Annotated in this window: 47 protein-coding genes (1 of these 47 cut by a window edge); 17 read left to right on the top strand and 30 right to left on the bottom strand. The window is 66.2% G+C overall.

Going from position 1 to position 57671, the window contains the following annotated elements; genetic code table 11:
- From BACI349Y_RS07435 to BACI349Y_RS07425, 3 genes are all read right to left on the bottom strand, one after another.
- A protein-coding gene (locus tag BACI349Y_RS07435) for a glycosyltransferase (RefSeq protein ID WP_159631569.1) crosses the window boundary here: on the bottom strand, positions 1 to 790 show its start. It extends 1181 nt beyond the left edge of the window; the window shows 790 of its 1971 coding nt (coding positions 1-790); it begins with the start codon at positions 788 to 790; the stop codon falls past the left edge of the window.
- Positions 787 to 1974, bottom strand: coding sequence for a UDP-galactopyranose mutase (gene glf / locus BACI349Y_RS07430; RefSeq protein WP_159631568.1), 1188 nt, complete (start codon positions 1972 to 1974; stop codon positions 787 to 789). Before glf ends, BACI349Y_RS07435 begins: the two co-directional genes overlap by 4 nt.
- A 123-nt stretch (positions 1975 to 2097) precedes the next feature.
- A complete protein-coding gene (locus BACI349Y_RS07425; RefSeq protein ID WP_236560757.1) occupies positions 2098 to 2682 on the bottom strand; it encodes an acyltransferase in 585 nt (194 codons plus the stop codon).
- A 181-nt stretch (positions 2683 to 2863) separates the two neighbouring features.
- On the opposite strand from BACI349Y_RS07425, the gene BACI349Y_RS07420 reads away from it, so the two are divergent.
- Positions 2864 to 6943 carry an FtsK/SpoIIIE domain-containing protein gene (locus tag BACI349Y_RS07420; RefSeq protein WP_159631566.1) on the top strand — a complete coding sequence of 1360 codons (4080 nt, stop codon included), beginning with the start codon at positions 2864 to 2866 and terminating at the stop codon, positions 6941 to 6943.
- 57 nt (positions 6944 to 7000) lie between these two features.
- Here the strand turns inward: BACI349Y_RS07420 and BACI349Y_RS07415 are convergent, their stop codons facing one another.
- On the bottom strand, positions 7001 to 7489 hold the full coding sequence (locus BACI349Y_RS07415) for a hypothetical protein (protein ID WP_442858400.1): 489 nt from the start codon (positions 7487 to 7489) through the stop codon (positions 7001 to 7003).
- A gap of 229 nt (positions 7490 to 7718) precedes the next feature.
- Here BACI349Y_RS07415 and BACI349Y_RS07410 point away from each other — a divergent pair, with 229 nt between their 5' ends.
- A complete protein-coding gene (locus tag BACI349Y_RS07410; RefSeq protein WP_003804966.1) occupies positions 7719 to 7967 on the top strand; it encodes a WhiB family transcriptional regulator in 249 nt (82 codons plus the stop codon).
- Positions 7968 to 8105: 138 nt separating this feature from the next.
- Here the strand turns inward: BACI349Y_RS07410 and BACI349Y_RS07405 are convergent, their stop codons facing one another.
- The 4 genes from BACI349Y_RS07405 to BACI349Y_RS07390 are packed head-to-tail and all read right to left on the bottom strand — an operon-like array spanning position 8106 to position 16451.
- On the bottom strand, positions 8106 to 9572 hold the full coding sequence (locus BACI349Y_RS07405) for a sensor histidine kinase (RefSeq protein ID WP_159631565.1): 1467 nt from the start codon (positions 9570 to 9572) through the stop codon (positions 8106 to 8108).
- Positions 9573 to 9599: 27 nt separating this feature from the next.
- On the bottom strand, positions 9600 to 14453 hold the full coding sequence (locus BACI349Y_RS07400) for an NAD-glutamate dehydrogenase (protein WP_159631564.1): 4854 nt from the start codon (positions 14451 to 14453) through the stop codon (positions 9600 to 9602).
- A 55-nt stretch (positions 14454 to 14508) separates the two neighbouring features.
- Entirely contained in the window at positions 14509 to 15813 is a 1305-nt protein-coding gene (locus tag BACI349Y_RS07395) for an AAA family ATPase (RefSeq protein WP_159631563.1), read from the bottom strand.
- Positions 15810 to 16451: a hypothetical protein gene (locus tag BACI349Y_RS07390; RefSeq protein ID WP_159631562.1), complete on the bottom strand. Its 642-nt coding sequence runs from the start codon at positions 16449 to 16451 to the stop codon at positions 15810 to 15812. The genes BACI349Y_RS07395 and BACI349Y_RS07390 overlap by 4 nt, the downstream gene beginning before the upstream one ends.
- Before the next feature lie 152 nt (positions 16452 to 16603).
- Here BACI349Y_RS07390 and BACI349Y_RS07385 point away from each other — a divergent pair, with 152 nt between their 5' ends.
- The gene (locus BACI349Y_RS07385) at positions 16604 to 16819 is read left to right on the top strand and encodes a helix-turn-helix domain-containing protein (RefSeq protein ID WP_018768505.1); all 216 of its coding nucleotides are present in this window, start codon (positions 16604 to 16606) and stop codon (positions 16817 to 16819) included.
- A gap of 5 nt (positions 16820 to 16824) precedes the next feature.
- Here the strand turns inward: BACI349Y_RS07385 and BACI349Y_RS07380 are convergent, their stop codons facing one another.
- A complete protein-coding gene (locus BACI349Y_RS07380) occupies positions 16825 to 17394 on the bottom strand; it encodes a hypothetical protein (protein WP_159631561.1) in 570 nt (189 codons plus the stop codon).
- A 138-nt stretch (positions 17395 to 17532) separates the two neighbouring features.
- On the opposite strand from BACI349Y_RS07380, the gene BACI349Y_RS07375 reads away from it, so the two are divergent.
- Both BACI349Y_RS07375 and BACI349Y_RS07370 read left to right on the top strand, forming a co-directional pair.
- Positions 17533 to 18420: a LysM peptidoglycan-binding domain-containing protein gene (locus BACI349Y_RS07375; protein ID WP_159631560.1), complete on the top strand. Its 888-nt coding sequence runs from the start codon at positions 17533 to 17535 to the stop codon at positions 18418 to 18420.
- A gap of 84 nt (positions 18421 to 18504) precedes the next feature.
- Positions 18505 to 19011, top strand: coding sequence for an Rv3235 family protein (locus tag BACI349Y_RS07370; RefSeq protein WP_201302405.1), 507 nt, complete (start codon positions 18505 to 18507; stop codon positions 19009 to 19011).
- Positions 19012 to 19126: 115 nt separating this feature from the next.
- Here the strand turns inward: BACI349Y_RS07370 and secA are convergent, their stop codons facing one another.
- From secA to mtrA, 7 genes are all read right to left on the bottom strand, one after another.
- Positions 19127 to 21868 (bottom strand): preprotein translocase subunit SecA, encoded by a 2742-nt coding sequence (secA, locus tag BACI349Y_RS07365; RefSeq protein ID WP_159631559.1) that lies wholly within the window; start codon positions 21866 to 21868, stop codon positions 19127 to 19129.
- A gap of 99 nt (positions 21869 to 21967) precedes the next feature.
- On the bottom strand, positions 21968 to 23179 hold the full coding sequence (locus BACI349Y_RS07360; RefSeq protein WP_159631558.1) for a winged helix-turn-helix domain-containing protein: 1212 nt from the start codon (positions 23177 to 23179) through the stop codon (positions 21968 to 21970).
- Between the two features lie 48 nt (positions 23180 to 23227).
- Complete coding sequence (gene hpf, locus BACI349Y_RS07355; protein ID WP_159631557.1) at positions 23228 to 23953, bottom strand: ribosome hibernation-promoting factor, HPF/YfiA family; 726 nt, start codon at positions 23951 to 23953, stop codon at positions 23228 to 23230.
- Between the two features lie 144 nt (positions 23954 to 24097).
- Positions 24098 to 25000 (bottom strand): ComF family protein, encoded by a 903-nt coding sequence (locus BACI349Y_RS07350; protein WP_236560756.1) that lies wholly within the window; start codon positions 24998 to 25000, stop codon positions 24098 to 24100.
- Positions 25001 to 25135: 135 nt separating this feature from the next.
- Entirely contained in the window at positions 25136 to 26851 is a 1716-nt protein-coding gene (locus BACI349Y_RS07345; protein ID WP_159631555.1) for an LpqB family beta-propeller domain-containing protein, read from the bottom strand.
- Positions 26848 to 28641, bottom strand: coding sequence for an MtrAB system histidine kinase MtrB (gene mtrB, locus BACI349Y_RS07340; RefSeq protein ID WP_159635349.1), 1794 nt, complete (start codon positions 28639 to 28641; stop codon positions 26848 to 26850). The genes BACI349Y_RS07345 and mtrB overlap by 4 nt, the downstream gene beginning before the upstream one ends.
- Positions 28642 to 28771: 130 nt before the next feature.
- Positions 28772 to 29446, bottom strand: coding sequence for an MtrAB system response regulator MtrA (gene mtrA / locus BACI349Y_RS07335; protein ID WP_159631554.1), 675 nt, complete (start codon positions 29444 to 29446; stop codon positions 28772 to 28774).
- A 289-nt stretch (positions 29447 to 29735) separates the two neighbouring features.
- Between mtrA and BACI349Y_RS07330 the strand changes: the two genes are divergently transcribed.
- The 6 genes from BACI349Y_RS07330 to BACI349Y_RS07305 are packed head-to-tail and all read left to right on the top strand — an operon-like array spanning position 29736 to position 35650.
- A complete protein-coding gene (locus tag BACI349Y_RS07330; protein WP_236560755.1) occupies positions 29736 to 30743 on the top strand; it encodes a DUF7847 domain-containing protein in 1008 nt (335 codons plus the stop codon).
- The gene (locus BACI349Y_RS07325; protein WP_159631553.1) at positions 30733 to 31368 is read left to right on the top strand and encodes a DUF4129 domain-containing protein; all 636 of its coding nucleotides are present in this window, start codon (positions 30733 to 30735) and stop codon (positions 31366 to 31368) included. Before BACI349Y_RS07330 ends, BACI349Y_RS07325 begins: the two co-directional genes overlap by 11 nt.
- On the top strand, positions 31365 to 32585 hold the full coding sequence (locus BACI349Y_RS07320; protein WP_159631552.1) for a DUF4350 domain-containing protein: 1221 nt from the start codon (positions 31365 to 31367) through the stop codon (positions 32583 to 32585). The genes BACI349Y_RS07325 and BACI349Y_RS07320 overlap by 4 nt, the downstream gene beginning before the upstream one ends.
- Complete coding sequence (locus BACI349Y_RS07315) at positions 32582 to 33595, top strand: AAA family ATPase (RefSeq protein ID WP_159631551.1); 1014 nt, start codon at positions 32582 to 32584, stop codon at positions 33593 to 33595. Before BACI349Y_RS07320 ends, BACI349Y_RS07315 begins: the two co-directional genes overlap by 4 nt.
- Entirely contained in the window at positions 33595 to 34890 is a 1296-nt protein-coding gene (locus BACI349Y_RS07310; protein ID WP_159631550.1) for a DUF58 domain-containing protein, read from the top strand. Before BACI349Y_RS07315 ends, BACI349Y_RS07310 begins: the two co-directional genes overlap by 1 nt.
- A 46-nt stretch (positions 34891 to 34936) precedes the next feature.
- Complete coding sequence (locus BACI349Y_RS07305) at positions 34937 to 35650, top strand: DUF4166 domain-containing protein (RefSeq protein WP_159631549.1); 714 nt, start codon at positions 34937 to 34939, stop codon at positions 35648 to 35650.
- Here the strand turns inward: BACI349Y_RS07305 and BACI349Y_RS07300 are convergent, their stop codons facing one another.
- From BACI349Y_RS07300 to BACI349Y_RS07260, 9 genes are all read right to left on the bottom strand, one after another.
- Entirely contained in the window at positions 35651 to 36643 is a 993-nt protein-coding gene (locus BACI349Y_RS07300; protein WP_159635343.1) for a hypothetical protein, read from the bottom strand.
- A gap of 134 nt (positions 36644 to 36777) precedes the next feature.
- On the bottom strand, positions 36778 to 37185 hold the full coding sequence (locus tag BACI349Y_RS07295; RefSeq protein ID WP_159631548.1) for a chorismate mutase: 408 nt from the start codon (positions 37183 to 37185) through the stop codon (positions 36778 to 36780).
- A gap of 113 nt (positions 37186 to 37298) precedes the next feature.
- Positions 37299 to 38993 (bottom strand): ABC transporter ATP-binding protein, encoded by a 1695-nt coding sequence (locus tag BACI349Y_RS07290; protein ID WP_159635340.1) that lies wholly within the window; start codon positions 38991 to 38993, stop codon positions 37299 to 37301.
- A 32-nt stretch (positions 38994 to 39025) separates the two neighbouring features.
- Positions 39026 to 40063: an ABC transporter permease gene (locus tag BACI349Y_RS07285; RefSeq protein WP_159631547.1), complete on the bottom strand. Its 1038-nt coding sequence runs from the start codon at positions 40061 to 40063 to the stop codon at positions 39026 to 39028.
- Between the two features lies 1 nt (position 40064).
- Entirely contained in the window at positions 40065 to 41156 is a 1092-nt protein-coding gene (locus tag BACI349Y_RS07280; protein ID WP_159631546.1) for an ABC transporter permease, read from the bottom strand.
- Between the two features lie 127 nt (positions 41157 to 41283).
- A complete protein-coding gene (locus BACI349Y_RS07275) occupies positions 41284 to 42921 on the bottom strand; it encodes an ABC transporter substrate-binding protein (protein WP_159631545.1) in 1638 nt (545 codons plus the stop codon).
- A 251-nt stretch (positions 42922 to 43172) separates the two neighbouring features.
- On the bottom strand, positions 43173 to 44306 hold the full coding sequence (gene mnmA, locus BACI349Y_RS07270; protein ID WP_159631544.1) for a tRNA 2-thiouridine(34) synthase MnmA: 1134 nt from the start codon (positions 44304 to 44306) through the stop codon (positions 43173 to 43175).
- A gap of 151 nt (positions 44307 to 44457) precedes the next feature.
- The gene (locus BACI349Y_RS07265; RefSeq protein WP_159631543.1) at positions 44458 to 45687 is read right to left on the bottom strand and encodes a cysteine desulfurase family protein; all 1230 of its coding nucleotides are present in this window, start codon (positions 45685 to 45687) and stop codon (positions 44458 to 44460) included.
- 47 nt (positions 45688 to 45734) lie between these two features.
- Positions 45735 to 46394, bottom strand: a complete 660-nt coding sequence (locus BACI349Y_RS07260; RefSeq protein ID WP_159631542.1) for a helix-turn-helix transcriptional regulator — start codon at positions 46392 to 46394, stop codon at positions 45735 to 45737.
- 88 nt (positions 46395 to 46482) lie between these two features.
- On the opposite strand from BACI349Y_RS07260, the gene BACI349Y_RS07255 reads away from it, so the two are divergent.
- Positions 46483 to 46905 carry a hypothetical protein gene (locus BACI349Y_RS07255; protein ID WP_159631541.1) on the top strand — a complete coding sequence of 141 codons (423 nt, stop codon included), beginning with the start codon at positions 46483 to 46485 and terminating at the stop codon, positions 46903 to 46905.
- 102 nt (positions 46906 to 47007) lie between these two features.
- On the opposite strand, the gene BACI349Y_RS07250 is transcribed toward BACI349Y_RS07255, so the two are convergent.
- Complete coding sequence (locus BACI349Y_RS07250; protein WP_201302507.1) at positions 47008 to 47703, bottom strand: hypothetical protein; 696 nt, start codon at positions 47701 to 47703, stop codon at positions 47008 to 47010.
- A 196-nt stretch (positions 47704 to 47899) separates the two neighbouring features.
- Between BACI349Y_RS07250 and BACI349Y_RS07245 the strand changes: the two genes are divergently transcribed.
- The 4 genes from BACI349Y_RS07245 (at position 47900) to BACI349Y_RS07230 (ending at position 51019) form a co-directional block, all read left to right on the top strand.
- Positions 47900 to 48841 (top strand): J domain-containing protein, encoded by a 942-nt coding sequence (locus BACI349Y_RS07245; protein WP_159631540.1) that lies wholly within the window; start codon positions 47900 to 47902, stop codon positions 48839 to 48841.
- Between the two features lie 23 nt (positions 48842 to 48864).
- Positions 48865 to 49332 (top strand): tRNA (cytidine(34)-2'-O)-methyltransferase, encoded by a 468-nt coding sequence (locus tag BACI349Y_RS07240; RefSeq protein WP_159631539.1) that lies wholly within the window; start codon positions 48865 to 48867, stop codon positions 49330 to 49332.
- A gap of 207 nt (positions 49333 to 49539) precedes the next feature.
- On the top strand, positions 49540 to 50148 hold the full coding sequence (locus BACI349Y_RS07235; protein ID WP_159631538.1) for a sigma-70 family RNA polymerase sigma factor: 609 nt from the start codon (positions 49540 to 49542) through the stop codon (positions 50146 to 50148).
- A gap of 10 nt (positions 50149 to 50158) precedes the next feature.
- Positions 50159 to 51019 (top strand): anti-sigma factor domain-containing protein, encoded by an 861-nt coding sequence (locus BACI349Y_RS07230; protein ID WP_159631537.1) that lies wholly within the window; start codon positions 50159 to 50161, stop codon positions 51017 to 51019.
- A gap of 78 nt (positions 51020 to 51097) precedes the next feature.
- Here BACI349Y_RS07230 and BACI349Y_RS07225 read toward each other — a convergent pair whose 3' ends face one another.
- From BACI349Y_RS07225 to BACI349Y_RS07210, 4 genes are all read right to left on the bottom strand, one after another.
- The gene (locus tag BACI349Y_RS07225) at positions 51098 to 51877 is read right to left on the bottom strand and encodes a PIG-L deacetylase family protein (protein WP_159631536.1); all 780 of its coding nucleotides are present in this window, start codon (positions 51875 to 51877) and stop codon (positions 51098 to 51100) included.
- A gap of 4 nt (positions 51878 to 51881) precedes the next feature.
- On the bottom strand, positions 51882 to 52829 hold the full coding sequence (locus BACI349Y_RS07220) for an electron transfer flavoprotein subunit alpha/FixB family protein (RefSeq protein ID WP_159631535.1): 948 nt from the start codon (positions 52827 to 52829) through the stop codon (positions 51882 to 51884).
- Positions 52830 to 52842: 13 nt separating this feature from the next.
- The gene (locus BACI349Y_RS07215; protein WP_159631534.1) at positions 52843 to 53634 is read right to left on the bottom strand and encodes an electron transfer flavoprotein subunit beta/FixA family protein; all 792 of its coding nucleotides are present in this window, start codon (positions 53632 to 53634) and stop codon (positions 52843 to 52845) included.
- Between the two features lie 234 nt (positions 53635 to 53868).
- On the bottom strand, positions 53869 to 55452 hold the full coding sequence (locus BACI349Y_RS07210) for a trypsin-like peptidase domain-containing protein (protein ID WP_159631533.1): 1584 nt from the start codon (positions 55450 to 55452) through the stop codon (positions 53869 to 53871).
- A 282-nt stretch (positions 55453 to 55734) separates the two neighbouring features.
- On the opposite strand from BACI349Y_RS07210, the gene BACI349Y_RS07205 reads away from it, so the two are divergent.
- On the top strand, positions 55735 to 57671 hold a 1937-nt coding region (locus BACI349Y_RS07205), incomplete at its 3' end, for a TPM domain-containing protein (protein WP_159631532.1).

The following is a 57671-nucleotide window of genomic DNA, read 5'->3' as shown; positions in this document are numbered from 1 at the left end:
CGAATCCTCCGGAACCACCCAGGTTCGCCTGGTCGATCACTCGAAGCTTGGGACCGATGCTGGCTGCGACTTCAGCGAAGCCGGGTTGGTCAGCCACCTTTACGGTGCCCTGGTCAACTATAAGTACTTCCCGGGCCACCTCGAGCGCTTCCGGGTGTTCTGCCAGTGCACGGATGTTGGCAAGGCAGAAGTCCGGCTTGTTCATTGTGGTGATCTGAATGGTCGCTGTTTCAAGGGGGCGCTCTGCGGGAGCCCCTTCCCAGCGGGCCTCACCGAGGATAAGGTCACCCCGGCTTGAGGCCAGGTCGAACCAATACCACCCGCCGTCGCCAAAGGGTTTGATGGAAAGATTGAACTCTGTTCGTGAGTCGCCCTCGACCCTCGTGCCATCCACGCGTTGAATGGTGCCGCGCGCGTTCGATTTGTAGACGGTGATGGATCCGTGGCCGGACGTCTCGACCACCAGGCGAACCTCGCGCAGGTGTGTCCACCTCCGCCAGTAGCTGGCGGGAAACGCGTTGAAATACGTTCCCAGCGAGATTTGCTCCCCTGAACGCACGCGGAGGGAGAACCGGGACAGCAGGTCGTCGAAGTGCACCTCCCGCTGGCTGGATCCCACAAGTTGCAGCTTGTCCTCTGCCCGTTTGGGATTCCGGGCCGACTCATCGCTTTCCCGGAAACGTATCCCTGTTGCCGGGCCGGGGTCCGCATAGAGCGACATCGTGTCGACTCTGGATTCCGGCGGGAATATCACCCGCTGGAGTGTCGCCCAGCCCGGCGAACCGCTCATGCGTCCACGCCTCCGCTTTCCAGCTTCACGCCGCTTTCGAAGTGCGGCCTGATCTTGTTGTCGAACATGCTCAGCGCGGACCCGATGGCCATGTGCATGTCCAGGTACTTGTAGGTGCCGAGGCGGCCGCCAAACAGGACATCCTTCTCCGCGTTGGCGAGGTCGCGGTACTTGAGCAGCCGCTCCCTGTCCGCCGAGGTGTTGACCGGGTAGTAGGGCTCATCGCCCTTCTCCGCAAAGCGCGAGAACTCGCGCATGACGACAGTCTTCTCACTCTGGTAGTCGCGCTCAGGGTGGAAGTGGCGGGGTTCGATGATGCGGGTGTAGGGGACGTCGTCGTCGTTGTAGTTCACAACGGACGTGCCCTGGAAGTCGCCCACCTCAAGGACTTCTTCTTCGAAGTCGATGGTGCGCCAGGACAAGTCGCCCTCGGCGTAGTCGAAGTAGCGGTCAACCGGGCCGGTGTAAACAACGGGGATGTTGCCCACCACTTTGTTCTTGCTGTACTCGTGGGACTCATCGAAGAAGTCGGTGTTGAGCCGCACCTCGATGTTGGGGTGCTCCGCCATCTTCTCGATCCAGGCGGTGTAGCCGTTGGTGGGCAGCCCCTCGTACTTGTCGTTGAAGTACCGGTTGTCGTAGTTGTAGCGCACGGGCAGCCGGGAGATGATGCCGGCCGGCAGGTCCTTGGGATCCGTCTGCCACTGCTTGCCGGTGTAGTGCTTGATGAAAGCCTCGTACAGTGGGCGGCCGATCAGCTGGATGCCCTTGTCGTTCAGGTTCTGGGGGTCGGTTCCCGCCAGCTCGCCGGCCTGCTCCTGGATGAGGTCCCGTGCCTGGCCGGGTGTGAGGTTGGCCCGGAAGAACTGGTTGATCGTGGCCAGGTTGATCGGCAGCGAATAGACCTCGCCTTTATGGACGCCGTAGACCTTGTGCACGTAGTCGGTGAAGGTGGTGAACCTGTTGACGTACTCCCACACGCGTTCGTTGGAGGTGTGGAAAAGGTGGGCACCATACCGGTGGATCTCGATTCCGGTCTGTTCTTCCTTTTCGCTGTACGCGTTGCCTCCGATGTGGTGACGGCGGTCGATGACGACGACCTTCAGGCCGAGCTCGGTGGCGGCCTGTTCTGCGATTGTCAGGCCAAAAAAGCCGGACCCTACGATGACGAGGTCAGCGGTCACAAAATCTCCTGGTTCGAATGCGGGCAGCGCAAAGGCGTGCATTGTCTGCTGCTCCAGCCTACCCGAGGGACCGCAGGGCCCGTCGAATCAGCCTGCCCGCTGTGAGCTGGTGCACACGTCGTTTCAGGCAGGGCGCAGCACTCCGCCGCCCTCCAGGTAGGTGTCCCCCGTTTCCGGGCAGATCCACTGCCTGCCCTCCTGCAGGAGAGGCTTGCCCGCCTTCCCGACCCATCCGATTCGTCGCGCGGGGACTCCCGCCATCAGGGCAAAGTCCGGCACGTCCTTGGTGACGACGGCGCCTGCCGCCACCATGGCCCACGCACCGACCGTCACGGGTGCTATGCAGACGGCGCGGGCGCCGATGGCTGCTCCCTGCCGGATGGTGACGCCCACTTTGTCCCAGTCATCCTCCGTCTTCAGGCTGCCCTCCGGTGTCACCGCACGGGGAAAGACGTCGTTGGTCAGGACCACCGCCGGGCCGATGAACACTCCCGCCTCCAAAACTGCCGGCTCGTACACCAGTGCGTAGTTCTGGACCTTGCAGTTCTCCCCCAGGACCACGCCAGGGCCAATATAGGCGCCGCGGCCGACAACGCAGTTCTCCCCCAGGCGCGCTGCCTCCCTGATCTGGGCAAGGTGCCACACCTTGCTGCCTGCGCCTATGCGGGCTCCGGCGTCGACGTCCGCACTGTCAGCGATCGTGTTCAAAAGGGACTCCTTCGCTGCTGTCGGACCGCCTGGCCCGGTCCAGGGTGTAGTGATCCTAACCGGGCTGCCGCCTTCCGGGGAGGCCGGAAACCACACGTTTATCCACATAGGCCGTGAAACGCCTGCCGGGCGCGGCGTGCCCTGGCTAGCGTGTGGCTACATGCACGAAGGATCCCAAGCGATGACACTCAACTGCACACTGGTTGGCGGCCCGGGATCATCACCGGACCAGCCGCCCGTGGAACTGTCCATTAGCGCCCCGGCCGGCACGCCAGGCGAGATGATCCACGAGCAGCTGGTCCGGAAGTTCCGTACGGGCGCCGTCACCGTAGATGGGAAGGACCTGCGTTGTGTGGCCTTCGGAGTACCCCCGCTAATAGAGGCCGCGATCCTTGTCGACGGCGGCCCCGTCCCGTCAACCCGGCGGCCGCGGCGCCGGCCGTCCCCTGAAGCCGCGGCTCCCCTGGCTCTTGCCGTCGACAGCGGCGCCGCCGCGGGGACGGTCGTTCCGTTGCGGCGCGGCAGATACAGCATCGGCCGAAGCGGAACGCGGATAGTCATCCCGGACCCGGAGTTGTCGCGTAAACACGCGCGGGTTGTGGTCACGGACACCGACATCCTGTTGATCGACTTGGACAGTGCCAACGGCACCTATGTTGACGGCGAAAGGATCCGGACCAAGGTCATCTCCACGGATTCCAGCATCAGATGTGGGCAATCGACCCTGTCGCTGATATTTGCAGACCCGCCAGGGCGGGCACTTGCTGACGCCGGCCAGTCCGTGACGGAGCCCATTGTCGTACCCGCCCGCGTTGACGCCGGAAACCGGGCAGCACTCGTTCTCACCGCGGTTCTCCCACTGGCAGCCGGGGTGCTGCTGGCCGTACTCACGGGGATGTGGATGTTCCTTGCCTTCTCCGCCGCTTCCGCATGCGCCGTCCTCGTTCCTGCTGCCAGCGGACGGCGGCAGAGACGGGACCTGTCCGCTGCCCTGGAGTCCGCGGTGAAGGAAGACAGGGAACGACGACGGCGGAGTGCACCGCCCCTGTCCCTCGTCGCCTTGACAGCACCCCGGGGCAAGAAGACGTCCGGTCCCGGCTCCGGCGAAGGCGTCTGGTTGCGGCTGGGCCAGGCAGAGCAGGCGGCCAACGTCCGGATTGAACCGGCAGGCGCCGGTCCCGCCGTTCCACCGGCAGGGGCGGTCCCCCTGGTCCTGGACCCGGACCGCGGACTCACCACCATTGGCGGTCCGCGGTCCGCCACTGACGGCGCCATCCGGTCCATACTCATGCAACTGGGTGGGTATCCGCGCGCAGGCACAACTCACGTGCTGGTTCATGGAAAGCCGGGAAGCCTGCCACTCGCCGCCCGGTATCTGCCCAGGGTGACTCTCACTGCCACACCACACGCAGCCCTCAGTGTGGTGACCAGCGGTCATCCGCACGGCTGCGAGCGCGCCGTCCTGCTGATTCGAGGGGAAAGCGCTGAAGGGGCAGCTGATAACTCAATACGGGATGCAGCGATTCGACACGGATGGCAGGTGCTCCACTTCCGGCCGGAAGAGGGGGAATGGCCCACACCGGATGTCTTTCTTTCCGAGCGCAGGTCTGTCCTCCTCGAGGATTCTTGCGAGACCTTCTTTGTTCCCGATCTGGTGCCGGAGGATGTCTTCAGCGGTTTCTGCCGGAGCATGGCAGGCGCTCCGCGGCAAGGCACGATGGAAGCGGGATCCGTTCCCGCCACCTGCAGCCTCGGCGAGGTCCTGCCGTTGACGCCTGCAGCCACAGCTGACCGTTGGGGCTCCAGCGGGCAAAAGGACGGGCTGGCCGTACCCTTGGGCCTCGGTGCGGCAGGAACCAAGACCGTGGATCTGCACCACGACGGGCCCCACCTGCTGGTGGCGGGCACCACAGGCTCCGGGAAATCGGAACTGCTCCGCAGCCTTACGCTCGCACTCGCCCTCAGCTATCCGCCCGAGCGGGTCAACTTCTTCCTGATCGACTTCAAGGGCGGCTCGGGGCTTGGTCCGCTGAGTGACCTCGTCCACTGTGTAGGACTGCAGACCGACCTTTCCAGCTCCGAAATGGAACGGACACTGACCTCGCTCCGGGCCGAACTGCAACTCCGGGAGCAATGCCTTGCTGCGGCCCGGGTCCCGGACCTTTCCGCGTACCGCTCCACCAAGGCGGCGGAGGACTTTGTGCTCCCCCACCTGGTCATTGTCATCGACGAGTTCAGGATGCTGGTGGAGGATGCGCCGGAGGTGCTTCGTGAGCTGCTGCGCATAGCGTCCATCGGGCGTTCCTTGGGGATCCACCTGATCATGGCAACGCAGAGGCCGCAGGGAGCGCTGACAGCGGACATCCGCGCCAACGTTACGTCCAGCATCGCCCTTCGTGTGCAATCCGACATGGAGTCGGTTGATGTGGTCAATTGCAGGAGCGCTGCGGCCATCAGTGTGGACGCACCTGGCCGGGCGTTCCTGGCCCGTGGGACGGAGGCCGCCGAGGAGTTCCAGGGTGCGTCAATGGCCGTGGCGGCGGGAGGTGACTCATGTCCTGTGGTTGTCCACCGGACGATCGATTTTCTGGCGGGCCAGGTTACCGGGCCCGGTAAGGCGCCAGCCTCTGTGCCAACTCCGGCGGAGGCTGTGGAACCCTTGGCGGCCATGGTGCGGAACCTCTGCACCCAGCAGGAGAAGCAGGTCCCGAGGAAGCCCGTCGCCCCTCCGCTGCCGGCGGATCTGGAAGTACCCGCCTCCGGTGGTCAGTCCCCCTGCTCTGCCGTTCCCGGTTCGCGGCCGCTGGAACCCGTCAACTTGTCGGGTGAAGTCCGCCTCGGCCTCATGGACGTGCCCGAACAGCAACGGGTGGAAGCCCTGGCGTGGAGTCCTGCCCGCCACAGCCACGCAGCATTTATCGGCAACCCTGCGTCCGGTGCCGGGGCGGCCTTGGAGCTGGCTGTCCACACATTGATGACCCGTGGCAGTGAATCCCACTTTTACATACTGGACGCCACAGGAGCTCTCCTCGCACTGGCCAGTGCCGGCCGGGTGGGAGCACTGGCCGGACTGGATGATCTGCGGCGTGGAGTTCGGATTCTGGAGCGGCTTGTCCGGGAGCTGGGTCAGCGGCGGAGCCATCCAGCCTCCGGGAAGGTGCCTCTTGTTGTCGTCGTCTCCGGCTGGGGGTCCTGGGTGTCGGCTTTGCGTGCGGGACCGCTCGCATGGGCTGAGGACCTGGTCCATGACCTGGTCCGTGACGGCGCCCAGGCAGGGATAACGCTGCTGCTCTCCGGCGAGCGGGAGCTTGTCACTGCCAGGTTCTTCGGCGCCGTTCCCAACCGATTCTATTTTCCAGCAGGTTCCACCGAGGAGGGCCGTGCCATGTGGCCGCGAATGCCCTCGGTACCCGCCATTGAAGGGAGGGCTGTTGCCTTCGGCCCGGTTTCCAACGGCGGTCCGGCTGCCTGCCAGTTCTACCGGAGCCCGGCGCCGAATGTCCGGGGCAAAAGCGGCGCCGGATATCCGGGTGCCTCGCTGCGGCCATTCCGGCTGGAACCCCTCCCCGAGCACATCACCGTGATGGAGGTGGCAGCAGTGGCGGCACGGGCACTCCGGCTGGGTCCATCAGCCGACGCCCAGCCAGGCCGGGAACCAGCCACCGTCGGTCATCAGCCGGGGCGGCCCACAACCCCCGTGAGGCAACGGGATGTCCTCCTCGGAGTGGCCGGGGATGAGCTCGCCGCAGCGTCCTTCCGCATTCCGGCCAGCGGGGTAGTTGCGGTGCTTGGCAAACCCGGAAGCGGCAAGAGCAATACCCTGCGCGCGTTGGAGGAACTCAACCCCGGCCAACTGTGGTGCGCACATGAAGGGCCGCCCCAGGACGCAGAGCGTTTTTGGGCAGATATGCTCCTGCAGGCGGGGACTGGTTCGTTGCCGCGGGAGGCACTGCTGCTGGTTGACGACATCGACCAGCTCGCCCCTTCGGCACTGAGGGACGTGGGCCAACTACATGCCCTTGGCCATTCCCTGGTGGTAACCGCTGGTTACAGTCCTGCGCTTCTCCATCGTGTCCCGCTCCTCATGAATGCAAGGTCATCCGGCGTCGGGATACTGCTAGGCCCGCGTTCGATCGCTGACGGCGACCTTTTCGGGATACGGTTCGACGTCGAGTCCAATCCCCCGCCGGGACGTGCTGCCCTCATCACCGGCGGCCGCGCCGTCCCCCTCCAGGTGGCGGGGGCTGGAGCAGGTCGGTGACCGGCCCGCGGCCCAGGAAGCGCACAGGGTCAGCCACGAATCGGGGACGGTCCAGCCTCAGAGGGCCGGCGGTGCACTCCCTGTGCGCGAGGCATGGCTGACAACCTTGTTGGTAAACAGGAGAACAATGGCGGTGACGGCAGGGACCAGCATCGCCAGGCCGGCCAGGACCAGGCCGCTGGTCACCGTGGGCACCCCGATCGTGAGGACGAATAGCTGGGCGACCAGCGCGGCCGCCCTGGTCCACCGGTAGCCCCGGTAGAGGAAGACTGCCACTGCGTACAGCCACGCCGAAAAAGCCAGCAGGAGTCCCAAAGTGAAGACCGCACCCCAGAAGGACAGGACCGGGCTGCCGCTGAACAACTCGTAGGCATACCAGCCTGCCGCCGCCAGGAGCGCAGTGGCCTCGGCAGCCACAACCACGGCAATGACTTTGGCGGCTGCGGGCACCGGGTCCGGCCGCCCGTTGGTCCCCCGGTCGGGGACGCCGCCGGGTTGGTCGGAAGAGGATGGGGTACCTGCTGGGTCTACCGGGGGTCTTGACACACTGGCACCCTACCGGACATAGTCGGACACTGGTGAGGGCCGGAGCCGCCACTGTGATGCATCGCTCAGGTTTCATGGGATATCAGGCGTTATTACCCCTTGTTTACACAGCGTTAACATGACAGGCTTGATGCAGATGACCAAGGGGGCCCAGAGGGCCCTTTTCCTTTGTAGCCACTAGTGAATAATTTCACAAAGGCACTTCCCAGAAATGGAGCAACTGATCAGCATGGATTGGCGTAACCGCGCAGCGTGCCTCGACAAGGACCCGGAATTGTTCTTCCCCGTCGGGAATACAGGACCGGCCCTCCTGCAGATCGAGGAAGCAAAGAGCGTCTGCCGCCGGTGCCCCGTGGTCGACACCTGCCTGCAGTGGGCGCTTGAGTCCGGCCAGGACGCCGGAGTCTGGGGTGGCATGAGCGAAGACGAGCGCCGCGCCCTGAAGCGGCGCGCCGCCCGCGCACGCCGCGCCTCCTAGGAGCCCGGCGCCGGCAAACCGGCACAGGACGACGCAACCGGCATACAGAGGCCCCGTGACACATCCATTCCGGATTGTCACGGGGCCTCTGTCAGTTCAAGCCCGCGGCCAGGTAAACCACTGGCCGGAGCACACCTCCTACTTCCCGGCCAGGCTGAGCCGGATCTTGACCTCGGTCCCGCCGCCCTCGCGGCGCTCCCACGTGATGGTGCCGCCGAGCTCGCTCGTGACGAGCGTCCGCACAATCTGAAGGCCAAGGCCCTCGACATGCGGGGTCTGCGGAAGACCCACGCCGTCGTCGGCAATGGTTACGGTCAGCTCTTCGCCGTCCTCCGCTTCGGACCGGTCGGCAACCAGCCACACGGTGCCGGCCCTCCCCTCAAGGCCGTGCTCCACAGCATTGGTCACCAGTTCGTTGATCACCAGGGCAAGCGGGGTGGCGAGATCGCTGGGGAGCTCCCCGAAGCTGCCGGAGCGTTCGGTCCTGACCTGCTGTGAAGGGGAAGCCACTTCCGCGGACAGCCGGAACTGGCGGCCGATCAGTTCGTCGAAATCGACGCTCTGCGTCAGCCCCTGCGACAACGTCTCATGGACCAGTGCGATGGTGGCCACGCGGCGCATGGCCTGCTCCAGGCCCTGCTTTGCTTCATCGCTCACCATGCGCCGGGACTGCATCCGCAGCAGGGCAGCCACCGTCTGCAGATTGTTCTTGACCCGGTGGTGGATTTCGCGGATGGTGGCGTCCTTGGTCACCAGCTCCATTTCACGGCGGCGCAGCTCTGAGACGTCGCGGCAGAGGACCAGCGCGCCGAACCGCTGCTGCTCATCCCGGAGCGGGATGGCACGCAGGGACAGGCTTACTCCCCTGGACTCAATCTCGCTGCGCCAGGGCATGCGGCCGGTGACTACAAGCGGCAGGGTCTCATCGACCAGCCGGCGGTCCTTGAGCAGGCCGGCGGTGACCTCGGCGAGCGAACGCCCCTCCAGGGACTCCCCGTCGCCCAGCCGGCGGAAGGCTGAAACTCCGTTCGGGCTCGCGTACTGCACCACCCCGTCGGCATCCAGCCTGATCAGCCCGTCGCCCACACGGGGAGCGCCCCGCCGGGAGCCCGTGGGCGAGGCAAAGTCCGGCCACAAGCCCAGGGTGCCCATCCTCAGGAGATCGTAGGCGCACTGCCGGTACGTCAACTCAAGCCGGGACGGCATCCGTGAACTGGAAAGGTCCATGTGAGTGGTAACAACCGCAAGTGTCCGCCCGTTGCGCACCATGGGAACAGCCTCGACCCGCAGGGCCATCTCACTGTTCCAGTTCGTCTCGCTGGAGCGCTCGATGGACCTGCTGTTCCATGCCTTGTCCACGAGCGGCTGCAGGTCCGAGCGGATGCCCTCACCCACGAAGTCACTGTGGAATGCCGTGTGCGTGGTGGAAGGACGCACGTGGGCCAGGGCAATGTAGCCAAGCTCCGGGTGGGGGAACCACAGCGCCAGGTCGGCGAACGCAAGGTCCGCAACCATCTGCCAGTCCCCCACCAGGAGGTGCAGCCACTCGGCATCGCCCGGCCCGAAATCAGCGTGCTCCCTGATGGGGTCCGTAAAGATTGCCACTGCACCTCCAGTTACGGCGCCTGCTTCCTAGCGCCGGACGATTGACCTCAAGAGCCTCAATGCTACCGACAGTGAGGCCATGTCGTCGGCCTCCAGTGCGTTCACCTCATCGAACATGCTCTTTGCCCGGCCCAGCTGCTCGGCATTCTGAGCCTCCCAGTCCTTGAGCCGCGCGTCCGGCGACCCGGTGGCGGACGTTGCGTCCAGCACCGCCGTCGTCATGTCCGACACCGTTGAGTACAGGTCATCGCGCAACGCTGCCCGTGCCAGCGCCTGCCACCGGTCCTGCCGGGGAAGGCTGCTGATCCGTTCAAGCAGCGAGTCCGCGTGGAACCGGTTGAACACGGTGTAGTAAACGGCCGCAATCTCCTCTACCCGGTCCCTCCGGGAGCGGGCGATCTTGGCGATGTCCAGCAGCACGAAGCTCTCGAACAGCTCGGCCCAGCGCAGCGCAAGGCCTTCCGGGAGTTCCCACTCGCGGCCCTTCGCCAGCCACGCCGCCACACGATCGCGGTCGTCGCCGCGGAGGTAGTCCAGCAGCCGGGCCCGCATGGGATCCATCAGCGGCTTGAACTCTGCCACCACCTCGGCAATGGGACGTGAAACACTTTCCTGGCTGAGCAGCCAGCGGACTGCCCGGTCCAGGAGCCGACGGATGTCCAGGTGCACTGTGCTCCAGTGCTCCGTGGGGAACGAGGCAGGCAGGCTGTTCAGCTCCCCCACCATCGCGTCCAGTTCATACACCTCGCGCAGCGCCACAAACGCCTTGGCCACGGCAACTTCGCTGGCGGACGTTTCCTCCATCACCCGGAAGGCAAACGTGATGCCGCCAAGGTTGATCATGTCGTTGGCCACCACCGTGGCGATGATTTCGCGGCGCAGCGGATGCGTGTCCAGTTCGGCGTCGAAACGTTCACGCAGCTGGTGCGGGAAGTAGGACCGCAGGGTGTCACGGAACCAGGGGTCATCAGCGAGGTCGCTGTCCCGCAGGGCCGAGGCCAGCTCGATCTTCGCATAGGCGGCCAGTACTGAGAGCTCCGGAGACGTCAGTCCCTGACCCTGCTGCAGCCGTTCCCGCAGCGTTTCCGTCGTGGGCAGCGCCTCAAGGTCGCGCTTAAGGTCGGCGCTCTTCTCCAGCCAGTCCATGAGCCGCTCGTAACTTGGGCTCCACTCCGCCACGCGCGTCCGGTCGTTCAGGAGCAGGATGTTCTGGTCGATGTTGTCTTCGAGAACCAGGCGGCCCACTTCATCGGTCATGGAGGCCAGGAAGTCTGCGCGCTCCCCCGCCGGCAGCTTGCCGGCGGCAACCATCCGGTCAACGAAGATCTTGATGTTGACCTCATGGTCGGAGCAGTCCACACCGGCGGAGTTGTCGATGGCGTCCGTGTTGAGGATGACCCCCTGCAGCGCTGCTTCAATACGGCCGCGCTGGGTCATTCCCAGGTTGCCGCCTTCACCCACTACCTTGACCCGCAGGTCCCGGCCGTTGACCCGGATGGCATCGTTTGCTTTATCGCCAACGGAGGCGTTCGACTCGGAAGACGCCTTGACGTAGGTTCCGATTCCGCCGTTGTAGAGCAGGTCAGCCGGCGCCAGCAGGATGGCGCGCAGGAGCTCCGGCGGGCTGAGCTCAGCGGTTTCCGCCGGAAGCCCCAGCGCGGCCCGGACCTGCGGCGACACGGGAATGGACTTGGCCTGGCGGGCAAAGACACCGCCGCCTTCGCTGATCAGCGACTTGTCGTAGTCGTCCCAGGAAGACCGGGGCAGGTCGAACAGCCTCTGGCGCTCCGCGAACGAGGCTGCCTCATCCGGGTTGGGGTCCAGGAAGATGTGCCGGTGGTCAAAGGCCGCCAGCAGGCGGATGTGCCGGGACAGCAGCATCCCGTTGCCGAATACGTCGCCGGACATGTCCCCCACGCCAACCACGGTGAAAGGTTCGGTCTGGGTATCCAGGTCCAGCTCGCTGAAGTGGCGCTTCACCGATTCCCAGGCGCCCCGCGCCGTGATGCCCATGGCCTTGTGGTCGTAGCCCACGGAACCCCCGGAGGCGAATGCGTCCCCCAGCCAGAAGCCGTACTCCGCGGACAGTCCGTTGGCTATGTCCGAGAAAGTAGCCGTTCCCTTGTCCGCCGCGACCACAAGGTAGGAGTCGTCGTCGTCATGCCGGACAACGTTCGACGGCGGCACGAGCCGTTCGCCGTCGCCTTCGGTAAGGAGGTTGTCAGTAAGGTCCAGCAACCCGCGGATGAACGTCTTGTAGCTTTCGACGCCTTCGGCCATCCAGGCCGCGCGGTCGGTTGCGGGGTCCGGAAGCTGCTTCGCGAAGAAGCCGCCCTTGGCTCCCGTGGGCACGATGACGGCGTTCTTGACCGTCTGCGCCTTGACCAGGCCCAGGACTTCCGTTCTGAAATCCTCCCGCCTGTCGGACCAGCGGAGCCCGCCGCGGGCAACCTTGCCGAACCGCAGGTGCACACCCTCGACGCGCGGGGAGTAAACCCAGATTTCGAACATGGGCCGCGGGAACGGCAGCCCCTCAATGTGGGCGGGATCCAGCTTGAAGCTCAGGTGCGGCTTGTTCTGGTAAAAGTTGGTGCGGAGGGTGGCCTCGATCAGGTTGACGAAGGTGCGCAGCACGCGGTCGGCATCGAGAGTGGCAACTTTTTCGATGGACGCTGCCAGTTCCTGACGCACCGAAGCCTGGGCCTCAGCGCGTTCACCATCGCTGATGGAGGGATCGAAGCGGGCCGCGAAGAGGGCGCTCAGCCCCCGGGTCACATCCGCGTTGGCCAGGAGCGTGTCCGCCATGAAGCCGAAGGAACTGCTGTTGCCCATCTGGCGCATGTACCGGGCGTAGGCGCGAAGCACGGTGATTTGCCGCCATTGCAGGCCTTCCCGCAACACCAGGCGGTCAAAGTTGTCCGATTCCGCAGCACCGGTGACGGCCGCGCCAAAGGAGTCGGCAAGGAGCCCGCCCGTGGACAGAGGGTCCACTCCTGCCGGGTACTTCAGCCCCAGGTCGTACAGGAAGAAGTCCCGGTGGTCTGCTGTTTCGATTTCAAAGGGCCGCTCGTCCAGGACCTCGAGGCCGAGGTTGTGGAAGTAGGGCAGGATCTGGCTCAGGCTCTTGGGCTCCAGCATGTAGAGCTTTACCCGGGCGTCTTCCTCCAGTGTTGCACCGGCGCCTTCGGGAAGATACACGTGGACTCCGGGACGGTCCTGCCGTGCCCCGGCGTTCCGTTCGGCAGCGGCCCCGTACTTTTCGAACCGCGCGATGTCTTCGAAGGCGTCCTCTACTTCATAGTCCACCCGGTAGCTGGCAGGGAACGCCTCGGCCCAGGTGGCAGCCAGTTCCTTGGCTTCGGCTGGGTCCCGGCCCTCGCGCAGGACCTCCGCGATGCCTTCGCTCCAGGACCTTGCCGCCCGGACCAGCCGCTTTTCCAGCTCGTCACTGTTGACATGGCTGACGTCGGCGTCCTTGGGCAGCCGGATGCGGAAGAACAGGCGCGCGAGTGCCGATTCGGTCATGCGGGCTTCGTAGTCGATCGAGACCGCCTGGAAGGTCTCCCGAAGTTCTTGTTCGATGCGAAGCCGGACGTTGGTGGTGTACCGGTCCCGGGGCAGGTACACGACGGCGGACATGAAACGCCCGTAGATGTCGGGCCTCAGGAACAGCCGGGTACGGCGCCGTTCCTGCAACTTCTGGATACCAAGCGCAGTTGCGGCCAAATCGGGGATTTCGATCTGGAACAGCTCATCGCGTGGGTAGGTTTCCAGGATTCCCAGCAGGTCCTTGCCCGAGTGCGAGTCCGGCGGGAAGCCGGCGTTCTGAAGGACAGCATCCACCTTTTCCCGGACGATGGGGATGTCGCGGACGGAGCCGGCGTAGGCGCTGGTGGCAAAAAGGCCAATGAAGCGGCGCTCGCCGTTGACGTTGCCCGCAGCGTCGAAGCTTTTGATGCCGATGTAGTCCAGGTAGGCCGAGCGGTGCACGGTGGACCGCGAGTTGGCCTTGGTGATGACGAGGGCGCGCTTTTCCCGCGCCTTTTTGCGGCCCGTATCGGTGAGGTGCTGGATGTGCGGGGAGTCCGCGGCTGCCCGGAGCAGTCCGAGGCCGCTGTCCTCGCGCAGTTCCAGGACGTCTTCGCCGTCGACGTTGAGCAGATCGTATTCGCGGTAGCCCAGGAACGTGAAGTTTCCGTCGTCCAGCCAGCGCAGCAGGTCCTTGGCCTGCCGCAATTCGGCAATCTGCGCGGAGTTGGCCACCTTGTCCAGGCTTTCGGCGATCTCCAGCGCCTTTTGGCGCATCCTTGGCCAGTCCTCGACGGCAGCCCTGACATCGTTCAGGACGCGGGTCAGGCCCGCGAGCAGGGAAGTCTTCGCTTCGTCGGAAACCCGGTGGACTTCGACGGCGATCCAGGACTCCATGTGCGAGGCATTTTCACCTTGCGCAATGAGGTGGGAGAGGTTGGGCATTGCCGCCGTGTCCCCGCTGGAAATGCCCAGATGTGCCGGAACCCTGTTGACCTTGACCAGTTCTCCCGTTTCCCGGTTCCTGGTGGCTACAAAAAGCGGGTGGACCACGAGCCGGATGGCCGCGTGCTGCCGGACAAGTTCGGCGTTGACGGAGTCGACCAGGAACGGCATGTCGTCGGTGACCACAAAGACGACGCTGCTGTCCTCTTCATCAATGATCGATATCTTCGCCTGCCCGGGCTGCCGCACGGACGCTGCCCGGCGGTGTTCCCCGGCACGGGCTTCCAGAACGTCCCGGGGGTAGCTTCGGGCATCCTCCTCAGCCAGGTGCTGGTAGTAGTCCCCCATGAAGCCTTCAAGGCCTTCAATGGAGAGGGGCTGGTCCTCCACACTGGATCCAGACGACATCGACAACGCCTCCATCAGAGATATTCGCCGCACCTTTGCAGCTCTTATGGCGAGCCTAGTCCTTTGCCCTTCGCCGTGGTGTGGAAGAAAATACAGAGGATTTGGCGTTTCGCTGGGCTGGTGCACAAACAAGTTCACGGATGGCACGCCGAAGCGCGGAGTCGGGGCAAGCTTCAAGCAGCAGTGACCCCGCAAGGAGTGCTGCGTCGGCGGCGCCGGGGTCGTAGGGCAGGAACGCTTTGAGTTCCGACGCGGGACCGTACCGTTCCCAGGCATCCCGCAACTGGCGCTCCGGGGCCCTGCCCACGGAGGAGGAACGCACCTTGTTCATGACGACAGTGGGTGAGGCCTGCGGTACAGCGCCTTCGAGTTCGGAAAGCGCACGGACCATCCGGGGTACGCCCACGGGATCAGCCGCACCAACGGCGTAGACCTCGTCCGCCAGTTCCAGGGGACGCAGCGTCGCGGCGTTCCGCCGCGGCGCCATGGTGTCGAAGCTCAGCTCTTCATCGGCTTCGAGGCAAAAGCCGGTATCCACCACCACAACGTCCGCGATCTGCCGGGCCCGTTCAAGAACAAGTGCCAGGGCAGTGGCGCGCAGCTCGGTCCAGCGGTCCGCGCGGGTTATTCCCGTAAGCACCCGGAACGTCCCGGATGCAGTGGCGACGGTGGGGGCCACCTTCCTGAGGGCGTCCGGGTCCAGCAAACCCTGGTCGGCAAGCCTGCACGCCTGGGCAAGCCCGGCCGACTCATCCAGGAGACCCAGCACCGCCGCGACGCTTGCACCGTAGGTGTCCGCGTCGACCAGCAGGACATCCCGGCCATCGGCAGCCATCTCGCCGGCGATGTTCACCGCTACAGTGGTCCTGCCGGGCGCCCCGGCCGGACCCCAGACAACGATGAGCCTGCCGGCCGGTTCGCCCTCCGGGTCAGGTTCAGGCTGCACGGGGTCTACGGCCAGCGCAGCTCCGGTGTCAGCTCCCGTGCTCAGGATGGCGGGGCGGGCCGTACCTGTCAGTTGGGCAACGGCATCGGCGATCCTGTCCGAAAGCTCCGCTGAATCCACTCCCGTCAGCGCCGAGGCGACACCAATTTTGCGGAGCCGGGCCGCCTCCTCGGCATTGTCCGTCAGTGCGATGACCGCCACCCCAACAGCTCCAAGCCGGTCGACAAGGGAAGCCGTTAATCCGTCGGACCCCTCAGCCACTACGGCCGCCCTTGCCAGACCGCTTTGACAGGCAGCGAGAAGCTCGGGAAGTTCGGTGCATCGTCGAACCACTGTCACCGGACCGTGCAGCCTTTCGAGGCCGCCCACCAGGTCCTCCCGGCTTTGGCCAACGGTGACAACCGGGATACTCATCGGGCCCCGCCCGGATTCCACACAACGGATATCTTCGCGTCGTTGGCTTGGGCACCCAGCAACGCAGGCATCTGTTTGTCCTCCACCAGGACCATCAGCACGGTGGTCTTTGACGATCCGAGGGCAGTGGACCCGGTGGTGACCTCAGCGATTTCAGCTCCGGGAAGGACGAGTTTCGGCTCGCTGAATCCGTTCTTTGCATCCGGCTGCGCCACCCAGACGTCCACCCTCGCACCAGCAACCGCCTGGGACGGCAAAGTCTGCGCGATGTTGAGCGCCACCGGCTTACGGTCCAACCGGTCCACCTCCCCAAGACTTGCCCTGGGAACCAGCTGGTCCTTGGCGATCCGCTGCACAGCGACGACGTCCTGGGGCAGGCCGTCCTCCACGGTGATGTAGTGCTGCTCCGTGTCGCCCAGGCGGACCTTCGCGCGAACCACGTTCTCCGCTGTCAGGCGCTCACCCACGGCAATGCCGTCCCGCGCCGCGAAGACCTCGGTGGTGCGGTCCGCGCTGCCGACCAGGAAAGTAACCCCGGCGACGGAGACCAGGACCAGGAGAATGCCCACCAGCAACCGCGGGTCCTTCCAGGACGGGCGCTTCAGCCGTGGCGCCGTGGCGCTTGAATCAGGAACCATGCCGTTCTCCCCCTAGGTACACCGGACCTGCCCACTCTGGCCGGACTCCTCATTGTTACCGCCAGGGACCGGGAACAAAAGTCATTTGCCTAAATACCGGCTAACTGTGGAAAACGGGCACAAACAACGTCACGTGATGGCAAAATGGGCATATGCCAAGGTTCCTCACGCTCGCAGACGTCGCCGAGCAACTCCAGATCAACTCCCCCGCCGCGTACGCCTTGGTCCGCAGCGGGGAGCTGAAGGCCATCCAGGTTGGCGGCCGCGGGCAGTGGCGCGTCGAGGAGAAGATGCTGGAGCAGTACATCGAGGAACGCTATGCCGAGGCCAGCCGCATGATCCAGGAGTCCCGCTCCAAGTCAGTGTGACGCCTCTACCCTCCGCCGGCCTTATGGGACCTGATCATCGCCAGCGCCGTAAAAGGTATCGCTGACACCTGGCCAACGCTTTGGGCCCTCCTTGCCTCGCCCGGAATCACCGCGGCAAGGTCGATGTAGTCCCGGCCAACCCGGTCAATGACGCCCTCCACCCGCGCGGCTCCGACTCCCCCGCCAATCGTCACGGTCACCTCCGTCCGATCCCGGGCAAGGGCACGCAGGGAATGGGCAAGTCCGATTGAACGGCGGACCGGGGAGTCCTCCGTCCGCACATGCCTGCCCAGGCCCACGTACCGGGCAGCGGCCGCGTAGGGAATGAGCACCTGGTGCCGTCCTTCATCCAGGACCAGCGCATCAGCTCCAACATGGGTCAGCTCCCCTTGCGCCGATTCGCCGCACAGGAGGTGGACCGTGATCCTGTAACCAACGGCCGCCCGCAGCCTGTCATCGAGCCGCAGGCCAACCATCTCGGCCCGCGTCCGCTCACTGATCTCGCTCTCGAGCGCCAGCCGGTCAGCCTCCGCTAGCTGGCTTTCCATGTCATTGAAGAGTGCATCCCAGCGCATCCCGCCAGCGTAGGTTCCCCTACCCCGCCCGTCAACGCGCCCCTCATTTCACTCCAACGTCTGGACAAAACGCGCTTAGGCGGTTCAGACTGTGTCAACCAGCATCAAACAGCATCAAACGACATCAAGGCGGTTGAAATGGGTCACTCTGATAGGACGGGAAGGTCGGATGCCGCGATAGCGCTGGCCCTGCTCGTGCTTGGAATCGTGCTCTGCATCCTGGGAGCGGGCCAGCTGGCGCAGTGGCAGGACACCGCTGCCCATCAGCAGGGGTGGACCGTGGAGGTCCTCCTGGCAGCGGCAGCAACAGCAGCCGGCCTCGGACTTTTGCTGTGGTGGGCATTTTCGATGCTGGCTGCTGGAGCCTCCGTCCTGCTGGAGCGGCTGGGCCGGAACCGGGCTGCTGCGACCGCCCGCCGGCTCTCACCTGCTTTCATGCAGCGGGCTGTGATTGCCGCCCTTTCGATGCAGCTGATAGCGGGTGCCGCGGCACATGCGGCCACCACCGCGCCGGGGCCGGAGTGGACACCCACGCACGAACAGTCCTCGGCGGCTTACGCCAATCCTGCAGCGGCGCACGTTGCTCCGACACCCCGCCAGGGCACTGGCCCGGCCCTGCATTTCTCTGTCCAACCAGGCCCAGCGGAGGTGCCACCACCCGGCCGGGAAGCCGCGTCGCCGGCATGGCAATCCACCGCGGCCCTGCCCACTGCCGCCACGCCCAGCCCGGGATGGCAACCGGCTTCCCCGGTGGTGGAGCCGGGCCTGCTCGCAGCACCGGAAACCAGGACCGCCGCCGGCACGGAGCCGGATCCGCGGGCAACGGGCGGCGGGGCGGGCCCGGTAACCGTGCTTGCCGGCGACACACTATGGGACATCGTGGCGGCCCAGCTGGGGCCGGAGGCATCGGATGTGGACATAGCCCTTGAATGGCCGCGGTGGTACGCAGCGAACCGCGGACTGATCGGCGGGAGCCCGGATGTCCTGCTTCCGGGACAGATACTCCAGGCGCCGCAGGCGCCATAGCCACTGACGCTTTCGGTGCTGCGCCGGCGCCGGGGCAGGCAATAGACCATCAGCTATTCCGCTATTCGAACCAAGGGGAACACCATGACCGCAGTGACACCTGTCCAGACCGCCCAGCGGCTGGCTGCCAACACCGTAAACGGCGGGAGGGTACTCGGGAAAACCGCGTCAGCGTCAACAACGGCGGTGACCGCAGGCCGTTCCCGCGCCGCGGACCCATCGTCCCTGAGGCCCGTCAGTGAAGCTGCGGAAGTAAGGTCCATCACCCGCGGAACGGTTCAGGCCGCCATGGAGGTCCTGGCAGGGATCCGTCCCATACACCAGCTGGCGCGCCGTCTGGATCCGCGGTGCCTGGCATCGCTGCAGCACCGGGCCGCGCTGATCAGGCGCGAGCTAACCAGGACGGGCAACCCCGCCCTGGCCCGGCTCCACCGAAACTCCACAGTCCGCTCGGTGCGGGTGTGCGAGGTGGCCGAGGGAATTTATGAGGCAAGTGCAGTCGTGGTGGATGACGTACGGGCACGTGCCGTTGCCGTCCGGCTTGAGCGCAGCAAGCAGGTCTGGCGCATCGTTGAACTCGTCATCGGCTAAGCCGTTGGGTAATTTGGTGCGCACCCGAGAGCACATGGTGCGCCATGCAAACAGGGCAGGGACCCATCGGCCCCTGCCCTGTCCATCAACGCCTGTGCACGTTTACGGCTGTGTTCTAGCGCTTTTTCTTCTTCGCCGGGCGCTTGGCGGCGTCCTGGGCAGCTGCCTTGGCAGGGTTGCCGGAGCGTCCACTTCCTGCCCGGGTTTCCACCCGGGTTTGTGTTCCGCCGGTCTCGCTGGGAGCCGTGTACTGCAACTGCGCGGGCTTTTCGGGGGCCTCAAGTCCGGCAGCATGCACCTGCGGGTCCACGTGCTCAGTGTGTCCGCCGGCGGCGTCCTGGACGACGACGTCCTGGGCCGGCGTCACCTCGACCTCAAGGTTGTACAGGAAGCCGACGCTTTCCTCCCGGATGGCTTCCATCATGCTTTGGAACATCGCGAAACCTTCGCGCTGGTACTCCACCAGCGGATCACGCTGCGCCATGGCGCGCAGGCCGATGCCCTCCTTGAGGTAATCCATCTCGTAGAGGTGTTCCTGCCACTTGCGGCCAATGACGGAGAGGACCACGCGGCGCTCGAGCTCGCGCATGCTTTCGGAGCCGATGACCTCCTCGCGGGCCTGGTACACCAGGCGGGCGTCGGAAAGGATCTCCTCCTTCAACAGCTCCACGGTGACCCTGGACTTGCCACCGGCCTCCTCGATGATGTCTTCGGGAGTAACGCTGACGGGATAGAGCGTCTTCAGGTTCGTCCACAGCTGGTGGAAGTCCCAGTCGTCGCCGTTCCCTTCCGCGGTGGCGGCGTCGATCAAGGCAGTGATGGTGTCCTCAATGAAGTACTGCACCTTCTCGTGCAGGTCATCACCTTCCAGGATCCGACGGCGGTCGCTGTAGATGGCTTCGCGCTGGCGATTGAGGACGTCGTCGTACTTCAGCACGTTCTTGCGCTGCTCAGCGTTGCGGCCTTCGACCTGTCCCTGGGCAGAGGCGATGGCCCTGGATACCAGCTTTGATTCCAGCGCAACGTCGTCCGGCACGGAGCTGTTCATCAGCCGTTCCGCCGCCCCGGAGTTGAAGAGGCGCATGAGGTCGTCGGTCAGCGACAGGTAGAACCGGGATTCACCCGGGTCGCCCTGGCGGCCGGAACGGCCGCGGAGCTGGTTGTCGATGCGTCGCGACTCGTGGCGTTCGGTGCCCAGGACGTACAGGCCGCCGAGGTCCAGGACTTCCTCGTGTTCGTCCTTGACGGACTGCTTGGCGGCTTCGAGCGCTGCGGGCCACGCGGCTTCGTATTGTTCGGAGTTCTCCTCCGGATCCAGACCGCGCTTGGCGAGTTCGGCGACGGCCGTGAATTCGGCGTTTCCGCCCAGCATGATGTCAGTACCGCGGCCGGCCATGTTCGTGGCCACAGTGACGGCACCCTTCCGGCCTGCCTGGGCGACGATGGCAGCTTCGCGGGCGTGGTTCTTGGCGTTCAGGACCTCGTGGCGGATGCCCTCCTTGGCGAGCAGCTTGGACAGGTACTCGCTCTTCTCCACGCTGGTGGTGCCCACTAGGACGGGCTGGCCCTTTTCGTGACGCTCGGCGATATCGCGGACCACGGCGTCGAACTTTACAACCTCATTCTTGAACACGAGGTCCGGCTGGTCGATCCGCTGCATGTCCCTGTTGGTGGGGATGGCCACGACGCCCAGCTTATAAGTGCTCATGAACTCGGCCGCCTCAGTCTCAGCGGTACCGGTCATGCCGGAAAGCTTGCCGTACATACGGAAGTAGTTCTGCAGCGTCACGGTGGCCAGGGTCTGGTTTTCGGCTTTGATCTCGACGCCTTCCTTGGCCTCGATCGCCTGGTGCATGCCTTCGTTGTAGCGGCGGCCGGCCAGGATGCGGCCGGTGTGCTCGTCCACGATCAGCACTTCGCCGTCCAGGATGACGTAGTCCTTGTCACGCTTGAAGAGTTCCTTGGCCTTGATGGCATTGTTCAGGAACCCGATCAGCGGGGTGTTGGCGGACTCGTACAGGTTGGAGATGCCGAGGTAGTCCTCCACCTTTTCGATCCCGCTCTCCAGGACGCCCACCGTGCGCTTCTTTTCGTCGACCTCGTAGTCCTTTTCGGGCTGCAGCCGGAGCACCACTTTGGCGAATTCGCTGTACCAGCGGTTGGTGTCCCCCTGGGCAGGTCCGGAGATGATCAACGGGGTGCGTGCCTCATCGATGAGGATTGAGTCCACTTCATCGACGATGGCGAAGTTGTGGCCGCGCTGGACAAGTTCGGTCCGGTCCCATGCCATGTTGTCGCGCAGGTAGTCGAAACCAAACTCGTTGTTGGTCCCGTACGTGATATCGGCGGCGTACTGCTGGCGGCGGACGGCGGGATCCTGGTTGGCAAGGATGACACCGCTGGTCAGGCCCAGGAAGCGGTAGACACGGCCCATGAGCTCGGACTGGTATTCGGCGAGGTAGTCGTTGACCGTGACCACGTGGACGCCCTTGCCGGTAAGGGCATTCAGGTAGGCGGGAGCGGTCGCCACCAGGGTCTTGCCTTCACCGGTCTTCATTTCAGCGATGTTGCCCAGGTGCAGGGCGGCGCCGCCCATCAGCTGGACGTCGAAGTGGCGCATGCCCAAGGTGCGGGAGGACGCTTCACGCACTGCTGCGAAGGCCTCCGGAAGCAGGTCGTCGAGCTTCTCGCCGTCCTGGTGGCGGGCGCGGAGGCGGTCCGTCTCCTCGCGCAGTTCGGCGTCGGTAAAGGTCTTGAATGAGTCTTCGAGGGCGTTGATGGAATCGGCATAGTTCCGCAACTGCCGGAGTGTTTTCTTGTCACCCGTGCGGAGAATTTTTTCGATAAGTGATGCCACGTGAAGATGCTCCCAGTCTGATGCCGCCGAATTCTGGCGTGTTCAGTCTACGGGAGAGACACGCCGCCGGTGCCCCTTTTCCCTGAGAGCGGATACTCCCTACGGACGTGCCAGCTCCTGCGCCAGCCGGGCGGCGAGGTCTCCTGCCAGCCCCACTTCCACATCCGGCAGGCCAAGCCACTGGCCCATAAGCTTCAGCTCGGCGGCAAGTTCGACGGCGGTATCCGCCGGTGCGTCGGGCTCGGCGAACGCGGCCCTCGCCAGCAACCGGCCGGCGGCCCGGTCCGCTTTCAAATCCACCCGTGCCACGATCCTGTCACGCAGCAGGAACGGCAGCACGTAATAGCCGAAGCGCCGGTTGGGTTCCGGGGTGTAGATCTCGATCCGGTAATGGAAGCCGAACAGCTCGGAAAGGCGCCGCCGCTCAAAGACCAGGGAGTCGAACGGGCTCAAGAGCGCGCGGCCGGTGGCACGCCGCGGCAGCAGCGAATCGACATGCCGGAAAATCTTCCGGTTCCAGCCCGCCACAGTGACGGGTTCCAGCCTGCCTTGCTCCACCAGGTGCTCCACAGCCAGGGCTGTGGCCTTGACCGGAGTCCGGAAGTAGTCGGCGAAGCAGCGGATGGTGCCGATTCCGTGGGCCTGGGCGGCCGCGTCGGTCAGGCGCCGGAGTGCAGCCTCGGGATCCTTCTCCCCTGCCGCGGCGGCCGCATCCGGGAGGACCTTGGAGGTCAGCGTGTACCTGCGTTCGAACTGCCCGGTCCGGGAGGCCGCCGACACCAGACCCGCTTCGAAGAGGTGTTCAAGGACCCGTTTCACCGCGTTCCAGTTCCATCCCCAGTTGTCCGCCTGTTTCTCTTCGACATGCCCAATCCGTGCCGTCAGTTCAGATGCCGTCATGGGCCGGGAGCGGGCGAGGACCGCCAGGATCCTGGCAGCAACATCGTCCCGGAGCACGGGGTCCATCCGGGACGCGCCCACCCAGGCCCGCTTTTGCCAGAGAAGGAGGTCCTGGTAATGCTCCGGCCGGATGTAGCTGGCTTCGTGTGCCCAGTATTCGAACATCCGTCGCGGGTGGCTGGCGGACATGCGCTGCAGGATGTCCCGGTCATAGTTGCCAAGGCGGGAATAGAAGGGCAGGAAGTGGCTGCGGACCAGGACGTTTACGGAGTCGATCTGGACCAGCTGGAGACGGGCAAAGGTACGGCCCACCGTCCGTGCTGTCACGGGGCCGGTGGGCCGTCCTTTGTGGAGTCCCTGCGCTGCCAGCGCGATCCGCCGGGCCTGGTCAAGGCTCAGCGTTGCCGACAATTCAGACCTCTCTGGTGGTTGGTACCACCTTGGACGTTGGCAGGTACGTCAGACAGTGGCGGCTGCGTCGTCGGAGCGGTAGGCAAGGACCTTTTCCTCCACGACAGTGTCGCCTGGCTCGCATTCGTGGTCCAGGGTGATGACGCCGTAGGTCCAGCCGCGGCGGCGGTAGACCACGGACGGCGTGTTGGTGGCCTTGTCCACGAAAAGATAGAAGTCGTGGCCGACGAGCTCCATGTTGTCCACGGCGTCGTCGAGGGTCATGGACGCAGCGGGGAAGACCTTGCGCCGGATCAGTACCGGCGAGCTCCCGGCCGGGATGTCATTCTCGACATCGTAGGGGGACTTTTCCTCCGGCGCCTGCGCTGTTTCGCTCCTGCGGTTGGCCTCGAGGTAGAGCGGTTCGTGCGCGCTGGCTGGTTCCAGGGAGGCGGTAGCTTCACGGACGGCCTTGGGCGTGTGGCGGCCATGGTGGACCTTTTTGCGGTCCTTCGCGCGCCGGAGGCGCTCAAGCAGTTTGTTGTAGGCGAGGTCAAAGGCGGCAAATTTGTCTGCGGCGCTCGCTTCGGCACGGATTACGGGGCCCCTGCCCAGGACTGTCACTTCAACGGTCAACTGGTCGCCGGTTTGCCGGGCGTTGGTCTCCTTGGAGACTTTCGTATCCACCCGCTGGATCTTGTCGCCAAGCGATTCGATCTTTGCGATCTTTTCCCCGGCGTATTCGCGGAACCGGTCTGAAACGGTCAGATTTCGTCCGCTGATCATAAACTCCATGGTGCCCTCCAAATGACTTCGGTGACACGACGGCGGCACTTCCCTGGGCCGGGCTGTTTGACAGTCGAGCCCCTCTCCGAGCCGCCATCGAAAGGTACATTCTGTTCTTGGTACCCACCACCGACGTTAGTTCATAGCCACCTGTTATTCATCCTTTCCCGGTTTATTTTTTTCTAAGTCATGGCTCCTTCCGTGCGGTCCGGCGGCGGGGGTGCCGGGGTCCGCCGCAGCGGGCGGGCGTGTCGCGGCAAGCACGACGGCGCCCCTCACCTGGGCTCCGGCCAGGTGCAGGGCACGGGCTGCTTCTCCGATGGTGGCGCCGGTTGTCAGGACGTCGTCGACAATGATGCAGGCACGGCCCACGACCTTGGTTCGGGCGCGGGATGTGACCTGCATGGAACCCCTGACACGCTGCGAGCGGGCGCCCCTGCCCAAACCTTTTTGGCCGGCCAGACCTTTTTGGCCGCCCAGAGCCTTTGGCCCTTCCAGACGGACCCGCGACTTCTTGCCCAGGACATCCGCGACGTCGAGGCCTGGCAGTTGCCGTGCGGCCTCCTTCAGGAGCAGATGGACGGGGCTGAACCCCCGGTTGACGTACGCCGCGGTGCCGGTGGGCACCGGAACCAGCAGGAACCCGCTGCTGCCCCGGGCCGCTGCCCTGACTGCTACGGCCAGCGCCCGGCCAAGGTTCCTCCCAAGCTGGTGCTGGCCGCGCCTTTTGAATGACAGCAGGCCTTGGGCCAACTCGTCCCGGTACACCCCCGCGGCCACCACCGGCAGCATGATGGTCCCGTCGACATCCATCAGCGCGGGGGCTCCGCTTTCCGCACGGAAAGGCTCCCTGGTCAGCTGGCGGATGCGGCTGCCGCACGGGGCGCAAAGGGTGCGGTCTTCGGCCCCGCAGCAGACGCAGTCCACCGGCACCGCCAGGGCGAGGAGATCTGCCGCCGCGCCGGACACCCAGTCGGCAAGGCGCAGGAGCGCTGCGGAGTGTTCGGCCCTGTGCAGTGCCGGCCAGGGCGGCGGCGGTTCAAGGTCGGGGTCCATCCGGCGGGTCCCCTGCCGGCCAGGTCCAGCTGTTCCGCTTCCACCGGATATTCCGTTCACTGCCCCAGCATGCATCAGATGCCCTGTCATCAGGAGGGCCTGGGGTGCCTATGTGGACAAGTCGGAGGACAGGGGTCAGCCCGGAAACGCGGGGTCGATGGGACCCTTGATCTGCGGCGACCAGCCGTTGCCGAGGCGCTGGAAGATACCCTCTCCGGACTGGACATAGATGTCGTCTGCACCGTTTCCGGCGCTGATGGCAACCAGGCCGGGCCAGGGAGCCAGCTGCTGCGGCTGTCCGGAGGTGAGGGACAGCAGCTCCGGCGTGACGTTCGCACCGGCTGCCTCCTTCATGACGGCAACGGTCGTTCCGTTCACCCACACGCCTTGGTCTGGATCGCCGGCGCTGACCAGAGTGATGGGCGCGGTCAGTTCGCGCGGCGTGCCGTCCCCGGCGCGGATCACGCCGGTCACCTGCACCTTGGACTTCCCGTTCTGCTCGGAGATGACCAGGGCGCGAACGCCGTCGCGTGAGATGCGGAACTCCTTCACCGTCCGGCCGGCAAGCCACGATGGCGCCAGCGTCACGGACGGGACAGGTGCCCCTTCCGCCACTCCGGCTGGATGGAACGCCACGACTTCGGTGGCACCCGTTGCACCCGGTCCGGCGGTCCATACCCAGTCGTTGATACTGAAGGACGGCCGGCTGAGGGTGCTCCGGGTGGTCAGGGAACGCGCCGGCTGGCCCGGACTGATGCTGTACAGGGTGGTGCGTCCGTCATTGAGGAAGGCGGCGGTCTGCGACACCGGCGATTCCGCAGGGTAGCGCGGGTTGAGCGCAGAGACGGGCTGCATGTCGGGCAATGGGGAAACGCGGTTATTTTCGTAGCGCACCAGATCGTTGCCACTGATGGCGATCTGGCGCGAAGGCACTGTTTTATCCAGCACCGGGGGAAGGACGGACCCGTTGTCCTCCACCCGGACCAGGTCCTGGTTGGCGCGCAGCTCAACGTTGACCACATCCGGCTGGCTGCGGAACGTCAAGGTCAGCTGCATCTGCATGCGCAGCCGGTCCTCCGCCGAGGTTTCCGTCAGCTCCTTTGCCGTCAGGTCCACCTGGGCGGCCCCGGAGACTACCGGGACTGACTCACGGGCCAGTTTGATTCCCGAGGGGAATGCGCTGGCGACGGCGCCGCGGAGGTAGGGGGCGGGGCCGGCCAGCAGCGCGCTGGTCATGGCCTTGACGGTCTTGTTCTTAAGGAACCAGCGGACATCCGGGATGGCGTAGGTGAACGTGGGGTCGTAAAAGTAGATGGGGTAGGCGCCGTAGATCACCTTGAATGTTTCCTCGGCAATGGCGGTCCCGTCCGGAATCGCGGAGATCCGCCACTCGCCGTCCACCTGGGTCACCGTCACCGGAATGCGTTCCACTGTTCCCGGCGGCGACTGGGTGGCGATGCCGTCCGCGTCCACTGTGTAGGAGACATCCAGCTCGTAGTTGAAGACGTTTTCCGTTGCTGTGGGGACGACGCGCGCCTCCCGGTAAACCAGGGCGCGTTTGTCCGGCTTCCAGGACACCGCCGACGCCTGCGTGAGGTACTGGCGGGCAACGGCGTAGTCGTCCTCGTAGCCGCTGCCGGCCCGGTAGAAGTAGTCGATGATTGTCTCCGGGGACGCACCGGCCTGGGGTGCTGCGGGAAGGAAGACGGGCGCGTTGACGTTGCCGGCGCTGCTTTCGCTGCTCTTCCCCACCGGGCCCGAGGTGGGGATCCGCGCGCAGCCCGACAGGAGGACGATGAGCAGCGCGAGCAGTGCCGCGGGGTACCTGGCGTGGCGCATCGAGGCCCTCATGGTGTCTCCTCGGGAGGCCGCACTGGAGCGGGACCGGCCGCACCAGTCTGCAGCAGCAGCATGTTCTTGTAGTCCTGTTCCGCGGGGATGGTTCCCGGCGCGCCGGGTATGGTGGCGTCCCTGGGTTCCAGTTGAACTGGTGACTCGGTGATTTCCCCGTCCTGGCGCAACGGAAGGGTCAGCCGGAAGTTGGCACCATCGCCCTTCCTGCCCCACGCCTGGAGCCAGCCATGGTGCAGTTTGGTGTCCTCCATGGCGATGGACAGTCCCAGGCCGCTGCCTCCCGTGGTGCGGGCGCGGGCGGGATCGGCACGCCAGAACCTGTCGAAGACCCTGGCCGCCTGCGATGGGTCCATTCCGATCCCGTGGTCCCGGACTGAAACGCCCACCGCCGTCTCGTTTGCCGCGACCGTGACGGTCACCGGCTTGCCCTCACCGTGCTCCACGGCGTTCAGGATCAGGTTCCGCAGGATCCTGTCGATCCGCCGGGCGTCCATTTCCACGATCACGGCATCATCCGGGGCCGTGTAGAGGATTTCCGAGCCATACTCGGCTGCGACCGGCGCCGCGCCCTCAATGACGTGGGCGATCACCTGGAGCAGGTCCTCAGGTTCGGCATCGAGGACCGCTACGCCTGCATCGAAGCGGCTGATTTCGAGCAGGTCGGAGAGCAGCGACTGGAACCGCTCCACCTGGTTGTACAGCAGTTCGGCGGACCGTTTGTTGATGGGGTCGAAGTCGTCCCGGGCGTCGTAGAGAACCTCCGCGGCCATCCGGACGGTGGTCAGCGGAGTCCTGAGCTCGTGCGAAACGTCGGACACAAAGCGCTGCTGCATTTGCGACAACGTGGCCAGCTGCGTGATCTGCTCCTGCAGGCTGGCTGCCATGTGGTTGAAGGAGGCACCAAGTCGGGCCACTTCGTCCTCGCCTTTGACCACCATGCGCTCCTGCAGCTGGCCGGCCGCGAGCTTCTCGGAAACCATGGCGGCGTGACTCACCGGGCTGACCACGTTGCGCGTGACATACCAGGCGACGGCGCCAATCAGCAGGACCAGGACCGCACCGCCGGCCCAGAGGACGCTTTGGATCTCGTTCAGCGTTTGCTGCGCGGTGTTGAGGTCGTAGATCAGGTACAGCTCGTAGACGGTACCGTTGAAGGTCACCTTGTTGCCTACGGCGATTCCCGGCCGGTCCTCGGTCCCCACGGGAATGACCGTGGATGCCCAGTACTGGTCCTTCCCGGACTCCTGCACTGCTTTGCGCAGCTCAGGGGGGATGACGCTGACCGTCAGCTGGTCCGACGCGCGGGATTCAACCCAGCGGTTGCGGGGTTTGGTCTGGTTGGGCATCGCCTCGAAGACGTAACGCCGTTGGATGACCGAACCGCGCCCTTCCACGGCGCTGAGCGTGTCCGAGACCAGGGTGATGACGCTCGACTGGTCGGTGACCTGGGCTCCGTCGAACGTCTCCTGAACCTGCTTCACGTTGTAGCGTGTCTCGGATTCCGCCTGAGTCAGCCGCTCCTGGAACAGGTTGTTGGCGATCTGGTTGGACAGGTAGGCACCCACCACAGCGAACGACGTCACGGCCAGCATCAGGGTGGTGAGAACGGTCCGGAACTGCAGGGACCGGCGCCAGCGCTGCTGCAGCGCCCGGCCAAGGTACCTCAGCCCCGGGAGGAAACGGCGGACTCCGGTCCGCACCAGCCGTGCCACGCGCAGCGCCACGATCACGGCGCGGCGCTGCCAGATCCGTGCGCGGAAGGCAACATGCCGAAGACCGGGAGTCACGGAAGGCCCGGGCACGTTGGCCTCGTCGCCGCCCTGGGATGGGCTGTCCTGCCCGGCGCCGCTGCTCAAACCTTCATCACCGGCGTGCGGCGTTGCGCGCCGGCCGGGTTGCCCGTCCTGCGCAGCGGGGTCAGACCCCTGCTTTGTAGCCGACACCACGCACCGTCAATACAACTTCCGGAGCTTCCGGGTCCTGCTCGATCTTGGACCGCAGGCGCTGGACATGGACGTTGACCAGGCGGGTATCAGCGGCGTGGCGGTAGCCCCAGACCTGCTCCAGGAGCAGTTCGCGGGTGAAGACCTGCCAGGGCTTGCGGGCCAATGCCACCAGCAGATCGAATTCCAGCGGCGTCAGGGAGATCCGCTCGCTGCCCCTGCTGACGGTGTGACCGGCGACGTCGATAGTGATGTCCGCGATCTTAAGCGTTTCGGGCGCCTTCTGGTCGCCGGGGCGCAGGCGGGCGCGCACGCGTGCCACCAGTTCGGCCGGTTTGAACGGCTTGGGCACGTAGTCGTCAGCACCGGATTCCAGTCCGCGGACCACGTCTGAGGTATCGGACTTGGCGGTCAGCATGACGATGGGAACATCGGATTCGCCGCGGACCTGGCGGCAGACCTCGATGCCATCCATGCCGGGAAGCATCAGGTCGAGCAGGACAAGGTCCGGCCGCGATGACCGAAAAACGTCGAGGGCCTGGGCGCCGTCGGCGCAGAAGACCGGCTCGAAGCCGTCATTACGGAGGACAATTCCAATCATCTCGGCCAGCGCTTCGTCATCATCTACCACCAGAATGCGTGCCTTCATAGCTATATATTCCCTTATCGGGATGGGTTTGTCCTGTTGAGCGGCTTCCCGGCATGGCGGGACACTAGGCCGGCCGACGGCGGAACTATAGTCTTGGGGTCATGCCCTGCATTGCCGGTGCGCGCCTTCCGGCTACCCCTACCCTGAAGCGCCGCACTCCGGCCCGCAGTACCCCGGTCCGCCATACCCCGGTGCGCCATACCCCGGTGCGCCGTACGGAGCCTCCCCCTACGGACAGCCCCGCTATGTCGCCCCGCCAAAGCCCGGCATCATCCCCCTGCGTCCACTGATGTTCGGGGAAATCCTGGACGGCTCGTTCCAGGGCATCCGGCGCAACGCCAAAGCGATGCTGGGAGCCGGCATCCTGGCCCAGTCCCTGTCGGCCATCCTCGCCGCAGTCCTTACTGGGGTCGTTGCAACGTCGTCCGGGTCGATTGAATCCTGGGCGCGGACGGCCAGCAGAGCCGACGTCGCGTCCCTCGGGATTGGGCTGATGGTTACCTTTGCCTTTCTGTCGATCCTGTCCGTCTTCATGTCCGTGGTTCTCCAGGGCGCCATGGTGGTCCCCGTGGCAAGGTCCGTCCTGAACCGGCCCACCGGCTTCCGGCGCATGCTGTCACTGGTGCGTCCACGGATCGGGGCGCTGATCAGGCTGGCCGCGGTGCTGGTGGCTGCCGCAGTGGCCACGATGGCGCTTTTCTTCGCCGTCATCGTGCTCCTGTTCTCCAATGTCCGCGGCGCGGGAGCGCTGCTGGTCATCCCGCTGATGATGGGCTTCGCCGTCCTGTTCGTCTGGGTGGCGATCAAGCTCATGGTGGCGCCTGCTGCCGTCGTTATCGAAGAATTGGGCGCCCTGGCCGGACTGCGCCGCTCGTGGACCCTCACGCGGGCAAACTGGTGGCGCATCCTTGGCATCACCCTGGTGGTGGGAATCCTGGTCGCCGTGATCACCCAGGTGGTCCTGATCCCCGCAAGCATGCTGCCGACGGTCCTGTCGGGAGTCGTCTCGCCGCACGGCGGCAGCGGGCAGGGCGCGGCGCTTACCGTGACCATCAGCATCATCACCGCGGTGGTCGGCGCCCTGGTGGGTGCGGTGGGCTACGCCTTCCAAACGTCTGTCATGGCGTTGCTCTACATGGACCTGCGGATGCGGAAAGACGGCCTCGACATCGTGCTGCTGCGCGATCTGGAGACCGGAGCGGATCCCGACGGGATCCCGGGCCGGAACGCCGGGACCGGGAGCACCCCGTACCCCGGGTACGGCACAGCGCCGGGGGCATGGCCGTATGGCCGCTGAGCCGCCGGTGCTGCCTGGAGCCGACGAGGCACGGCGATGGGCGGCAGAAGAGTTGGCCAAACCTGAATACCGGGACGCCGCCCCCTCCTGGCTGGACGCTCTGTGGCGGAACTTCCTCGACTGGCTCCAGTCCCTGGACGGCTCGCCCGGGGATGCCGCACCAGTGCCCAGCCCCGTCATCGCCCTCGTCATTGCCGTCATCATCGCCGCCGCCATCCTCCTTGCCCGCCCCCGGCTGAACGCGCGGGCACGGAAGGCCAGCGACGTGTTCGAAAGGGAAACCGCGCTGGCCGCCGGGGACTACCGGAACCGCGCGGAAGCCGCAGCCGGGGCCGCACAATGGGGGGACGCCGTCGTCGACCGTTTCCGTGCGGTGGTCCGCAGCGCCGAGGACCGGACCATCCTTGATCCGCAGCCAGGCAGGACGGCGGACGAGGCCGCGCAGGCGCTGTCCGTGCCGTTCGCCGGTGAATCCCGGCGCCTGGCCCGGGCGGCGGCCACATTTGACGGCATCCGCTACGGAAACAGGGCAGCGGGCAGCATCGATTACCAGGAAATGGTGGCACTTGACGCGGCATTGGATGCCATGAGACCCGCCGCCGGCAGCACGGTGACGCCGTCATGAGTGGACCCGCCATTGCCGGCACGGACCGGGCCCGAGGAACCCGGCAGTCCCAAGAACCTGGGCCGACGGGCCGGAAAGTCCCCGTCCGCACGTTGAAGAAGTGGCTGCGGCAGCACCGTGCCGCCACCGCAGCAGCAGTGGTGGTGGCCGCTGCACTGGCCCTGCTCATCGGTACGCAGCTGGCGCCCAAGGGCGACCGGGTGCCCCTTTCAGTCCACAATGCCGGACCGGAAGGGGCCAGGGCGCTGGGCGAAATCCTGGGGCGGCACGGAGTTTCGGTCCATACGCCCGGCCGGTTCGACGCTGCGCTGGACGACCTGCACTCAAGCTCCTCCCCCACCCTCCTGCTCTATGACAGGAACGGTGTGCTGGACAGGCAGCAGGTGGCCGGCCTGATGGCTGCTGCTGGCCGCGTGGTGGTGGTCACCCCCAGGCTGGACACACTCGCCGCCCTTGACAGCGGCATCCACCAGGCCGGCGTCGTCCCCGACGCCTCTCCGGTCCTTGACCCCGGCTGCACCCAACCTGACGCGGAAGCGGCAGGACAGGTCACGGGCCACAAGGGATTCGTGTACGACGGAGGCACCACCTGCTACCGTGCGGCAGGAACCGCCGGGATGCTTGCCGTCAGCGGTGACGGCCGGCTGGCCGTCCTGGGCAGCACGGCGGTCCTGGGCAACGACAAACTGGACGAGCTGGGAAACGCCGCGCTGGCGGTCCGGCTGCTCGGCGCGGCACCGGACCTCGTCTGGTACCTGCCCTCGATCGAAGATGCAGCGGACAACGGGTCCGGGAAAACCCTCGACGACCTTGCACCGGGCTGGGCCCGCTTCCTGGGCCCCTGGCTGCTGCTGGTGGCGGTGGTCGCCATCATATGGCGTGGCCGCCGGCACGGGCCGCTGGTGTTCGAACCGTTGCCCGTGGTGGTCAAGGCCGTTGAAACGGCGGAAGGCCGCGCCCGGCTCTACCAGGATTCACGTGCCGTCGACCAGGCCCGGGACAACCTGCGCGCCGGCTTGCTGGTGCGGCTCTCCGGAAAACTGTGTCTGGGCCCCGGCGCCACCGCGGAGGACACGATTGCCGCGTCAGCCCGGCTCCTTGGCAGGGACCCCGCCGGCGTCCGCGCCCTGGTCAATGAACGCCCCACAACCGAAGCCCGGCTGGTGGCCTGGTCCCAGGCCCTGGACAAACTGGAGAAAGAGGTCATGACCCGATGAGTGAACAGAGCAGTGGCCCGGGGGTCCTGAACCCCACAGACCCCAACAGCCCAATGAACGACGACGGCCCACGGCAGGCGCTGCTTGCTGTCCGCCGGGAGGTGGCCAAGGCAGTGGTGGGACAGGACGCCACGGTCACGGGCATGCTGATTGCCCTGCTTTCGCAGGGGCATGTCCTGCTGGAAGGCGTACCGGGGGTCGCCAAGACCCTGCTGGTCCGGGCGTTGTCCTCCGCCCTGAGCCTGGACACCAAGCGGGTGCAGTTCACCCCCGACCTCATGCCGGGCGATGTCACGGGATCGCTGGTTTACGACTCCCATACGTCCGAGTTCAGCTTCCGGGAAGGACCGGTCTTCACCAACCTCCTGTTGGCCGATGAGATCAACCGGACCCCGCCAAAAACCCAGGCTTCCCTCCTCGAAGCCATGGAAGAGCGGCAGGTGTCCGTGGACGGAGCCGCCAGGCGGCTCCCGGCCCCGTTCCTGGTGGCGGCAACCCAGAACCCGGTGGAATACGAGGGGACCTATCCGCTGCCCGAGGCGCAACTGGACCGGTTCCTGCTCAAGCTCACCATGCCCTTGCCCGGACGCGGTGAGGAGATTGAGGTCATCCGCCGGCATGCCGCCGGATTCGATCCCCGGGACCTGGCAGCAGCCGGAGTCCGGGCCGTGGCGGGCGCCGAGGACCTGGAACGTGCGCGGGAAGCTGTGAACCGGGTAGCGGTGGAACCGGAAATCATCGGCTACATCGTTGACCTGGTGCGCGCCACCAGGGCCGCGCCCTCCTTCCAGCTTGGTGTCTCACCGCGCGGTGCCACTGCCCTGCTCAATACATCCAGGTCCTGGGCCTGGCTCTCGGGGCGTCCTTTCGTCACCCCGGACGACGTCAAGGCCCTGGCCTTGCCATGCCTGCGGCACCGGGTGGCGTTGCAGCCCGAAGCCCAAATGGACGGGGTCCGGGTGGACGACGTCCTGGGCAGCATCCTGGCCTCCGTCCCCGTTCCCCGCTGATGGCCGTCTCGGGGCGCTTCGTGGCGGTGGTGCTGCTGGGCCTGGTGCCGGTGCTGCTGTTCCCGGGATGGTTGACCGTGTTCACCACGGCCGCCGTGCTCGTTGCCCTGTTGGGCGTCGACCTGTTGTTGGCAGGATCCCCCAGGCGGGTGGGTGCGGTACGCGCGGAGCCGGAGAAAGTCACGCTCAACAACGCGGTGGAGGCGGTCCTCACGCTCCGCAACGGGGGTACCCGCAGGCTCCGGGGATCGTTCAGGGACGGGTGGCAACCTTCCACGGGCGCCCAAAATCCCATTCAGGCCATCGACGTCCCGGCGGGCGAAAGCAGGCGCTTCGCGGTCAGGCTCCGGCCGGTCCGGCGGGGGGACCTCGCTGCCCCGCACGTGACCATCCGTTCCTATGGTCCGCTCCGCCTGGCAGCCCGGCAGCGGACCATTGATTGTCCCGGCTCGGTGCGCGTACTGCCGCCGTTCCATTCCCGCAGGCACCTGCCCTCGAAGCTGCGGAAGCTGCGCGAACTGGATGGCAAGGCCGCCGTCCAGATTCGCGGTGCCGGCACGGAGTTCGACTCCCTGCGTGACTACGTCCGTGGCGATGATGTGCGGTCCATTGACTGGCGGGCTACGGCCAGGCGCTCCTCGGTGGTGGTCAGGACCTGGCGACCGGAACGGGACCGGCGGGTGGTCATGGTCCTGGATACCTCCCGCACCTCGGCGGCGAGGATTGCCGACGAAACCCGGCTGGACACCGGGATCGAGGCTGCGCTCCTCCTGGGCGTGCTGGCCGAACGGGGCGGTGACCGGGTGGACTTCGTGGCCTTCGACCGCAGGACCCGGGCGCGCGCCGGTTCCGCGGGCCAGGGCAACATCCTGGGCCGGCTGGTCCAGGCGATGGCTCCCCTTGAGGCAGAGCTGATCGAGATGGACTGGCCGGCTGTCCCGGCGCAGGTCCGCGCCGTCTCCGCGCACCGGTCCCTCGTGGTGCTGCTGACATCGCTGGACAGCGGAGCGCCCGAGGAAGGCCTGCTGCCCGTGGCGGAGCGGCTGGCCAGCCAGCACGTGGTGGTGGTGGTGGCGGCGGTCCGCGACCCCCAGCTGGGCACCATGCTCCGGGAACGCACCGACGCCACCGGCGTGTTCCGTGCGGCTGCCGCCGAACGCGCCCTCCTGCAGCGCGCGGCGGTCACCGCTGAACTGCGCCGCTACGGCGCAGAGGTAGTGGACGCGGAACCCCACGACCTGCCACCCCGGCTTGCGGACATGTACATCCGGCTCAAGGCTGCCGGTAGATTGTGAAGCCGGAGGCAGACAGCGCCGCCGCAGGCAACAGGAGGTCCACGTCATGAACGTCCCCATCTACCGGCAGGCCTTGGGCACCGGGTTCTCCCGGCTGCAGCCCGAGCTCCAGGAGTACTTCTCGCTGGCACCGGGTTCCGGACAGTACGGGGTAGGGGAAGGAACGTTCGACGTCGTGGGGTGCCGCCAGCGGTGGCTGCGCCCTTTGCTGCGGCTGGCGGGCGGCGAAGAGGCCTTTTTCCCGGAATACGGTGAGAACATCCCGTTCCGGATCGAGAACCACGCCCACCAGGATCCGTTCGGCCGCTCCAGCCTTACCGCCCGCCGTGAAATCCGCTTCCCGGACCGCACCCGGCTCTTCCAGGACACCACCAGTGCCACCCATAGGGGTGCCAACACCCAACTGGTGGACTACGTGGGACGCTATCGGCGGCTGGTGACGGACCTGAACCTGAGTGTCACGGCTGAGGGCAGGCTGCGCGGCGTTTCGGAGGCGTCGAGGCTCTTCATGGGTCCTCTGCGGGTGCCGCTTCCGGCCGCCCTCGACGCCAAGGCCTACGCCGAGCAGTGGTGGGACCCGGCCGAAGGCAGCAACGGACGGCACCGCATCCAGGTGAAGGTCATCCAGCCGCAGATCGGCCTGGTCCTGGTATACGCCGGGGCCTTCGACTACCGCTTGCGCCCGTACACCGGCGGCAGTTCCGCCCAAAGCTACCTGCCCCGCTACGCCCAGCCGGACCGCTGGGAAAACAGGGTCTAGCTAACCCAGCGCCTGCTGGTTCAGGCCGTCGGCTACCTGCGTGAGCCGGTGTAGGACGGCCGTGGCCTGGGCAGGTGTGTGGCCGGCCAGGCCTTCCGAGGGCGTCACCCGGATGGCGCCCAGCAGCGACGGCGGCAGGCCCAGCTGGCGCCAGGGGCGCCAGACGGATTCCACGCACTGGGCCACTTCGGGCAGCGGACCGCCGGCAGGCACGTCCAGGGCACCAGCCCAGAACTGTTTCCCAGCCTCCACCGCTCCGGCCACCTGCTCCCACTGGCGGTTGGTCAATGCCTTCAGCGGCAACGCGACGCCGTCAGCCCCTGCCGAGAGGGCCAGGTCGATGGGGGCTTCGATTTCGGGGAAGGACACGACAACCTCGGCTGCACCGGCTGCACGCAGGGAGTCCAGGACCAGGCGCCATGACTCGCGTGCTTCCGATCCCGCAATCGCGCGGAGGGTGCGGTACCCGCTGGCGGTGGGTATGGTTCCGGCCAGGACGGCGGCAATGGCGGGCTCGTCCACCTGCACCACGAGCCGGGCGCCGGGCACGGCCGCGGCCACCCTGCTGAGGTAACCGGCCACGCCCGCCGCGAGGGAGGCGGCCAGGTCCCTTCGGGCGCCGTAGTCCAGCAGGGCGCGTTCACCGTTGTGCAGGTACAAGCCGGCGGCAAGGCTCAGCGGTCCCACCAACTGCACTTTGAGTTCACCCGCCGATACGTCTTCCGCGCCGACAACATCGGCCAGGACGTTCAGGTCGGTGGACAGCGCCGACGCTGCCCGCCGCATGTCCTTGCCCGGGCGGTCCACGAGCCGCCAACCGTGCGGCTGCACATCCACCGCGAGTTCCTCCAGGAGGGAGGCGGTACGGCCCAGGGCGTCGGACCCTACCCCACGGTCCGGCAGTTCAGCCAGGAAGGGAAGGTGCGGGCCGCCAAGCTCACCGCGGATGATCCGGGCAGCTTCCAGCGGATCTTCGCCCGGCCACGGGCCCAGGCCGGTGGCCGTGACTTCCTTGGCCCGGGGCTGGGTGGCAGAGGCCGCGTTTGATGAGGCAGCGTTTGATGGATCACCGGTGAAAGGGGCACCCGCCGGACGCGGGCCGGAGCCCGCATGGCGCTGTTCCCGGTTCACGCCAGCGCGGAGGTCTGCGGTTGCTGGCCCGAGGAGGCCTGGTGGTCCTCGGCAATGGCCTCGTGGTGGCGGATCACTTCACCGATGATGAAGTTGAGGAACTTCTCCGCGAAGGCCGGGTCGAGGTGGGCATCCTCGGCAAGGCGGCGCAGCCGGGCGATCTGCGCGGCTTCACGCCCCGGGTCACCGGCGGGGAGTCGGTGGTTTGCCTTCAGGAAGCCCACTTTTTGCGTCGCCTTGAAGCGCTCGGCCAGGAGGTACACCAAGGTGGCGTCGATGTTGTCAATGCTGGAGCGGATGGACAGCAGTTCAGCCATCACCGAATCGTCCACATGGCCTGCAAGCGAGCTGGCGGATGGATCAAATTCGTCGGCGCCAGGAGAGCTGGGGTTGTGCTGCGTCATGGCTCCAGTCTAGGGGAGCCGGAGGAACCACCGCGGGTGTGAAGCGCCGGTGCCGCCCATCTGACGGCACCGGCGCTGTCCGCGGCTGGACTGCCTGCAGGACTTCCTGCGGGTCAGATTCCCAGGAGCGCGCGGTGCTCCTCCCGGCGTTTGGCCTGTTCGGCCGGGTCCGGCACCGGCAGGGAGGCGATCAGCCGGCGGGTGTAGTCGTGCTGGGGGTTGCCCATGACCTGGCTGCCGATCCCCTGCTCCACCAGTTTGCCCTTGTACAGCACTCCCACCCAGGAGGACAGGATGTCCACCACGGCAAGGTCGTGGCTGATGAACAGGCAGCCGAACCCGAACTCCTCCTGGATGTCCCGGAACAGCTCCAGGACTTTTGCCTGCACCGAAACGTCCAGGGCCGACGTCGGCTCATCAGCGATCAGCAGGCGCGGGTTCAGGCTCAGGGCACGCGCCAGTGATGCCCGCTGCCGCTGGCCGCCGGACAGTTCGTGCGGGTACCGTCCCGCGTACGACGCCGGCAGCTGGACCGATTCAAGCAACTCGCCAACGCGCTTGCGGGCCTGGGCGTCGCTCGGCCGGGTGTGGATGAGCATGGGCTCGGCGATGCATTCGCCAATGGTCAGCTGCGGGTTGAAGGAGGCGGCAGGGTCCTGGAACACGAAGCCGATGTCCTTGCGCAGGGGCTTGAACGTGCGTTCCCGAAGGTTCAGCATCTCGTAGCCCAGCACTTTGAGGCTTCCGCCGGTGGTCCGGTTGAGCCCGGCGATGGCGCGGCCGATGGTTGTCTTGCCGGACCCCGACTCCCCCACCAGGCCGAAGACCTCACCCCTGGACAGGGTGAAGCTGACACCGTCAACGGCTTTGAAGGCCGGTGTCCCCAAGCGCCCCGGGTACTCGATCACCAGGTTGTCGGCGGCCACCAGAACTTCCTCATCCTGGTGGCGCCGCTCGGTGAGGCCTTCCGACACCGAATTGCGGCCCAGGTGCGGCACCGCGGCAAGGAGGTTGCGGGTGTAGTCCTGCTTTGGTTCAGCGAAAAGCTTCTTCGCTGAAGCTTCCTCCACGACGTCGCCCTGGTACATCACCACCACCCGGTCCGCCAGGTCGGCCACGACCCCCATGTTGTGGGTGATCAGCACGATCGAGGTGCCATATTTGTCCCGAAGGTCCCGGAGGAGTTCCAGGATTTCCGCCTGGACGGTGACATCCAGGGCGGTTGTGGGCTCGTCGGCAACAATCAGGCCGGGGTTCAGCGCCAGGGCGGCCGCGATCACCACGCGCTGCTTCTGGCCGCCGGAAAACTGGTGCGGATAGTAGTTGACCCGGTGCTCGGGATCGGGGATACCCACCTTGCCCAGCGCCTCGATGGCCCGGGCTTTGGCCTCCTTGGCAGATACCCGCCTACCGCCGTTGGCACCCGTGTGGGCACGGATGCCTTCGGCAATCTGCCAACCGACGGTGAACACGGGGTTCAGGGCGGTTGAGGGCTCCTGGAAGACCATGGCCACGTCCCGGCCGCGGATCTGGCGCAACCGGCCGGGGCTGAGGCTGATGACGTTGGCACCATTGATCAGCACCGCGCCGGAACTCACAGCCGTTTCCGGGAGCAGGCCAAGGATCGTCTTGGCGGTGACCGTCTTGCCGGAGCCGGATTCCCCCACAATGGCCAGGACCTCACCCGCCTTGACGTCCAGGCTGACATCCTTGACGGCGTACACGTCGCCACCGTCCGTGGCGAAGGTGACCTTCAGGTGGTCGATATCCAGTACTGTCTTCCGGTCCTGGTCCTGACGGCCGGACACTGAACCGGGATTTTCGTAACCGGGGTTCTCACTCACGGGTTGCTCAATTCTGTTTCGGTGCCGGATCCATGGGGAACGGCAGGAGTGGCCGGTACGGCAGCGGCTGCCGCCTTGCGGCTGCTGCGCTTGCGGCCGCGGAGCCGCGGATCGTTGAGGTCGTTGATGCTTTCGCCCACGAGCGTCAGCCCGAGGACTGTCCACACGATGGCGAGGCCCGGGAACAGCCCGGTCCACCAGATGCCCGAGGTCGTGTCGGCCAGCGCCTTGTTGAGGTCAAATCCCCACTCGGCCGCCGAGCTCGGCTCAATGCCGAAGCCCAGGAAGCCCAGCCCTGCCAGGGTAAGGATGGATTCAGACGCGTTGAGCGTGAAAATCAGCGGCAGGGTGCGGGTGGCGTTGCGGTAGATGTGCCGGGTCATGATGCGGATGTTTGACGCCCCCACCACCTTGGCGGACTCGACGAAGGGCTCCGCCTTGAGCCGGATGGTTTCGGCACGGATCACCCTGAAGTACTGCGGGATGAACACCACCGTGATGGAAATGGCCGCCGCCAGGATGCCGCCGAACAGGCTGGACTGTCCACCACTGATGACGATCGCCATGACGATGGCAACCAGCAGTGACGGGAAGGCATAGATGGCGTCAGCCACGACGACCAGGACGCGGTCCAGCCACCCGCCGATGTAGCCGCTCACCAGGCCGAGGATGACCCCGGCGAAGATGGAGAGGACCACGGCCACGATGATGACCAGGAGTGCCGTCTGGGTACCCCAGATCACGCGGGACAGGACGTCGTAACCGCCCACCGTGGTGCCCAGGAGGTGTTTCCCGCCGGGGGCCTGCTGGGTGGGGAAGCTGCCGTCGGCATCCGAAAGCTGCGCGAAGCCGTAGGGCGCCAGCAGCGGTGCGGCCAGCGCGGTGAGCAGGAAGATGCCGGTGAGGACGAGCCCCACCACCAGCATGAACCGTTGCAGGCCGACGCTTTTGTTGAAGTGCGAAACAACCGGCAGCCGCCGGAACAGGGAAGCCCGCGGGTTGGCGACGGGTTCGAGAGTTGTATTGGCAGACATTTCAGTACCTCACGCGGGGATCGATCAGCGCGGCGATGATGTCCACGATGAAGTTGGTGACGGCGACGATGACGGCCAGCAGCACCACGATGCCCTGCACGGCGACGAAGTCGCGCGCCGTGAGGTAGTTGGCCAGCTGGAAACCGAGGCCTTTCCATTCAAACGTCGTCTCAGTCAGCACGGCGCCCCCGAGAAGGACGGCGATCTGCAGGCCCATGACCGTGATGATCGGAATCAACGCCGGTTTGTAGGCGTGCTTGGTCACCAGGCGGAACTCGCTGACACCGCGTGAGCGCCCGGCCTCCACATAGTCCTTGCCGAGGGTACCGATGACGTTGGTCCGGACCAGGCGCAGGAAAACGCCGGCCGTGAGCAGACCCAGTGCCAGCGCCGGAAGGACCGCGTGGGACATGACGTCGCTGAAGGCGGCCATGTTTCCGCTGCGCAGGGCGTCCAGCCAGTAGATGCCGGTCGGCGCCTCCAGCGCGGTCAGGGACAGTTCGGTCCTGGTCCCTGCGCGGCCGGCGACCGGAAGCCAGCCCAGCCATACGGAGAACACCAGCTTGAGCAGCATGCCGGCGAAGAACACCGGGGTGGCGTAGAACAGGATGGCGAGGATCCGGAGCACTGCATCCGGCAGGTGGTCACGCCGGTGGGCGGCGACCATGCCAAGCGGGATGCCGACCAGCAGCGCCACGATGATGGCGTTGATGGAAAGCTCCAGCGTGGCGGACCCGTAGGTGGTGAGCATCTCGGTGACCTTGCGGTTGTCCGAAAGCGTGGTGCCGAAGTTCCCTGTGACCAGTTGGCCCAGGTATTCGAAGTACTGCACGAGCAGTGGCCGGTCGTATCCGGCGGCGTGGATCCTTTCCTGCAGCTGTTCCGGGGGCAGCCGTCCGCCCATGGCGGCGGTGATGGGGTCACCGGTGATCCGCATCAGGAAGAACACCATGGTGACGAGGATGAGGATGGTGGGGAAGATCAGCAGGAAGCGGACCAGGATGTACTGGCCCAGCCCGCCTCCTGTTTGCTTTTTCTTGGGCGGAAGGAGTGCGTCGGCGTCACTGGGTGGCGCGTCAATCAAAGTTGTCATCGGTACCTGGATTCGTGGTGACCGGGAGCCAGCAGTCCCCTCGTTGCTGGCTGATGACCGGCAAAAGGCGGGACACCGTTGCGGCGTCCCGCCTCTGGCCCGTCAGAGCCCGATGGGGGTGGAGTGCTTACTTGGACAGGACGCCAAGGCGGGTCTTGAAGGAGGGATCCAGGGTCTTCTCGACACCCTTGACGTCCTTCCCGGCCACCAGCAGCTGCGAGCCCTGCAGGAGCGGCAGCGTGGACAGGTCCTTGGCAACGGCCGTCTGGACGTCCCCGATCAGCTTCTGGCGCTCAGTCTTGTCCGGCGTGGTGAGCTGCTTCTGCACGAGGTCCGTGACGGTGGGGTTCTCGTAGTGGTTCTTCAGGAAGTTGCCGGGGATGAAGAACGGCGTGAGGTAGTTGTCCGCGTCCGAGTAGTCCGGGAACCAGCCCAGCTGGTAGACGGGGTAGGCGTCGGCGGTACGTGCCTTGGAGTAGGTCACCCATTCGGTGGACTGCAGGTCCACGGTGAACAGGCCCGACTTCTCCAGCTGCTCCTTGACCATGGCGTACTCGTCACCGGAGGACTTGCCGTAGTGGTCGGGGTTGTACTGCAGCTTCACGTTGACCGGGCCGGTGACTCCGGCGTCCGCCAGGGTCTTCTTGGCCTTGTCCAGGCTCGGTTTGCCGTTGCCGTCGCCGTACAGCTCCTTCATGGGCTGGGTTGCCCCGGGCAGGCCGTCCGGAACCACGGAGTACGCCGGGACGTAGGTGCCCTTGTAGACCTGGTCGGAGATGGCCTGGCGGTCCACGATGTCAGCCATGGCCTGCCGCACCGCGAGGGCCTTGGCGGGGTTGGCTTCCGGTGTCTTGGCGCCGAAAGGCATGGTGTCGAAGTTGAAAACGATGTAGCGCAGTTCGCCGCCGGGTCCCTTGTAGACCTTGACCTTGGAATCCTTGTCCAGGTCCGCGGCGTCGGTTGCGGTCAGGCTGCGGCCGGCAACGTCGATGTTGCCGCCCTGGACGTCCAGCTTGAGGTTGTTGGAGTCGGCGTAGTACTTGATGACGGCACTGTCGTTGGCCGGCTTGCCCAGCAGTCCGTTGTAGTCAGCGTTGGCCTTGAGGCTGACAAGTTCGTTCTTTTTGTAGGAATCGATGGTGTAGGGGCCGGCAAAGGGCTTTCCGGCGACGATGTCCTCATCGCTCATCACCTTGTCCGCCGGGAAGACTTCCTCGTCGATGATGGGTCCGGTGTTGGTGCCCAGGACGCTGGGGAAGACCTGGTCATTCCCTGCCTTGAGGTTGAACACCACGGTGGTGTCGTCCTTGACGTCAACGGATTTGAGGTTCGAGAGCAGGGACGCCGGCCCGTTGGGGTCGTCGATCTTCACCACGCGGTCGTAGGAGAACTTCACGTCCGAAGCGGTAAGCGCGTGGCCGTTGGCGAACTTGAGGTTGGGCTTGAGCTTCACCGTGAACTCTGTGGGCGAGGTAAAGGACGCGGACTCAGCGATGTCCGGGCTGACTTCAGCCGAGCCGGGCTTGGAGTTCATCAGGAAGGGGTAGACCTGGTTCATCACCAGGAAGGATCCTGCGTCGTAGGAGCCGGCGGGGTCGAGGGTAACGACTTTATCCGTCGTTCCGAAAGTGATGGCACCGCCACCGGCATTGCCGGTAGACGTTCCCCCGCCGCCGCCCGAGGGCCCTGTGCAGGCTGTCAGGGCCAGGGCGGAGATGCCTGCCAGCGCGATGGCGCGGTGCAGGGCCGTTGTGCTCTTGATCATCTGTGAACTTCTTTCCGATGAGTACGCGCACGCCCGCGGTCATAGGTTGATAGCCCCAGACGCCGGCGTGCAGTGCTGATCCCTAGATTGAATCAGAGAGTCAGCCCTCAGGACGGCCGTTTTTGTGAGTTCAAACACAAAATTTTCCTAAAAGTTACCCGGCGGAGCCCGGCAGCACCGTCAAGGGACGCCGCCCGGACACAGCAAAGCACCGCCACGGCAGAACCGTGGCGGTGCTGAAGGCGGACTCGTTACAGCGCGGCGCGCTGGAGCGAGCGGGCAGCGTCGATGGTGGCCTGCCCCAGCACGCGGCTGCCCTGGTAGAGCACAACCGTCTGGCCCGGCGCGACACCGCGCAGCGGCGCCACCAGACGGACCACCAACTGGGTTGCCGGGGCGCCGTCAGTGGAGGGCTCCATCCGCGCGGTGGCCGGAACCGGGTCCCCGTGCGCCCGGACCTGTGCGTAGCATTCGAACTCGGCGCCTGTCTCCACCTCGGCGATGGGCAGGCCCGCCCAGGAGACCTTGATGCCGCGGATCTCATCGATGGCCAGCAGCGCCTCGGGACCGACCACCACTTTGTTTTCCTTGGGCCGGATTTCCAGCACGAAGCGGGGCTTGCCGTCGGCGGCGGGGGTTCCGAGCTTGAGGCCGCGCCGCTGGCCGACGGTGAAGGCGTTGGCGCCGGGGTGCTCCCCTACCTTCGCGCCGGTTTCATCCACGATGTCACCCTGGGCCATGTCGATCTTCTCTGCCAGCCAGCCGGCGGTGTCGCCGTCGGGAATGAAGCAGATGTCGTGGCTGTCGGGCTTGTTGGCCACGGAGAGGCCCCGCCGTTCCGCTTCGGCGCGTACCTCGGCCTTGGACGGGGTGTCCGCCAGCGGGAACATGGAATGCTTGAGCTGCTCGTGGGTGAGGACGCCCAGGACGTAGCTCTGGTCCTTGGCCCAGTCCGCCGCGCGGTGCAGTTCCCGGTTGCCGTCAGCGTCCTCGATGACCTTGGCGTAGTGGCCCGTGCAGACGGCGTCGAAGCCCAGCGCGATGGCCTTTTCCAGCAGGGCTGCAAATTTGATGCGCTCGTTGCAGCGCATGCAGGGGTTCGGCGTCCGGCCGGCGGCGTATTCGTCAATGAAGTCCTGGACGACGTCTTCCTTGAAGCGCTCGGAGAAATCCCACACGTAATAGGGAATGCCCAGCACGTCGCAGGCCCGCCACGCATCCCGGGAGTCCTCGATGGTGCAGCAGCCGCGGCTGCCCGTACGCAAGGTGCCCGGCATGCGCGAAAGGGCCAGGTGGACGCCGACGACGTCGTGCCCGGCTTCCACCGCGCGGGCGGCGGCAACGGCAGAATCAACTCCACCGCTCATGGCTGCTAGTACTCGCATGCTGGCTTTCTGTTGGGGGATGCCCGCTGCCCGGGCCCGTGCTGGACGTACCGGGGGCGGAAACGATCTTCGCCTATCCATTCTACGGCGGCAGGCAAATCAACCCGCTCCACACCCGGCGGAGCGGGCGCCGGGACGCGCCCGCCGGCGCTCAAGCGCCCGGGAAACCCTGCCGCGCCGCGGTGCCCGCGGTCTGGATGGAGGACTCGTGTCCGGCCATGCCGGCCTGGCGCGCCCGCGAATAAGCTTCGGGCAGCGCTGCAAGGAGGGCGTCGACGTCGGCCTCCGTGGAGGCGTGCCCCAGGCTGAACCGCTGGGCTCCGCGCGCCGTTTCCTCGTCCAGGCCCATGGCCAGCAGCACGTGGGAGGGGCGGGGCACCCCTGCCGTGCAGGCCGAACCCGTGGATGATTCGATGCCGGCAAGGTCGAGGAGGAACAGCAATGAGTCCCCTTCACAGCCGGGGAACGTGAAGTGCGCATTGCCCGGGAGCCGGCGGTCGCCGGGCGCCCCGCGGAGGACCGCCTCCGGAACACGTTCGCGGACGCCGTCGACCAGCCGGTCGCGCAGGGCTGCGATCCGGGCCGCCTCGGCGGGCAGCCCGGCAGCGACAGACTCCGCGGCGGCGGCGAAGGCAGCGATGGAGGCGGTGTCCAGCGTCCCGGAACGGACGTCGCGCTCCTGGCCGCCGCCATGCTGTACCGGGGTGAGTTTGACGGCCCGCCCCAACAGGAGTGCGCCAACACCCACCGGGCCGCCGATCTTGTGCCCGGAGATGGACATGGCATCCAGGCCGGAATCCTTGAAGTGCACCGGCACCGAGCCGAATGCCTGGACGGCGTCGGAGTGCACCGGGACGCCGGCGGCGTGCGCGAGTTCCACGATCTGCCTGATGGGCTGGATGGTGCCCACCTCGTTGTTTGCCCACATGACAGTCACCAGCGCCACGGCGCCGGGGTCACGCGAGAGCTCCTCTTCGAGGGCCTGGAGGTCAACAACGCCGTCACCGTCAACCGGCAGCCACGCCACGTCGGCGCCCTCGTGGCGTTCGAGCCATTCCACAGTGTCCAGGACTGCGTGATGTTCGACGGCGGAGCAGAGGATGCGGCGCCGCCTTGGGTCTTCTGCCACCCGGGACCAGTACATGCCCTTCACGGCGAGGTTGTCCGCCTCGGTGCCTCCGGAAGTGAAGATGACCTCCGAGGGATGGGCGCCGGCCGCGGCCGCGATGGCCTCCCTGGCGTCCTCGACGGCACGGCGCGCCCTGCGGCCGGAGCCGTGCAGCGATGAGGGGTTGCCGGTCCGTGCCAGTTCACGCGTCAAGGCAGCGAGCGCGGCACCGGAAAGCGGCGTAGTGGCGGCGTGGTCGAGGTAGGCGGGCATCCTCCAATTCTATCGCGGCCGGTCCTGGTGGCCGCCGCGTGGAGCGGTCAGCTCCCGCCGGTAATCCGTGCGCAGCAGTGGCCCGCAACGGGGACAACCCGGTCCTCGGCGCCGCCGCAGCCAACCGCAGCCCCCCGCAGGAAGGCGCCGTTCATGCCGCACACCACTGCCGCATGGGACCGCGACAGCCGGTGGAACGGGCAGTTGGGCAGCAGGTATCCCCCGTCCCCGTCGGGCTCCGGCTGGTAGCCCGTTTCTGCCAGGAACTCTTCCAGGCCTGCAGAACCTTCTGCCAGTTCCCGGCCTTTCCGGAAGGCGACGGCGCGCAATGACTCCCCTACCGCCAATCCTTCGCCCTCGGTGGCCTCGATGGCCTCGGCCATCAGCTCCCCGGCGAGGTCGTAGTTCCGGTCCGGTATGGACGCTCCCACTTCACTTCCAACCGGCCGGTACATCTTGGCGGGACGACCTGACCCCGGACCGGTCCTGCCGGCGGGTTTGTGGAATTCCACAGCCAGCAGGCCGTCCTGGACCAGCCTGTCCAGATGGAAGGAGACGGTGCTGCGCGCCATGCCGGCAGTTTCGGCCACCTCGTCGCGTCCCAGCGGGCGGGGTGAGGCTGCGACCAGTTCAAAAAGCTGCAGCCTCTTGGCGTCGGTCAGCGAGGCAACGGCAGCAATCCTGTCCGCCCAGGGAAGTCGGTACATGGCGCCTCCAATTCCAAAGTCAAGATGTCTTGATTATAGACCGTCATCTTTCTAAAATTGGCCTACCTACTTTTAGAAGGAGAGCACCATGAAATCAGCATCGGCAATGCGGGCCCAACATGCACCAGCCACCGTGCCGCCGGCGCGGCAGGCGTTCCTGCTCCTGCGTACCGTGTTCACCGTCGCACCGATCCTCTTCGGCCTAGACAAATTCACCAACATCCTCACGCACTGGACCATGTACCTGGCACCCCAGGCCACGGCCATCGTGCCGCTGCCGGCCCAGACCTTCATGTACATCGTGGGGGTCGTGGAAATCATCGCCGGCGTGGCCGTGGCGGTGCGTCCTAAATACGGCTCGTTGATCGTGGCCGCGTGGCTGGCCGGAATCATCATCAACCTGCTCCTGCTGGGCAGCTTCTACGACGTCGCGCTGCGTGACTTCGGGCTGTTGGTTGGCGCCCTGGCCCTCAACCGGCTGTCAGTGGGGACCAGCCGGACCACTGCGTGACTCCGCTGGCGGTTGCCGGGCGCAGGACATTGCAGCCACACAGACCCGCCGGCGGCTGAGCCCTCCAGCCGCCGGCGGTTTTGCGCCTGTCAACGCAGGGACTTACGCGGCCGGCGGCACCAGCGGCAGGTACCGGGCCACGTCCTGGCGGGCCGCGCCAAGTGTTGCCGCATCCGGACAGGACACCGACACGTAGGCCGATGACCCGGCAGTACCGAAAACCCTTGCCAGTAACGCAATGGCACGCCCGCCGGGAGCTGCCTGCTCCAGCGCCAGCACCTCCACGTTCCGGCCGGGAGCCTCCGGGGTACCACCCCACTGCAGGGTTGCCGTCTTCAAGTACGAGGGCTGGATGGTTGCGTCCAGGTACTGGAACAGGGCAACAGTGGACTCCCGGTCGTCACCGCGGACCAGCGCCGCCTGGCCGGTGGTGGCCCGTGCGGAAACGATGCAGCCATCGGCCTTGGCATATTGGCTGGCGCCGGCCACGTTTTCCTTCGCCAGCTTCCAGCCCGGCGCACCTTTGAGATCATCGGAGATTCCCACGGGCACTCCGGGAGCCAGGTCGCCGCCGGCAGCGAAGGGCATATCACGCGCTGCCACCGCCGCGGCATCATGGCCGGGGGTGATGGTGGGTGTGGCCAGCACCGGAGTGCCGGCGGGGGCTGCGGTGACGGAGGGATCCAGGACGTCAACGCTGCATCCGCTCAAAAGCACGGCCCCCAGGCAGCCGATCACCAGGGCCGCTCCCCCGTGCCATGCCCTGCCGGCCCGCTCCGCCGTCGTCGGCATCTCCATCTCCACTGCGTCACATCCCCTTCAACCGGTGTTCGCACCGCGCACGCACGAGTCTAGACTCCGGCCTTCCGGGAACCCACCAGCCCGGGATGTTCGTTGTCACCGCAGGCGCACCATCCACGATGGCTAGACTGGGCGGGCGCTCCGCTTTCCCGCCGGGACTGAGGAAGCCGCGCACCAAGAGAAGGAAGATTGCTTGACCGAGAGCAGCAGCTCCCATTACCAGGTCCTCCGGGTGGCCGTCACCGCCACCGAGAAAGAAATCAAGGTGGCCTACCGCCGCGCGGCCAGGATGGCCCATCCGGACCACGGGGGCGACGCCGCAACGTTCCGCCGCGTAACCGCTGCCTATGAGACGCTGATCGATCCGCAGCGCAGGAAGGCGTACGACCGCTCCTACGGCGCGGGCACCGTCCGGGACGCTTCGTCCGACGACGGCGCCCACTTTGATGCCCCCGCCGCTGGAAGCCGGGCGTCCGCCACAGTCCGCCGGCCGGGCAACGTCAGGAATACAGCGGGGGACCCGCCCGTATACGTTCCCCCCTACGAGGGAAACGACGCTCCGCTCATCCCGCTGGCACAGGCGCGGCAGCAGGTTCACGGAATGCCTCGGAAACGGGGAATTTTCGGCGCCGAGGCCCGCATCCAGCGGGAAATGCGCACCGTGCAGCTGCTGACCCGGCAGGTGCTGCCGGCCATCCCCGCCGCCCGGCTGATCAACGGCCTGCAGTCGCCGGCGGACAACAGCCACATCGACCACGCTGTCCTTTCCGGCTACCGGTTGGCCCTGGTCAACTCGATGCTCCTGCCCAAGGGCGCCTATGCCTGGGACGGACGGACCCTCAACCACGGGGGCCGCGCGGTGGCACCCCCGCAGCTCGCCCGGGTGGTGTGGGCCATGCAGGACATCTTTCCCGAGCTCAACGTCACGGGATGGACCGTGGTGCACAGCCCCGACGGCAACCTCCACGAGCCGGTGATCGATCACCACCGCCGCCCCGCAGGAGACCTGGAAACCGTCCAGATCGTCAACGCAGCGGGCATGGTGCGCGGCCTGAAGGAATTCCTGGCGTCCGGCCCGGCTCCCAACACCGTGAACATCCCGGTCCTGGCCAGGCTCCTGCGCGGCATGCACTGACCGTGGGTAGCTAGGATGGGGAGGTGTTCCGCATCCTTTTCCATGAACCTGAAATCCCCGGCAATACCGGCAACGCCATCCGCCTTGCCGCGATCACCGGTGCCGAACTGCACCTTGTGGAACCCCTGGGCTTCGACTTCTCCGACGCGAAACTGCGCCGGGCAGGGCTCGACTACCATGACCTCGCCGTCGTCACCGTGCACAAGACCATCGAAGACGCCTGGGAGCACCTGCAGCCCGAACGCGTCTACGCGTTCACTTCGGACGGCACCACCAGCTATACGGACATCGCCTACCGTCCGGGAGATGTGCTGCTCTTCGGCCGTGAATCAGTGGGCCTGCCGCCGGAGATGAAATCCGATCCCCACGTGACCGCCACGGTGCGCCTGCCCATGTTGCCGGCCCTCCGTTCCCTGAACCTGGCCAACGCCGCCTCCATCGCGGTGTACGAGGCCTGGCGCCAGCAGGGCTTCGCCGGCGCCAGGATCTAGCCCCGCCGGGCACCGGTCCACGCCGGCACGGAAAAACTTGCCGGCTGCCCCATCCACCCTCCACGCGGCACCGAATGACTTTTGAAGACATTCGAGCGGACCAAGGAGCGGCAGGTGACCCTACTGGAGGCACGTTCCAGGCCGGACAACCGCAGTCGGCACGGCACTGCTGAGGATCCGTCGCCCGGAGACTTATGCTTGGAGGTAATGGAAACTCCCAACGCGCCGAACTCCGAAGGCTCCGCCGCGGTGACCGACCCACCTGCAGACCTCAGCCAACGCCTCTCGGCCCTTTTGGCGGGGATTGCCCGCGGGGACCAGGCGGCTTTCGCCGAGTTCTACCAGCTCACGTCCCGCAGGGTCTTCGGCATGGCACGCCGCGTCCTGATCGACCCTGAGCTCAGTGAAGACACCACCCAGGAAGTCTTCCTGCAGGTCTGGCAAAACGCTGCGAAGTTCGATCCGCAGGCCGGCAGCCCGTTGTCCTGGCTGATGACCATCTCGCACCGCCGCGCGGTGGACAAGGTCCGCTCGTCGCAGTCCTCCACGGACAGGGAAGCCAAGTACGGTGCCAGCACGCAGGAGATCGATCACGACAGCGTGTCCGATGAGGTGGGCAGCAGGCTGGAGGCCGAGGCGGTGGTCCGCTGCCTGGGGACGCTGACCGAAACCCAGCAGGAGTCCGTGCGCCTGGCTTACTACGGCGGCCTCACCTACCGGGAAGTCGCAGAACGGCTGAACGCAGCAGTGCCCACTATCAAGTCCCGCATCCGCGATGGACTGATCCGATTGAAGACCTGTTTGGGGGTGAGTTGAGATGAGTGGAATGGATGAAAGCCGCGACGGCATGTCACGTGCCTTCGGGGACACCGTGGCCATGGACATTGCTGCCGGCCGCGCCGTCGACCTTGCTGAGCTCTACGCCCTGGATGCGGTCACGGAGCAGGAACGCGAAGCCATCGACCGTTACATCTCGACTGCCCCGGAAACGGAACGCCGGGCCTTCCTTGAGCGTGTCCGCCAGTCCCGGGAGGCCTTGGTCCGCACGTTCCGTGCAGAGGAGGAACCGCCGTCGGACCTGTTCCAGCGGATTGTCGCCCAGCTTCCCGCCCAGTTCCCCGGGCAGGACGGCCTGACCGGCGGGGGCGCACCGACGCCGGCCGGCAGTACGGCACTGCCTCCCCGGCAGGGGCCACAGGACGAACTGGCAGAGGCCCGGAAGCGCCGGGAGCAACGCCGGGGCGGATCCGGCACCCGCCGGTGGCTGGTGGGCGTGGCAGCGGCAGCAGCCATCGCCCTGGGCGGCGTAGGCGTGGGCGCGTACATGGCTGACCAGAACGATCCCGTCAACCAGGTGGCCAGGGCCAACGACCTGCGTGAGGCCTCCGTGAACGTCGTGGGCGGCGGCAAGGCAACCCTCCTGATCTCCGCGTCAGAGGACGCAGCCGTGGTGAAGATGAGCGGTGTGCCCGCTCCCCCGGCCGGCAAGGTCTACCAGATGTGGCTGATACCCAAGGACGGCTCCGCTCCGGTGTCGCAGGGCCTGATGGACGAGCAGGCGCTGTCCAAGCCTGCCGTGGTCCAGGGCATCCACTCGGCGGCATCACTGGGCATTACTGTCGAGCCTGCAGGCGGATCCAAGGCACCGACGCTGCCGACGGTGGCGGCGGCCCCGCTGGGCGCGTAGCACCCGCAGTAACCGGAAACGCCTCAACCCAAAACGCCCCGTTCCTCCCACCGGAAGGAACGGGGCGTTTGGTTTAACTCAGAATCCCGCGATGGTGCCGGGCCCATTGATTGCCACCACATGGAACGCCTCCGCGCTGCGCCCCTCAGGGAAGCCGGCCCTGCCGGCGTTCAGGTGCATGCCCTGGCGGACGGTGGCCTCCATGGCCTCCACGTCCGGGTGCTGGCTCACATGGACGTGGATGGCGGCGAGCTTGGCTTCCACCTGGCCGGTGACGTCGACGAAGTGGTTTTCCCGTTCCCCGGGGCCGGCGTAGAGCCACAGCCACGGCAGCTTGTACGCTTCCAGGCCTGCTTCTGCCAGTTCCGGGTAGGCAAACGGGTTTTCGAGGGCCGGGTACACCGCCCGGGTCACCGCCTCCCCCACGGCCAGGTGGTCAGGATGGCTCTTTTGGATCCGTTCCCAGTTCCGTTCCGGATGCATGGCAAGGACGACGTCGGGACGGATCTCGCGGATCAGCCGCACCACCCCTTTCATCACCTCGTGCGAGGCCTCGAGGTACCCGTCACGCTGGTGGAGGTAGTGGATGTCGGTGACGCCCACCAGTTCCGCCGCCCGGCGCTGCTCGGCGTCGCGCATCGCGATGATGTCGGCGCGGTGGGCGGGGTCGAAGCCGCCCGCGTCGCCGTCGGTCATGATGCAGTAACTCACCTGCACGCCCGCTGCCGTCCACGCGGCGATGGTACCGGCAGCGCCGAAGTCGATGTCGTCAGGATGTGCCGCAAAACAGAGCACCCGCCCAACCCGGTGGATATCCGGGTTGAACGGGCTCTGTGCCTGCTCGTGGGAGGCAGTCAAAGAATTAGCCTTTTCGTTTCTTGATCTCGGCGGTGGCCTGCGGCAGCACGTCGAACACGTCGCCGATGATCCCGAAGTCGGCGATCTCGAACACCGGCGACTCCGCGTCCTTGTTGACCGCAACAATGACCTTGGACGTCTGCATGCCGGCTTTCTGCTGGATGGCGCCGGAAATGCCTGCCGAAATGTAAAGCTGCGGGGAGACGGTCTTACCGGTCTGCCCAACCTGCGCGTCATGGCTGATCCATCCGGCATCCGTGGCGGCACGCGATGCACCTACGGCGGCGCCGAGGGCATCGGCCAGTTCCTCGACGGGGCCGAAGTTTCCGTCCATGCCGCGTCCACCGGCCACCACGATGCGGGCATCGGTGAGGTCGGGACGGCCGCTGGCCACCTTCTGCTCCCGCGCGGTGATCCTGGCCGCGGCGGCTACTGCCGGTACCTCCACGGTGGCGGTCTCCGGGCTGGTGGCGGCGGGAGCCGGTTCCGGAGTGACGTTGTTGGCTTTGAGGGTCAGCACGGACACAGGGGTGGTGGCCTTGCAGGCGGTGTTGTAGGAGCCGGCAAGGACGGACTTGTGCGCGGTGCCGTCCGGATCCACGGCGACGACGTCGGTGATGACGCCGGCATTCAGGCGGATACCCAGCCGTGCCGCTATTTCCTTGCCTTCCGGCGAGTTGTCCAGGAGCACGATGCCGGCGCCGGTGTTTTCCGCTGCCGCGGCCAGGTAGGCCGCCTTGGGCGCCACCAGGAAGTCGTCCAGGTCATCCGTTGCCGGACGCAGGATGGTTCCCACGCCGTACTCGGCAAAGGTGGCGGCGGCGGCGTCGGACAGGTCTCCGTTGAGCGCCACGGTGCTCTCGCCGAGGGAACGCGCCAGGGTCAGCAGCTCGAGGCTGCTCTTCTTGAGCGAGGCGCCGGGGTTATCGATGAATACAAGTACTTTTGCCATGTCGGTGTCCCTCTTAGAGCAGCTTCTGGGCGGCCAGGAAGTCAACCAGCTTGATGCCGGCGTCGCCTTCGTCGGTGATGATGGTGCCGGCAGTCCTGGGCGGCCGCTCTTCCGCACTGGTCACGGTGGTCCAGGAACCGGCGAAGCCCACCTGGGCGGGGTCCACCCCGATATCGGCCAGCGACAGCGTACTGATGCTCTTGCGCTTGGCGGCGATGATGCCCTTGAAATTGGGGTACCGCGGCTCGTTGATCTGGTCCGTCACGGACACAACGGCGGGCAGCGGCGCCTCCACCGTTTCGGAGGAGGTGTCGGCATCGCGGCGGGCCGTCAGCCGGCCGCCGTCGACCTCCAGCGTGGAAGCGAACGTCACCTGCGGCAGCCCAAGCCGCTCGGCCAGCTGCGCCGGAACAAGCGAGGTCTCGCCGTCGGTGGATGCCATGCCGGTGATGACCAGGTCCACGTCACCCAGGTGGCGGACCGCGGCTGCAAGCGCAAGCGAGGTTGCCGCGGCGTCGGAACCGGCCAGGGCGTCGTCCGTGAGGTGGACCCCCTCGGTGGCGCCCATCTGCAGCGATTTCTTGACCGCGTTGACGGCTCCTGCGGGCCCCATGCTCAGGGCGATGACCTGGTTGCCCGCCTTGCTTCCGCCGCGTGCCTCCACCAGTTGCAGTGCTGCCTCGAGCGCGTATTCGTCAAGCTCGGACAGGATGCTTTCGTCGCGGTCCGCGGTATTGCCCTCCCCGTTGAGGTGACGGTCGAACTGGGCGTCCGGTACATGTTTGACCAGGACTACGATCTTCAATGTCTCTTCCACTGTTTCTACAGCAGCCTTCCATGCTTGTGGACAGCCAGCCGGGTGGGACATGGCCGCGAATGCCCGGCAGGCGGGTAAACCCTAGCTAACCATATCGGCGCGTCCCGGCGCCCTCTTCCGTTAACGCCTGTGTCAGGCTTTTTCCGGGACATGGCGACGGCGGCGCCCCCTCAGGTGGGGACGCCGCCGTCGTCATGTGCCTGGCGTTGATGCTGCCCTGCGTCAGCTGGCTGCAGCACCCAGCGTGACGTCGAACGTCTGCTCGCTGCCGCCGCGCTGGACGGTGATCTTCACCTTGGAGCCCGCAGGCTGTTCACGCACGGCCGCGGTCAGCTGGTTCGGTTCGCCGATGGTGAGGTCGTTGAACTTCGTGATGACGTCGCCAACCTTGATGCCGGCCTTGCCTGCCGCTGAATTGGGGTCAACGGTGGCCACGTCGGCTCCAACCGAGAATTCGGAGGACCCGCCCGCAGAGGCCTTGGCCTTGACGCTGACGCCGAGCTGCCCGTGGGATGCCTTGCCGCTGTCGATGATTTCCTGCGCCACCCGCTTGGCGTTGTTGATGGGGATGCTGAACCCAACGCCGATGTTACCGCTTTGGGACGTTGACGTGCCGGACCCGGCGGATGCGATGGCCACGTTCACGCCGATGATCTCGCCCTTGCTGTTCACCAGGGCGCCGCCGGAGTTACCGGGGTTGATAGCGGCATCGGTCTGGATCACGTTGATGGCGATGGAGCCCTCGCTGGAGCTTTGCTGGCTCTGGCCGCCGCCGGGAGGGGCGAACTGGAATCCCTGGTCACCGCCCTGGCTGTTGTCACCGCCCTTGGGCGCTGCGGACGATGCCACGCTGATGGTGCGGTTGAGGGTGGACACGATGCCGTCCGTGACCGTTCCGGTCAGGCCGAGCGGGGAACCGATGGCAATGGCGGTGTCGCCAACGTTGAGCTTGGAGGAATCACCGAGCGTGGCAGGGGTGAGTCCTGATGTGTCGTCAACCTTGATGACGGCGAGGTCGGACAGCGGGTCGGTGCCCACCAGCTTCGCCGGCAGGACCTTTCCGTCGCTGGTGCGGATTTCCAGGGTGGCATTGGCGGTCTGGCCATCGAGGGTCACCACGTGCGTGTTGGTCAGGATGTGCCCCTGGTCGTCCAGGACGATGCCGGAACCGGTGCCCCCGGAGCTGCCGCTGGTGGCGCTGATGGTGACGACGCTCGGCGAGGCCTTCACGGCGGCGGCGGTGATGGCGTTGACATCGTCCTTGTTGTTGACGATGACTGTGCCGGGCTGGTTGCTGCTGCCGACGGTCGAGGTGCTGGACCCGGTGTTGCCAAACATTTCACCGGCACCAACCGTTGCCACTCCGCCGCCCACGAGCCCTGCTGCGAGGATGCTTGCCACCAGGGTACCGACGCCGAAGCTTGCCTTCCGGCGCGGGGCATCCTTGGGGTTTGGCGCGAGGCCGGCGCTTCCGTTGGGCGCCCCTTGGCTTCCGCCAGGCATGGGGTGGCCGTGCTGGTCCTGCTGCTGGCCATAATGTCCGGACTGGCCGTAGAAAGGCTGCCGCTGGGGGTAGACGGGGCGGGGTGCACCCGGCAATTCCTGGGTTTCATGGGGCCTTGCGGGGCTGTGCTGCCGGTCCCCTGCGTTGTAGCCACGCTCCTGTCCCCCGGGGGCTCCACCATTCCCATACTGAGCAGGTGCCGGGCGGTCTCCGGGCTGCTGCGGGCCCTGCTGCTGCCACGGGCTCCGGCTGTCCCCCTGGTTGTCCTCCGGGACCGGCCCTGGGGTTTGATTCTCAGTCATGGGACTTCCTTTCATGCTCGTCTGACATTAACTATGACCCGTCCCGCTGGAACAAGCTCGGATGTTTGCTGAAAGCTTGCTGAATGCCGGGCCGATGGCTGTTGCGCCGCCGGAGCGTTTCGCTGGCGGCATATTCGGCCGCATGGACTGGCTGTGGGGTGCACCATAGAATCAAGATGAATTGCCACAGCGACCTGCGGCTTCACACCAAGCGTGGGGGCGCTGCTGGATTCGACGACTGATTCGTCCCGAATCGGTGTCAGGCGTGCTGAAGGGTTGCACATGCGGTCAAAGTTCAAACGTATCCTCGCCGTGATCGGCCTTGCCGGGCTGCTGGCGGTACCCGCCGGCGCCGCCTGGGCCGAAGACCCGGTAACCATTCCCTCCGGGACCAACATTGTTGATAACGCCAACGTGCTGGGCAGCCGGAAGGGTGAGGTCCAGGATGCGATCCAGAAGCTGCTGAAGGACCACAAGTACAACCTCTACGTGGTCACGGTAAAGTCCTTCGACAACCCCTCCGACCCCACGGCCTGGAGCCAGGCTGTGGCCAAGACCAAGGGTATGGGCAAGGCGGACGTCATCCTTGCCATCGCCACCGACCAGGGCAAGTACTACTTCTCCCCCAATTCGGCCAGCGCCATCTACTCCAAGCGCTCCAACATCACCCAGAATGCCGTGGTGGCCAACCTCGCGGGTGGCAAGAAGGACTACGCGCAGGCAGCCATTGACACCGCCTCCGCCGTGGGCGACGCCGCCGGCGGCGGCAGCGGCAACGTCTCTTCCGGTAATGGCGCCGGAGCCGGCCTCCTGGTGGGTGCAGGCGTGGTGGTCGCCGGAGGCGGCGCCTACCTGTACTTCCGCAACCGCCGGAAGAAGGCCGCCGGCCAGGTGGCCTCCAGCGGAAGCTACGGCCCCCAAGGCGCCGAACTCGATCCGCTGGCATCCCTCAGCGTGGAGGAACTTCGCCGGAAGAGCGGTTCCCTGCTGATCGAAGCGGATGACGCCATCAAGTCCAGCGAGCAGGAGCTCGGTTTCGCCCAGGCGCAGTACGGTGATTCCGCGGTCGGAAACTTCACCAAAGCCTTGGCGGAAGCGAAGGCCCACATGACGGAGTCCTTCAAGCTGCAGCAGCAGCTCGATGACCACATCCCGGATACCGAAGAGCAGCAGCGGACCTGGCTGGGTGAGATCATCCGCCGCTCGGAGGCCGCGCTCGAGTCCCTCCAGGAGCAGAAGGCGGACTTTGACTCCCTGCGCGAGCTGGAGAAGAACGCCCCGCAGGCCCTGGCAGCCGTCAACGCCGGAGCCCGCGAGGCCGACGGCAAGATCTCCAGCGCCGAACAGTCCCTGCAGGAAATGCGGTCCAAATACGCGGACAGCGCGCTGGCACAGGTTTCGGACAACATCGTGCAGGCCAAGGAACGGCTCGCCTTTGTGCAGAATGCGTCCGAAACCGCCCAGCAGAAGCTCGGTTCGGGCGAAGGCAGCCTGGCTGCCGTGGCCGTCCGTGCGGCCGAGGAAAGCCTGCACCAGACCAACGTCCTCCTGGATGCCATTTCCAAGGTCGCCACCAACCTCGACGAGGCCCGCAACGGCCTGGAAGCCGCCGTCGTGGACACGTCCCAGGACCTTGCCCAGGCGAAGGCAATGATCCAGTCCGGCACCCACGCGGAGCTGGCCGGCCCCGTGGCCGCGGTGGAGGCTGCACTGGCACAGGTGAAGACCGAAATCCAGGGCGGCAGGATCGACCCCATCGCCACCCTGCAGCGGGTGGAAACCGCACACCAGTCCCTGGACCAGGCCCTGACCGGCATCCGCGACCAGCAGGAGCAGGCCCGCCGCGCGCAGGCATCCCTGCAGCAAACCATCATGTCGGCCCAGGCCCAGATCAGCGCCACCTCCGACTACATCACCGCCCGCCGCGGCGGCGTGGGCACCGAAGCACGCACCCGGCTGGCCGAGTCCCAGCGGAACCTCGACTACGCCCTGTCCATCGCCCGCACCGATCCCGTCACCGCCCTCACCTATGCGCAGCAGGCCCACGCTCTGGCCGCCCAGGCCGCGCAGCTGGCCCAGGCCGACGTGGACCACTTTGACGGCTACGCAAACCAAGGCTTCGGCCGCGGCGGCATGTTCGGCGGCGGAGGCGGCGGCGGCCTCGGCGGTGCCATCCTGGGCGGCATCCTGATCAACTCCATCCTCAACGGGGGCCACGG

This window comes from Arthrobacter sp. 8AJ (genome assembly GCF_902506025.1).
Taxonomy (GTDB): Bacteria; Actinomycetota; Actinomycetes; order Actinomycetales; family Micrococcaceae; genus Arthrobacter.
Note: the sequence above shows the minus strand (reverse complement) of the source record. Positions and strands in the feature narration are given on the sequence as shown.

Bases quoted from the DNA above. Each gene is read 5' to 3' on its own strand.
- BACI349Y_RS07420 (WP_159631566.1), top strand. From the start codon at position 2,864: ATGACACTCAACTGCACACTGGTTGGCGGCCCGGGATCATCACCGGAC.
- BACI349Y_RS07410 (WP_003804966.1), top strand. From the start codon at position 7,719: ATGGATTGGCGTAACCGCGCAGCGTGCCTCGACAAGGACCCGGAATTG.
- BACI349Y_RS07400 (WP_159631564.1), bottom strand. From the start codon at position 14,453: ATGTCGTCTGGATCCAGTGTGGAGGACCAGCCCCTCTCCATTGAAGGC.
- BACI349Y_RS07395 (WP_159631563.1), bottom strand. From the start codon at position 15,813: ATGAGTATCCCGGTTGTCACCGTTGGCCAAAGCCGGGAGGACCTGGTG.
- BACI349Y_RS07390 (WP_159631562.1), bottom strand. From the start codon at position 16,451: ATGGTTCCTGATTCAAGCGCCACGGCGCCACGGCTGAAGCGCCCGTCC.
- BACI349Y_RS07385 (WP_018768505.1), top strand. From the start codon at position 16,604: ATGCCAAGGTTCCTCACGCTCGCAGACGTCGCCGAGCAACTCCAGATC.
- BACI349Y_RS07380 (WP_159631561.1), bottom strand. From the start codon at position 17,394: ATGCGCTGGGATGCACTCTTCAATGACATGGAAAGCCAGCTAGCGGAG.
- BACI349Y_RS07375 (WP_159631560.1), top strand. From the start codon at position 17,533: ATGGGTCACTCTGATAGGACGGGAAGGTCGGATGCCGCGATAGCGCTG.
- BACI349Y_RS07370 (WP_201302405.1), top strand. From the start codon at position 18,505: ATGACCGCAGTGACACCTGTCCAGACCGCCCAGCGGCTGGCTGCCAAC.
- hpf (WP_159631557.1), bottom strand. From the start codon at position 23,953: ATGGAGTTTATGATCAGCGGACGAAATCTGACCGTTTCAGACCGGTTC.
- BACI349Y_RS07350 (WP_236560756.1), bottom strand. From the start codon at position 25,000: ATGGACCCCGACCTTGAACCGCCGCCGCCCTGGCCGGCACTGCACAGG.
- BACI349Y_RS07345 (WP_159631555.1), bottom strand. From the start codon at position 26,851: ATGAGGGCCTCGATGCGCCACGCCAGGTACCCCGCGGCACTGCTCGCG.
- mtrA (WP_159631554.1), bottom strand. From the start codon at position 29,446: ATGAAGGCACGCATTCTGGTGGTAGATGATGACGAAGCGCTGGCCGAG.
- BACI349Y_RS07330 (WP_236560755.1), top strand. From the start codon at position 29,736: ATGTTCGGGGAAATCCTGGACGGCTCGTTCCAGGGCATCCGGCGCAAC.
- BACI349Y_RS07325 (WP_159631553.1), top strand. From the start codon at position 30,733: ATGGCCGCTGAGCCGCCGGTGCTGCCTGGAGCCGACGAGGCACGGCGA.
- BACI349Y_RS07320 (WP_159631552.1), top strand. From the start codon at position 31,365: ATGAGTGGACCCGCCATTGCCGGCACGGACCGGGCCCGAGGAACCCGG.
- BACI349Y_RS07315 (WP_159631551.1), top strand. From the start codon at position 32,582: ATGAGTGAACAGAGCAGTGGCCCGGGGGTCCTGAACCCCACAGACCCC.
- BACI349Y_RS07310 (WP_159631550.1), top strand. From the start codon at position 33,595: ATGGCCGTCTCGGGGCGCTTCGTGGCGGTGGTGCTGCTGGGCCTGGTG.
- BACI349Y_RS07305 (WP_159631549.1), top strand. From the start codon at position 34,937: ATGAACGTCCCCATCTACCGGCAGGCCTTGGGCACCGGGTTCTCCCGG.
- BACI349Y_RS07295 (WP_159631548.1), bottom strand. From the start codon at position 37,185: ATGACGCAGCACAACCCCAGCTCTCCTGGCGCCGACGAATTTGATCCA.
- BACI349Y_RS07285 (WP_159631547.1), bottom strand. From the start codon at position 40,063: ATGTCTGCCAATACAACTCTCGAACCCGTCGCCAACCCGCGGGCTTCC.
- BACI349Y_RS07280 (WP_159631546.1), bottom strand. From the start codon at position 41,156: ATGACAACTTTGATTGACGCGCCACCCAGTGACGCCGACGCACTCCTT.
- BACI349Y_RS07275 (WP_159631545.1), bottom strand. From the start codon at position 42,921: ATGATCAAGAGCACAACGGCCCTGCACCGCGCCATCGCGCTGGCAGGC.
- mnmA (WP_159631544.1), bottom strand. From the start codon at position 44,306: ATGCGAGTACTAGCAGCCATGAGCGGTGGAGTTGATTCTGCCGTTGCC.
- BACI349Y_RS07265 (WP_159631543.1), bottom strand. From the start codon at position 45,687: ATGCCCGCCTACCTCGACCACGCCGCCACTACGCCGCTTTCCGGTGCC.
- BACI349Y_RS07260 (WP_159631542.1), bottom strand. From the start codon at position 46,394: ATGTACCGACTTCCCTGGGCGGACAGGATTGCTGCCGTTGCCTCGCTG.
- BACI349Y_RS07255 (WP_159631541.1), top strand. From the start codon at position 46,483: ATGAAATCAGCATCGGCAATGCGGGCCCAACATGCACCAGCCACCGTG.
- BACI349Y_RS07250 (WP_201302507.1), bottom strand. From the start codon at position 47,703: ATGGAGATGCCGACGACGGCGGAGCGGGCCGGCAGGGCATGGCACGGG.
- BACI349Y_RS07235 (WP_159631538.1), top strand. From the start codon at position 49,540: ATGGAAACTCCCAACGCGCCGAACTCCGAAGGCTCCGCCGCGGTGACC.
- BACI349Y_RS07230 (WP_159631537.1), top strand. From the start codon at position 50,159: ATGGATGAAAGCCGCGACGGCATGTCACGTGCCTTCGGGGACACCGTG.
- BACI349Y_RS07220 (WP_159631535.1), bottom strand. From the start codon at position 52,829: ATGGCAAAAGTACTTGTATTCATCGATAACCCCGGCGCCTCGCTCAAG.
- BACI349Y_RS07210 (WP_159631533.1), bottom strand. From the start codon at position 55,452: ATGACTGAGAATCAAACCCCAGGGCCGGTCCCGGAGGACAACCAGGGG.